Below are 57,671 nucleotides of genomic sequence, written 5' to 3' on the forward strand. Positions count from 1 at the left end.
GGCTCTGGCTCTGGCTCTGGCTCTGGCTCTGGCTCTGGAGAGATTTCAGGGGCTGGCTGATCTTCGGTCAAGCGCTCACCGGTCTCCGGCGCGGGAATGGCGTCAGCCGGTTGCGCGGCTGCGGCGGCTTCCGCAGCCTTGGCCTCTTCCGCCTCATCGGGCTTGGTCTCTTCGACCTCTTTTTTGCCGAAGGAGAAAACCTTTTTGATAAATCCGAATGCCATGCCTGCTATGCCGCTTCCTGTGTGACGGCGACCGCAGTGAGTCGCTCCCCGTCGTGACCGGTAATCCTCGCCTCGACAATGTCTCCTGGCCGGCCACCTTCAAGTGCAGCCAGCGTGAACCCCTCGGTGCGGCCAAGCCCGGGCCGCTCGATCAAAATGCGCTGGCGCGTGCCATCAAGCGAAGCAAGATGCCTTGCATACGCCACATCACCCACGGCGCGCAAACGCGCGGCCCGCTCCTTCACCAGCGCACGATCGAGCTGCGGCATGCGCGCTGCCGGCGTGCCTTCCCGTGGGCTGAAGGGAAACACATGAAGATGTGTAAGCCCGCATTCCTCGACGATCTTCAACGAATTCCCGAACATCGCCTCGGTCTCGGTCGGGAAACCCGCGATGATGTCTGCCCCAAACACCGCATCGGGCCTAAGCGCCCGCACGCGCTCGCAAAACTCGATGGCATCAGCGCGCAGATGCCGGCGCTTCATGCGCTTCAGGATCATGTCGTCCCCATGCTGCAGCGAAAGGTGGAGATGTGGCATCAGCCGCTCCTCTTCCGCGAGCGCGCGCATCAGATCCTCATCCGCCTCGATGGAATCGATGGAGGACAGGCGCAGGCGCCTCAGTTCCGGCACCTCGCGCAGAATGGTCGCCACAAGGCGCCCGAGGCGCGGGCTGCCAGGCAGGTCGGCTCCGAAACTGGTCAGGTCTACACCGGTGAGCACCACCTCACCATAGCCATTGCCGACGAGCTGGCGCACCTGGTCCACGACCGCGCCCATCGGCACGGAACGGGAGTTGCCGCGTCCATAGGGTATGATGCAGAAGGTGCAGCGGTGATCGCAGCCATTCTGCACCTGCACGAAGGCGCGGGCACGACCCTCAATGGATTCGACCATGTGTGAGGCGGTCTCGCGCACTTCCATGATGTCGTTGACACGCACCTTCTCGAACTGGTTCACGCCAAAGTCCGGCAGGGCGCGATAATTGTGGGCCTTGAGCTTTTCCTCGTTGCCGAGAACGAGATCGACCTCATCCATGGCATCGAAGGTGCCCGGCTCCGTCTGAGCGGCGCAGCCGGTGACGATGATGCGGGCATCGGGATTTTCACGACGCGCCTTGCGGATCGCCTGGCGCGCCTGACGCACCGCCTCGCCGGTGACGGCGCAGGTGTTGATGACAACCGCTCCGCCCGCCAGCTCCTCAAGCCCGGCGACTTTCGCCTCGCGCTTGATGACCTCGGACTCGTAGGCGTTCAGCCGGCAGCCGAATGTCAGAACATCCACCGCCATTTTACGCTGCTCCCTCGGTCTCGCGCTCCCAGGCCCCGGTGGCGGGGTCGAAGCGACCGGAGAACTCCCACTCGGCGGGGCCGGTCATGATGACGTGATCGTCCGCGCGCCAAAGGATATCGAGCGGCCCGCCCGGAACGGTGACCGTCACATGACGGCCCGTGCGCCCGGTTCGCGCAGCAGACACCGCAGCGGCACAGGCCGCAGAACCGCAGGCGAGCGTAAGCCCAGCCCCGCGTTCCCATGTGCGCAGGTTCAGTGCATTTTCGGCTGTCACCTGTGCGATGGAGATGTTGGCACGTTCTGGAAAGATCGGGTGGTTTTCAAGCAGCGGCCCAAAGCGCTCCAGGTCGTAGAGATTAACGTCTCTCTCAACCCAGAAGACTGCATGGGGATTGCCCATGGATGCGACTGAGGGCGAATGCAGCACCGGCGCATCGATGGGGCCGGCCTGCAACTCGATCATACGCGTATCGCGAAACTCTTCGGCAAGCGGAATGTCCTGCCAGCCGAACCGTGGCTTACCCATATCGACGGAGATCAGCCCGTCCTCATGCTCCTCGGCGTTCAGAATGCCGGCAATGGTCTGGAAGGTGAAAACCTTCTCGCCCGTTTCGGCGGCAAGCGCCTGCACGACACAGCGTGTGCCGTTGCCGCAGGCCTGCGCCTGGCTGCCATCGGAATTGATGATTTCGATATAGTTATGGGTGCCGGCAAGGCGCGGATCGTGGATCGCCATGATCTGATCAAAACGCGTTGCCGGGTCGGCATTGAGCGCAAGCGCGGCCTCGGGCGTAACCCGGTCCGCGCGACCGCGCATATCGGCAACGATGATCGCGTTGCCGAGGCCGTTCATCTTCGCGAATGCTGCCTCGAGCGCCATGATGGCTCCAAAACCCTGTGTCTCAGGCGCCTATATGGCTGATGAGAGGCAAAATTACCAGACGAACGGCCTCATCAATCATGTGCGATGTCAGGCTATTGCCACGATACCCAGAACCGCGAGGAGGAAGAGAACCAGCACCACGGCGATCAGCAGTTTGGCGCCGGTCATCGCCGCCCCTGCCAGACTGTTCATACCAAGCAGACCCGCGACAGCCGCGACGATCAGCAGAATGAGAATCCATTTAAGCATTGTTTGCCCTCCTTTTGGCGCTAGCGCCGGTTGAGAAGCTTCAACGTCGAAAGTGGTTCCCGGTTCCCAAAGGGCCCCTGCTGCCCCCGACAAGGTGTTGCCAATAAGAAACAGTCACGAAGCCAAGTGGCGGAAACAGGTTCTTAACCCTGGTTGGGCTGTTATAATTGCAAAAGTTCGCCACGATCTGGCGTTTCAAACGGAACTCATTTGTATTTCAGTGCATTGGACGCTGCAACGGAGAGACGGCATGCCACATAGTAAGTTCGCAATTCTGGCCGTATCGCTTTTGGCCGTCGGTCTGGCCGGCTGCCAGAGCGACCGCTTCTCGCCGATGAGCGCAAGGGCTCCGGAACCACTGCCTTCCGCACCGTCTGGCACGGTAACCTCTAACCAGCTTCCGCCTCCTTCAAGCCCGGCCACCAATCCTTCGCAGTTCCCTGAAGCACCTCAGCAGGAAACCCAGGTGGCAGCGCTCGACCCGAATGCGGCGGCCAACGCACCGGATGTTTCCACCGGCAGTGTTGCCGGCGTGTGGAGTGTGAATGTGGCAGGCCAGTCGTGCCGGGTCGCCACACCGCAGACCAAGTTCGGCTCTGGCTATCGTGCCGGGCCGCTGCGCTGCCCGGCTCCCATCGACGGCGTCAAATCATGGAATGTCGAAGGCAAGCAGCTCGCTTTTTACGATGCGAATGGCGGCGTGCTCGCACGTCTCTACTCATCCGGAGCGGGCCGTTTCGATGGCCAGACCACGTCCGGCCAGCCCATCTCACTGTCGCGCTGAGCGACCACCTTCAACATCCTTCGGCCAGACGGCCAAGTGTGAAAGCCTGACATGACATTGCGTGACGGACTTGTAACCCATCCTTCCGTCACGCAGCGCTATGACCATATGGTCGAGACAGGCAGGATCGCCCGCGATCCCGCGCAGGAAAAAATCGCGGCAGCGCTAGACCGGCTGATCGGCGAGATCAGTGACAAGCGTCTGGCCCGCAAATCGAGCGCGCTCGGATGGTTGTTCGCCCGGCGAAAGACATCTCGCGAGCCGGTGCGTGGGCTCTACGTGTATGGCGGGGTGGGACGCGGCAAGACCATGCTCATGGACATGTTTCATGATTTGGTGCCCGTAGAGCACAAGCGGCGCGCCCATTTCAACGATTTCATGGCAGACGTTCATGATCGCATCGGACAACACCGTGCGGCGCTGAAAGCCGGAGAGACACAGGAAACGGACCCGATCCCGCCCGTGGCCGCGGCGTTGGCGAAAGAAGCATGGGTTCTGTGTTTCGACGAGTTCACTGTAACCGACATTGCCGATGCGATGATTCTCTCCCGCCTTTTCTCGGCCTTGTTCGACAAGGGCGTGGTTCTGGTGGCCACATCCAACGTCGCACCGGACGACCTCTACCGCGACGGGCTCAATCGCGGCCTTTTTCTGCCGTTCATCGGCATTCTCAAGGAAAACACCCGCATTCTGGAGCTGGATATCGACACCGATTACCGGATGCAGAAGCTCAACCGCATTCCTGTCTATATCTCACCCGACGATGCACCTGCCACAAAGCAGATGGACGAGGCCTGGGAGACAGTGACCGCCGGACAGCCAGTCGAGCCCTCGCAGCTGAAGGTGAAGGGCAGGACCGTGCCCGTGCCACAGGCGTCCGGCTCAGCTGCACGCTTTTCATTTGCGGATCTCTGCGAGAAACCGCTCGGCGCTCGCGATTATCTGGCCATCGCCGGCACGTTCGACACGATCTTCATCGATCATGTCCCGGCAATGGATATGAGGCGACGCAACGAAGCGAAACGGTTCATTCTTCTCATCGACACACTATACGATGCCGGGGCACGGGTGTTCATATCCGCCGCTGCTCAGCCCGATGCACTCTACACGGCTTCAAACGGCACAGAAGCTTTCGAGTTCGATCGCACTGTTTCCCGGCTCATAGAGATGCAGAGCCAGGACTGGCTGGAGCAAACCGGTCCGCGAAAGGATGAGAAATCTGTTCATGCCGGAGAGCAGGCGGAACAAGCGGGCTGATCTCCACTTCCCTTGGCACACAGAATCCCCGACGAGCGTCGAGCAATCATTGACGATGCACATTTTTGAGGCAAAATTCTTACTTTTACGTAAGTCCACAAATGTCTAAACGATTGAAATTCCTGTACGCATAAGAATCGGTTGAATTTCCTTGCCAGTATGCTTATTCCAATGAGGCTTATGAAGCGGGCCACGCCATGGATTTGCCACGCCTTTCTTTGAAGAAGCGCGGCGGAACGCAGGCCCGGAATGCATCAGTGTGACACGACACAGGCAAAACGCGACGCGCGCATTTTTCTTCACACATCCATCTCACCACCTATCCTTTCGACACAAGGGGGAATTCTAACCACATGGCACGCGACAAGATCGCTCTCATCGGCTCCGGCATGATCGGTGGAACGCTCGCACACCTGGCGGGCTTGAAAGAACTGGGCGACGTCGTCCTGTTCGACATTGCCGAGGGTATCCCCCAGGGCAAGGGACTGGACATTGCCGAATCCTCGCCGGTCGAGGGTTTCGACGCCAAAATGGTTGGCGCCAACGACTACGCTGCCATCGAAGGCGCGGATGTCTGCATCGTCACCGCCGGTGTGGCCCGCAAGCCCGGCATGAGCCGCGATGACCTTCTGGGCATCAATCTGAAAGTGATGGAGCAGGTCGGCGCTGGCATCAAGAAATATGCCCCCAACGCTTTCGTCATCTGCATCACGAACCCGCTCGACGCCATGGTCTGGGCGCTGCAGAAGTTCTCCGGCCTGCCGAAGAGCCATGTGGTCGGCATGGCCGGCGTGCTGGACTCGGCTCGCTTCCGTTACTTCCTCTCGGAAGAGTTCAAGGTCTCCGTCGAAGACGTGACGGCCTTCGTGCTGGGCGGCCACGGTGATTCCATGGTGCCGCTGACGCGCTACTCCACCGTTGCCGGCATTCCGATCCCGGATCTGGTGAAGATGGGCTGGACCTCCAAGGAAAAGATCGACGAGATTGTACAGCGTACCCGTGACGGCGGCGCAGAGATCGTCGGCCTTCTGAAGACCGGCTCTGCCTATTACGCCCCGGCTTCGTCGGCCATCGCGATGGCCGAGAGCTACCTGAAAGACAAGAAGCGTGTCCTGCCCTGTGCAGCGCATCTTGCCGGCCAGTATGGTGTCAAGGACATGTATGTGGGCGTTCCCACAGTCATCGGCGCCGGCGGTGTCGAGCGCATCATCGAAATCGATCTCAACAAGTCTGAGCAGAAGATGTTCGAACAGTCCGTGGAGGCCGTTGCCGGTCTTTGCGAGGCCTGCGCCAACATCGCGCCCAACCTGAAGAAGTAGGAGTAGGCCTCCAATGAACATTCACGAGTATCAAGCCAAAGAGCTTCTGAAGAGCTATGGCGCACCGGTGGCCGATGGCGTGCCGGTGTTTGAGAAGGGCGAAGCCGAAGCCGCTGCAAAAAAGCTTCCCGGTCCGCTCTATGTGGTGAAGAGCCAGATCCACGCCGGTGGACGCGGCAAGGGCAAGTTCACCGAACTCGGGCCCGACGCCAAGGGCGGCGTGCGGCTTGCGAAAAGCGTTGAGGAAGTTGTCGCGCACACCAACGAGATGCTGGGCAACACGCTCGTCACCAAGCAGACCGGCCCGGCCGGCAAGCAGGTGAACCGCCTCTACATCGAGGACGGTGCGGACATCGACCGCGAGCTCTACCTCTCGATCCTCATCGACCGCACGGTCGGCCGCCCGGCTTTTGTCGTTTCGACCGAAGGCGGCATGGACATTGAGGCCGTCGCCGAAGAGACGCCGGAGAAGATCCTCACGCTCGCCATCGACCCGGAAACGGGCGTAACGGCTGACGACGTGAAGAAGCTCAACGAGGCGCTGAAGCTCGAGGGCGAGGCGGCAAAGGATGGTGAGACGCTGTTCCCGATCCTCTACAAGGCCTTCACCGAGAAGGACATGAGCCTTCTGGAAGTGAACCCGCTGATCGTCATGGAAAATGGCCGTCTGCGCGTTCTCGATGCCAAGGTCTCCTTCGACGGCAACGCGCTGTTCCGTCACGAGGACGTGGTTGCCCTGCGCGACACGACCGAGGAAGACGAGAAGGAAATCGAGGCTTCCAAATACGACCTCGCCTATGTCGCTCTCGAGGGCAATATCGGCTGCATGGTCAACGGCGCCGGTCTTGCGATGGCCACGATGGACATCATCAAGCTCTACGGAGCCGAGCCTGCCAACTTCCTCGATGTCGGCGGCGGCGCCACCAAGGAGAAGGTGACGGCAGCCTTCAAGATCATCACCGCGGACCCGGCCGTGAAGGGCATTCTGGTCAACATTTTCGGCGGCATCATGCGCTGCGACGTCATTGCTGAAGGCGTTGTCGCTGCCGTCAAGGAAGTGGGCCTGAAGGTTCCGCTGGTTGTCCGCCTCGAAGGCACCAATGTCGATCTTGGCAAGAAGATCATCAACGAAAGCGGTCTCAACGTGATCGCCGCCGATGATCTCGACGACGCCGCCAAGAAGATCGTTGCAGCCGTTAAGGGAAGCTGAGCCAAGATGTCCATTCTCGTCAACAAAGACACCAGGGTTCTCGTTCAGGGCCTGACCGGCAAGACCGGAACCTTCCACACCGAACAGGCGCTTGCCTATCATGGCACGCAGATGGTCGGCGGCATTCACCCCAAGAAAGGCGGCTCCACCTGGACCGGCCAGGGCGGTGAAGAGCTCCCGATTTTCGCATCCGTCGCCGAAGGCAAGGAAAAGACCGGCGCCAACGCGTCCGTGATCTATGTCCCGCCGGCAGGTGCCGGTGCTGCCATCATCGAGGCCATTGAGGCCGAGATCCCGCTCATCGTCTGCATCACGGAAGGTATTCCGGTGATGGACATGGTCCAGGTGAAGGCGAAGCTTGACAAGTCCAGCTCGCGCCTGATCGGCCCGAACTGCCCCGGCGTGCTGACGCCGAACGAATGCAAAATCGGCATCATGCCCGGCAATATCTTCCAGAAGGGTTCCGTGGGCGTCGTGTCGCGCTCCGGCACGCTCACCTATGAGGCCGTGTTCCAGACGACCAATGCCGGCCTCGGCCAGACGACGGCTGTCGGCATCGGCGGCGACCCGGTGAAAGGCACCGAGTTCATCGACGTTTTGGAGATGTTCCTGGCCGACGACGAAACCCAGTCGATCATCATGATCGGTGAGATCGGCGGTTCGGCGGAAGAAGAAGCAGCCCAGTTCCTCCGTGATGAGGCCAAGAAAGGCCGCAAGAAGCCGATGGCCGGCTTCATCGCGGGCCGTACCGCTCCTCCCGGACGCACCATGGGCCACGCAGGCGCCGTGATTTCCGGCGGCAAGGGCGGCGCAGAAGACAAGATCGCGGCAATGGAAGCAGCCGGCATCAAGGTTTCGCCCTCCCCGGCGCGCCTTGGCCAGACGCTCGTTGAAGCGATCAAGGGTTAGTTAAAGGTGAATAGGGAGTAGCGAATAGCGAATAGATCCATTGGGCGGCGCGATGATCGCGCTTCCCCTACTCGCTACTCGCTATTCGCTACTCGCCCATGCAAGGAGCCGGAACGCGGGTTCCGGAAATCAAAATGGCACGGCAAGATCAGGCCAACGACCAAATGTCGCTCACCTCGTTCCTCTATGGTGGCAACGCTGCCTATATCGAGGAACTCTACGCCAGCTATCAGGACGATCCGTCTTCCGTCAGTGAAGACTGGCGCGACTTCTTCGGCGCGCTCAAGGATGACGCTGTTGATGTGAAGAAGAACGCCGCCGGTGCGTCCTGGAAAAAGAAGAACTGGCCTCAGGCCGCCAATGGCGAGCTTGTCTCAGCGCTTGATGGCGACTGGGGCGCAGTCGAAAAGCATTTCGACGGCAAGATCAAGGAAAAGGCAGCCAAGACCGGCGCGCAGCTCTCGCCTGAAGAGACGTTGCAGGCGACGCGTGATTCCGTCCGTGCCATCATGATGATCCGCGCCTATCGCATGCGCGGTCATTTGCATGCCGACCTCGACCCGCTGGGCATTGCCAAGCCGCTGGAAGATTACAACGAGCTGTCGCCGGAGGCCTACGGCTTCACGGAAGCCGACTACGATCGCCCGATCTTCATCGATCATGTGCTCGGTCTGGAGACGGCCACGATCCGCCAGATGCTCGACATTCTAAAGCGGACTTATTGCTCGACGCTGGGCGTCGAGTTCATGCACATCTCCAACCCGGCCGAAAAGGCCTGGATTCAGGAACGCATCGAGGGTCCGGACAAGGGCGTCGAATTCACCGCCAACGGCAAGAAGGCGATCTTGCAGAAGCTGATCGAGGCAGAGGGCTTCGAGCAGTTCATCGACGTCAAATACAAGGGCACCAAGCGCTTTGGTCTCGACGGCGGTGAAGCGCTGATCCCGGCGCTCGAACAGATCATCAAGCGTGGCGGCCAGATGGGCCTCAAGGAAATCGTTCTCGGCATGGCCCATCGCGGTCGCCTGAACGTGCTCGCCCAGGTCATGGAAAAGCCGCATCGCGCCATCTTCCACGAGTTCAAGGGCGGCTCCTTTGCCCCTGACGATGTGGAAGGCTCCGGTGACGTGAAATACCATCTCGGCGCTTCCTCCGACCGCGCCTTTGATGGCAACAATGTCCACCTCTCGCTGACGGCGAACCCCTCGCACCTGGAAATCGTGAACCCGGTGGTGATGGGCAAGGCCCGCGCCAAGCAGGACCAGGTGTTCGGCCGCAAGCGCGAGGAAGTGGTGCCGCCGGAAGAGCGGGCGCGCGTCATGCCGTTGCTCCTGCACGGTGATGCCGCTTTTGCTGGTCAGGGCGTTGTAGCCGAGTGCTTCGGCCTGTCGGGCCTGCGCGGCCACCGCGTTGCCGGCACCGTGCATTTCATCATCAACAACCAGATCGGCTTCACCACCAATCCGCGTTTCTCGCGCTCCTCGCCCTATCCTTCCGATGTGGCGAAGATGATCGAAGCGCCGATCTTCCACGTGAATGGCGACGACCCGGAAGCGGTGGTCTATGCGGCAAAGGTTGCAACCGAATTCCGCATGACCTTCCACAAGCCGGTCGTGATCGATATGTTCTGCTACCGTCGCTACGGCCACAACGAGGGCGACGAGCCGGCATTCACGCAGCCGATCATGTATCGCAAGATCCGCAAGCACACGACGACCAGCGAGATCTACGCGAAAAAGATGCTCGAAGAAGGTCTTGTGACCGAAGCCGACATCGAGAAGATGCGGGCGGACTGGCGCGCACATCTGGAAGCGGAGTTCGAGGCCGGTCAGGCCTACAAGCCCAACAAGGCCGACTGGCTGGACGGTGTCTGGTCAGGCCTGAAGAAGGCCGATCATGCGGATGAACAGCGCCGCGGCAAGACCGCTGTCCCGGTCAAGACGCTCAAGGAAATCGGCAAGAAGCTGACCGAAATCCCGGAGGATTTCGAAGCTCACCGCACGATCCAGCGCTTCCTCAAGAACCGCAAGACGATGATCGACGATGGGGCCGGCATCGACTGGGCGACCGCCGAGGCCCTTGCCTTCGGCTCGATCCTGCTCGAGGGCAATCCGGTGCGCCTTTCCGGTCAGGACTCCGAGCGCGGCACCTTCTCACAGCGCCACTCCGTGCTCTACGACCAGCGCGACGAAAACCGCTACATCCCGCTCAACAATCTGGGACCGCAGCAGGCCTATTACGAAGTCATCAATTCGATGCTTTCAGAAGAAGCCGTTCTCGGCTTCGAATACGGCTTCTCGCTAGCAGAACCGCGCGCGTTGACGCTGTGGGAAGCCCAGTTCGGCGACTTCGCCAATGGCGCACAGGTGGTCTTCGACCAGTTCATCTCTTCGGGCGAGCGCAAATGGCTCAGGATGTCGGGCCTCGTGTGCCTGCTGCCACACGGCTATGAAGGCCAGGGTCCGGAACACTCTTCCGCCCGCCTCGAACGCTGGCTGCAGATGTGCGCGGAAGACAACATGCAGGTGGCCTACTGCTCGACACCTGCGAACTACTTCCACATCCTGCGCCGACAGCTGAAGCGCGATTTCCGCAAGCCGCTCATCCTGATGACGCCGAAATCTCTGCTGCGCCACAAGCGCTGCGTGTCTACATTGGCTGAGCTTTCAGGCGAAAGCGCATTCCACCGTCTCTTGTGGGACGATGCCGAGCATCTGGACGGCGAGAAGATCAAGCTGGTGAAGGATTCGAAGATCCGCCGCGTGGTGATGTGCTCCGGCAAGGTCTATTACGACCTTTACGAAGAGCGCGAGAAGCGTGGCATCGACGATATCTATCTCCTGCGTGTCGAACAGCTCTATCCATTCCCGGCCAAGGCTTTGATCAACGAGCTTTCGCGCTTCAAGAACGCGGAGATGGTGTGGTGCCAGGAAGAGCCCAAGAACATGGGTGCCTGGTCCTTCATCGATCCATATCTGGAATGGGTTCTGCAGCACATCGAGGCCAAGAACACGCGCGTGCGCTACACCGGTCGTCCGGCCGCTGCATCGCCCGCGACCGGCCTCATGTCGAAGCATCTGGCGCAGCTCGAGGCTTTCCTCGAAGACGCGCTCGGCGAATAGCAAGCGACGGAGAAAACGACATGGCGACCGAGATTCGGGTTCCCACACTGGGCGAGTCCGTGACCGAGGCAACCATTGCCCGCTGGATGAAATCGGTGGGTGACACGATCGCCACCGACGAGCCACTCGTTGAGTTGGAAACCGACAAGGTTTCCATTGAAGTGCCGGCGCCCGCTGCCGGCACCCTCGATGAGATCGCCGTCAAGGAAGGTGAAACCGTCGAAGTCGGCGCGCTTCTCGGCATGATTGCCGCAGGCGATGGCGCCGGCAAAGCAAAACCAGAAACCAGTCAGGCCGGCGAAAAGTCGACCGGTAGCAAAGAAACCCAGGAGGCAACCATGGCCGGCGGCGGAAAAATCGTCGAGGTGAATGTTCCATCGGCGGGCGAATCCGTCACCGAAGCCCAGGTCGGCGAGGTCTACAAGAAGGTTGGCGACGCGGTGAAAACCGATGAAGCCATTCTCGAGCTCGAAACCGACAAGGCCGCCCAGGAAGTGATGTCGCCGGTCGATGGCGTGATTACTGAGATGGTGGTGAACTCGGGTGACGAGGTCGAAGTCGGGGCGCTTCTCCTGCGCATCGAGCAGGGAGCCTCTGCCGGCGCAGCGGCGCCCAAGGCCGACAAGCCGGCTGAGAAGGAAGCCCCCGCGGCGAAGAAGGACGACGATGGCGGACGTCCGCCCGCACCCTCTGCTCAGAAGCTGATGACAGAAAAGGGCATGAAGGCCTCGGACGTTGCCGGTTCCGGCAAAGACGGCCAGGTGCTGAAGGGCGATGTGCTGGCAGCGCTTGAAGGCGGCGCACCGAGTTCACCGGCTGAAAAGCCCAAGGCAGCCCGCCCCGCTTCTCCGGCCGAAGACGAGAACCGTGAAGAGCGCGTGAAGATGACGCGCCTGCGCCAGACCATCGCCCGCCGCCTCAAGGATGCGCAGGACACTGCCGCCATGCTCACCACCTTCAACGAGGTGGACATGACGGCGGTCATGGAGATGCGTAAGAAATACAAGGAGCTCTTCGAGAAGAAGCATGGCGTCAAGCTTGGCTTCATGGGCTTCTTCACCAAGGCCGTCTGCCACGCGCTGAAGGAAATCCCGGCTGTGAATGCCGAGATCGATGGCACGGACATCATCTACAAGAACTTCTGCCATATCGGCGTAGCGGTCGGCACCGACCGTGGTCTCGTCGTGCCGGTGGTGCGCGATGCCGACCAGATGTCGATTGCCGAGGTGGAGAAGGAAATCGGTCGTCTGGGTCTTGCTGCCCGCGACGGCAAGCTCTCCATGGCCGATATGCAGGGCGGTACCTTTACCATCTCCAATGGCGGTGTCTATGGCTCGCTGATGTCGACCCCGATCCTGAACGCCCCGCAGTCGGGCATTCTGGGCATGCACAAGATCCAGGAGCGGCCCATGGTGGTCGGCGGCCAGATCGTCATCCGCCCGATGATGTACCTCGCGCTTTCGTATGACCACCGGATCGTCGACGGCAAGGAAGCCGTGACCTTCCTCGTACGCATCAAGGACGTGCTCGAGGATCCCGAACGACTGGTCCTCGATCTCTAGAACAGCAGGGCGCGAAAGGCAGATGTCTTTCGCGCCTTTCCGCATTAGCCAGCCTTGGGGACGGCAATGACGCAGGCAGCAAAATCACTTCTGGTGACAGGCGGGAGCCGCGGCATCGGCGCTGCGATCTGCAGGCTGGCTGCGGGCGCAGGGTATCGCGTGGCGGTCAACTACGTCGCCAATCCGGATGCTGCCGAAACGGTGGTCCGCGACATTGAGAAGGCAGGCGGCGAAGCCTTCGCCGTCAAGGCCGACATGGCCGAGGAAAGCGAAATCCTGGCCATGTTCGAGGCCGTTGATCAACGCTTTGGCAAGCTCGATGCGCTGGTCAACAATGCCGGCATCGTCGACCGCAAGGCACGCGTCGACGAAATGGATTTCGCCCGCTTCGAACGCATGATGCGCATCAACGTGATCGGCACGATGCTGTGTGCTCGCGAGGCAGTGAAGCGCATGTCCACACGCCATGGCGGAAAGGGCGGCGCCATCGTCAACATCTCTTCCATCGCCGCTGTGCTCGGTTCGGCGGGCGAATATGTCGACTACGCGGCCTCCAAGGCTGCGGTCGACACCTTTACCATTGGGCTTGCTCGCGAGGTCGCGGAGGAAGGTATCCGCGTCAACGCCGTGCGGCCCGGCATTACAGACACCGAAATCCACGCCTCTGGTGGTCAGCCTGACAGGGCGCAGCGGCTTTCGGGTCTTATCCCAATGAAAAGGCCTGGCACGGCGGAGGAAATCGCCCGCGCCGCGCTCTGGCTTCTCTCCGATGAGGCGTCCTATTCCACGGGCGCCATTCTCAATGTCAGCGGCGGCAGATAGCCGGCGCAACGGAATTCAGGAAAGGCAGGAACATGTCCTATGATCTCGTCGTGATCGGCACCGGCCCCGGCGGCTATGTCTGCGCCATCAAGGCGGCTCAGCTTGGCCTCAAGACAGCTGTGGTCGAGAAGCTCCCTACCCATGGCGGAACCTGCGTCAATGTGGGCTGCATCCCCTCCAAGGCGCTGCTCCATGCCACGGAAATGTTCGCGGAAGCCGGCCATGGCCTTGCCGATCTCGGCGTTGAGGTTGGCAAGCCCAAGCTGAACCTCAAGAAGATGATGGAGCATCGCGTCAAGACGGTCGAGCAGAACACCAAGGGCCTCGACTTCCTGATGAAGAAAAACAAAATCGATGTCTATCGCGGCTTTGGCAGCATCGCCGGCAAAGGCAAGGTCAGCGTTAAGGGCGACGACGGCAAGGAACAGACCGTCGAGACGAAGAACATCGTCATCGCTACTGGTTCCGATGTCGCCGGCATTCCTGGCGTCGATGTGAAGTTCGACGAGAAGGTGATCGTCTCCTCCACCGGCGCTCTGGAGCTTTCCAGGGTGCCGGAGCGGATGGTGGTTGTCGGTGGCGGCGTGATCGGCCTGGAGCTGGGTTCCGTCTGGGCCCGTCTTGGCGCAAAGGTGACCGTGGTCGAATATCTCGACACCATCCTGGGCGGCATGGATGGCGAGGTGGCCAAGCAGTTCCAGCGCATGCTCGGCAAGCAGGGTTTCGAATTCAGGCTCGGCGCGAAGGTCACGGACGTAACCAAGGCCGGCAAGGGCGCGAAGGTCACTTTTGAGCCGGCAAAAGGTGGTGATGCGGAGACCGTCGAGGCAGACGTGGTTCTGGTTGCGACCGGCCGCAAACCCTACACGGAAGGCCTTGGCCTGGACGCGATGGGCGTAGAGCTGGATGAGCGCGGACGCGTGAAGACAGACAAGCATTTCAAGACGAATGTCGATGGCATCTACGCCATCGGCGACGTGATCGCCGGTCCGATGCTCGCGCACAAGGCCGAGGATGAAGGCGTCGCCGTGGCCGAGATCCTCGCCGGACAGGCCGGGCACGTGAACTATGATGTGATCCCCGGCGTGGTCTACACCAGCCCGGAAGTCGCCTCCGTCGGCAAGACCGAGGAAGAGCTGAAAAAGGCCGGCGTGGAGTACAACGCTGGCAAATTCCCCTTCTCGGCCAATGGCCGTGCACGCTCCATGCTGAAGACGGACGGCTTCGTGAAAGTGCTCGCCGATAAGAAGACGGACCGTGTTCTGGGCGTTCACATCATCGGCTTCGGCGCCGGCGAAATGATCCACGAGGCTGCGGTTCTGATGGAATTCGGCGGCTCGTCGGAAGATCTCGCCCGCACCTGTCACGCCCACCCCACCATGTCGGAAACGGTCAAGGAGGCAGCGCTCGCCACCTTCGCCAAGCCGATCCACATGTGATCCGGCAGGAATTTTCAAACAATGTGGCCCTGAAGCAAAAGCTTCGGGGCCTTTTTCTATCCGCCATCACCGGTAGGCACACTGTCGGAAACAGTGTCGGGAACTCGGACGCGGTCCTCCCCGAAAAAGCCGCTGCCTGAAATCGCCATGAAGACGAGTATAGCGATCGCAGCGCCGACGGCGCCGATCACAAAACCCCGCGTTCCCGCTGAGCTTGAGGAACGTTTTTCGGGATTCTCCTTTGGGTTATCGTTCGGCATGACGTCACTCCGAATGACGCTCCCCAACGCCATTGAAAAGATAACATGCAATTAATTAGCCGGAACCCCAAAATTACAGAACGCCCTCAACAGTATAACCGTCCGCACGCAGGAGTTCGATGAGCCCTTCCTCACCGGGCAGATGCAGCGCCCCAACGGCAATAAAGGCGTTGCCCTCGTCCAGGATCGGTTGCGCCCGTTCGGCCATCGTACCGTTCCGCGCTCTGACCATGGCCTGATCGAAGGCGGTGTAGTCGCCGGGAGCGTCTTCCTGTTCAGGGAGCGCAACACGGATAAGCGGCCAGAACATTCCGGTTTCACCCTGCTCATAGAGTGAGACCATGGTTTCCATGACGTCATTTAGAGCGTCGCCCAGCGCCAACGTCTCGACGAGGCCCCGGACATGCATCTCCATCGGCAGGGAGGCCATGGCATCCAGTTGCTCGACCGCCGTCTCAAGACCAAGAAGCTCTTTGCCGGCGTTCTGTGCATCCTCGGCAAGCTTAAGGTCCAGGATCGGCATGCCGGCTTCCTTGCGCTGGATTTCGCAAGCTGGCAACGCAACCAGCGAGATCAACATCCAGGGCTTCATCTTCTTGACGCTCGCAAACGGAATGCCGCGCAGTTCGAGCGCATTTGCCACCGCCTGACGTTGGGCATCGTCAAGATGATCTCCAAGGGTCTCCTCACCGGTGAACATCATCAGCTCTGGCCGTTTGAACATCGCCGCCGCCATTGTCGACTGATCGAGAATGTCGGTTGTTTCAATGACAACCCGATCAGCTCCCTCAAAAGCCTTGTGGGCGTTGGCGGGGAGAGTCACCACGCGCGGATCGCTCATATGCATGGTGCCAAAAAGATAAGAGGGCGCCACGCCCTCCTTTTCGACCCGCCAAAGCAGGCCCTTGCCGTTGAGCGTTTCCGCGGCTTGTCGTCGAACGTCTTCGAGTGCCTCCGGGTTATCGTCCGCAAGTTCCGTCAGCAGATTCGTACCGGTACAGACGATCTCCTCCGCCTTGGCCGGCTTCGCCATGATCAGCCCGAGCATAAGCGCCAGCAGGAGAAACAGCGGAAAAGCTACTGCACACAAAAAAAGGCGATCGACAAGCCGCTCCGCGGCGGTGGTGGCTTTTGAATGCGTTTTCATGACCTCACGCTAGCTGCAAATCACCGCGAAACTGTTAATCCGCCACCGCGAATTGCGCACAACCATTTCAGGCGTGGATTTCAGGCGCGCGGATGGGCGGCGTCATAAATTTCGAGCAACCGCGCCGTATCCACACCGGTATAGACCTGCGTGGTAGAGAGGCTTGCGTGACCCAGAAGCTCCTGGATTGCGCGCAGGTCGCCACCACGCCCCAGAAGATGGGTGGCGAAGGAATGCCTGAGCGCATGGGGTGTCGCCGTTTCCGGCAGGTTGAGAGCTGAGCGCATGCGTTTCATCTCACGCTGGATGATGGCAGGCTGCAACGCACCGCCACGCGCGCCGCGAAAGAGCGGCCTGTCGGGGTCCAGATGCCAGGGGCAAAGGCGCTGATACTCGGCAACCGCCGCGACGGATATCGGCAGCATCGGCACAAGCCGCGTCTTGCCGCCCTTTCCGGTGATCCTGAGCGCGCCCTGGCGCAACTCCCCGACCTGGCCGCCAAGAAGCCCCAGCGCCTCTGAAATGCGAAGCCCGGCTCCATAAAGCAGCGTGAAGACAGCGGCATTTCGCGCCGCGATCCATGGCTCTTCGGCAAGCTGCCCCTCGCCTGAGGCGACCTTGCGCGCGTCGGCAGCCGTCAGCGGCTTGGGCAGCGCGCGCGGTGCACGCGGCGCCTTCAGCGCTGCTGCGGCCGCCGCGTTCACCAGCCCCCGACGCTCCAGATGACGCAGAAACGAGCGCACACCGGCAAGCCCGCGCCCGAGCGTGCGCGCGCCCGCCCCCCGGCCCCGCCGAAAGGCCAGAAAGGCGCGCAAGTCCGCCGGGCGCAGTTCGGCAATGTCTGAAAGACCTGGCGCCTCGCCGCAATGGCCGGTGAGAAACTGCAGGAACTGCCGTGTGTCACGCTCATAGGCATCGACGGTCAGCGCGGAAAGACGACGCTCATCGGCCAGCGCGGAAAGCCAGGTAGCACGCGCTTTCTGCAGATCGGGCTTTGCGGAAATGAGGAAATCCTGGTCCATGCGGCGCATTCTGAACCAGTCTGGTTAGCGAGCGGTGAAGGCGATCGGAACGACGGCTTCCTTCTCCCTGCCTGTGTGGTGAATATCCCTTGAAACCGGAGCCAAGCAGCGAAAATCGCTAGGCGCCCTCGACCTCTTCGCGCAGCATCTCCAGTTCCAGCCATTCCTCTTCCATCTTCTCCCGGCTCGCGCGCTTTTCATCAAGCTCTTTGGAATAGCACTGAAAAGCGGCGGTATCGCGCGTGTAGAGGTTCGGATCGGCAAGTTTCTGCTCCAGAGCCACGATCTCGTTAGCCAGCTCATCGATTTTCTTTGGCAACGTCTCCAATGCAAACTTCTGCTTGTAGGAGAGCTTCTTCGACGCTGCCTTGGGCGCACTCACATTGCCGGCAGGCTTTGCCTTCTGCTGCTCGGCACTGCGCGCCTTGCGCCGTTCCAGCTCTTCGCCCTTGCGCTGCGCCATCATGTCGGAATAACCGCCGGCATACTCGATCCAGCGACCATCGCCCGCAGGCGCAATCGTGCTCGTTACCGTGCGGTCGAGAAAATCGCGGTCATGGCTGACAAGCAGCACAGTCCCCGGAAAGTCCTCGACCAGTTCCTGCAGGAGATCGAGCGTCTCCATATCGAGATCGTTTGTCGGCTCATCGAGAACCAGCAGATTCGCCGGCCGTGCGAGGAGTCGGGCCAGAACCAGCCGGGCGCGCTCACCGCCCGAAAGCTCGCGGATCGGCGTGCGCGCCTGCTCCGGTTTGAACAAGAAGTCCTTCATATAGGAAACGACATGCCGCTCCTGCCCGTTGACGACGACGCTGTCGCCGCGCCCATCGGTCAGGAAGTGAGAAAGCGTCTCCAGCGGATCAAGCGCTCGCTTCTGGTCCAGAATGGCGATTTCCAGATTGGCACCGAGCCGCAGCGATCCCTCATCGGGCTCGAGCTTGCCTGTCAGAAGATTGATCAGCGTTGTTTTGCCGGCACCATTGGGCCCGACAAAGCCAACCCGATCGCCCCGCAGGATGCGTGCGGAAAAGTCCTCCACCACCTGCAATCCGTCATACGATTTGGCAAGCCCCTTCGCCTCGATGACGAGCTTGCCGGATTCGGCGGCGTCGCTTGCCGCCATGGTGGCCACACCCTCCGCGCCACGGTGGCTGCGGTGCTTTTCACGCAGCGCCTGCAACTCTCCCAGGCGGCGCACATTGCGCTTTCGGCGGGCGGTGACGCCGTAGCGCAGCCAGTGCTCTTCACGCTCGATCTTGCGGGCAAGTTTGTGCTGCTCGCGCTCTTCCTCTTCAAGCACCTGATCGCGCCAGTCCTCGAAATGGGCGAACCCCTTGTCGAGCCGGCGCGTCATCCCCCGGTCGAGCCACACGGTTGCGCGGCTTACCTTTTCCAGAAATCGGCGGTCATGCGAGATGGTGACCAAAGCGGAAGAGGTCCGTTGCAACTCTTCCTCAAGCAACTCGATCGTGGCGAGGTCAAGATGGTTGGTCGGCTCATCGAGAAGCAGCAAATCCGGCTCCGGCGCAAGCACGCGGGCCAGTGCAGCGCGCCGCGCTTCACCGCCAGAAAGCGTCGCCGGGTCTTCATCGCCCGTGAGCCCCAGCCGGTCGATGACCAGCGCCACGCGGTTGATGTCGTCGGCAGGACCAAGCCCCGCCTCCACATAGGCGCGCACGGTTGCGAAGCCCTGCCAGTCGGGCGCCTGCGGCAGATAGCGTATGGTTGCCGTCGGCTGGCGAAAGATCTCTCCGTCCTGCGGCTCGACGAGCCCGGCGGCGATTTTCAACAGGGTCGACTTTCCGGAGCCGTTGCGCCCCACCAGCGCCAGCCGCTCACCGGGACCGACCATCAGCGAGGCACCGGCAAGAAGTGGCGTGCCACCGAAGGTCAGACGAATATCATCCAGCTTTAAAAGTGGCGGCGCCATGGCTCAGCGTTCTCCATCATTCAGCAGATGCGCCATGAACAGCGCCCGACCCTTCATCAGCGTTATCGAGAGGTCGCCCTTCACGACGTTGGAAAGCGTCAGCGACGATCCGAAGGGCACCTCCACGGCATCGAGCGGCCACTTCGCCCCTTCAACGGTGAGGCCGGAAAGCTCCGAGAAGCCGAGGATCGAAAACAGTGTGCCATCAGCATAGGCGAAGCTGTGGCGCCGCCCCGGGACGAGCGGCACGCCTTCCTGATCCCCGCTCGTCAGCTTCGCGGCAATGCCGCGCTCGGAGAGCTGCAATGCCTGAGCGAAATGCAGGAACATGTGGTCGGCCCGTTCGCCACCAAAGGCGCCGGCCAGCAGAAGGCTTGTCGCCCCGGCCTCCAGAGCTGCCGCAATCGCGATCTCGCCGTCGGTCTTGTCCTTCTCGGAGGGGAAGGTGCGGCGCGCCACATCGACATAGGAGTCCTCGAACCCATCGGGCACGGAATCGAAATCCCCAACCCAAAGCTCGGGTTTGACGCCGAGAAGTGCTGCGTGGCGTATGCCCGAATCCGCCGCGATAATGCGGCTGTCGGCGATTTCGGCATCGAGGGCCGGTGTCCGGGTGAGGTCTCCACCTAGGAGAAGGGTAAATCGGCTCATGGGCTGGCCCATATCATGCCGGCGAGCCAGCGCCAACGGCGTTTGCACCATTCCTGCCCCTTGCAGAATATCGCTCTGCGCCCTAATTTCCGGTTGCTCTAACGGGGTGCCGGCGCGTTGCCGGCTGAGAGGCCTGGGACAAACCAGGCCAACCCGCGGAACCTGATCCGGTTCATACCGGCGGAGGGATTAGACGCTCTTGGAACAGCGCCTCATTCCCCAACCAGAAACGAGGAGGCGCAGATGCGCACCATCACCCTGATTTCCACGCTGTCGATTGGCACCTTTATCCTGACGGGGCTGGCGGCAGCGCAGGATAAACTCACCATTTACACCTACGAAAGCTTTACCTCGGATTGGGGCCCCGGCCCACAAGTGGAAAAGGCGTTCGAAGCCGAATGCGGCTGCGACGTGGAGTTCATTTCGGTAGCCGATGGGGTGGCGCTTCTGAACAGGGTGAAGCTGGAAGGCCAATCCACAAAGGCCGACATCGTGCTCGGCCTCGACAACAATCTGCTTCATGAGGCGCGGGAAACCGGCCTCTTCGCACCCCATGGAACAGACATGGCCAGGGTGAAGGTGCCGGGCGGTTTCGAGAACGACATTTTCGTCCCCTTCGACTATGGCTATTTCGCTTTCGTCTACGACACCGAGGCCATCGAGACACCACCGGCCAGCCTGAAGGAACTGGTGGAAAGCGATGGCGATTTGAAGATCGCAATACAGGACCCGCGCACCTCCACACCGGGGCTTGGTCTGCTGCTCTGGGTCAAGGCCGTTTACGGCGAGGAGGCTGCCGCCGCGTGGAGCAGCCTTCAGAACAAGGTGCTGACGGTGACACCCGGCTGGAGCGAAGCCTACGGGCTGTTTACCAGCGGCGAGGTCCCCATGGTGCTGTCCTACACCACCTCACCCGCCTACCACCGGATAGCCGAGGATACGGAGCGCTACAAGGCTGCCGGATTTGCCGAGGGCCATTACCTGCAGGTGGAAGTGGCAGCGCAAACGGTCAACGGCGCGAAGAATCCGCTGGCGCAGAAGTTCCTCGCTTTCATGACCGGTCCCGGCTTTCAGGATGCCATCCCCGAAACCAACTGGATGTTCCCGGCCGGAGAAACCTCCAGCCCTTTGAACCCGGTATTCGAAGATCTGGTGAAACCTGAAAAGACACTCGAATTCACACCCGAAGAGGTGGCTGAGAACCGGAAGACGTGGGTCGATGAGTGGCTTTCGGTGATGAGCCACTGACCATCCCCCGGGTCCCCGCCATGGACAGACGCATAACAGCGGGACGCATCGCGCTTGCCGCCGTTGGCCTGCTTGTCGGCGGAGCCTTTGCCGGCCTCGCGGTAGAGGCGGCACGCCAGGGTTCTGGCGTGCTGGATGCGTTCGATGCATGGCTTCTGCGCATTGCCCGTTTCACGCTCTGGCAGGCCCTGCTTTCCACGCTGCTCTCGGTGATCCCGGCGACCCTCTTGGCGCGCGCTCTTGCACGACATCCGGTGTTTCCGGGCCGCGCCTTCATCCTGCGCCTGTTCGCCGTGCCGCTTGCATTACCGGCTATCGTGGCAGCCCTCGGCGTGCTCGCGCTCTATGGCCGCGCTGGGTTCTTTGCTCCCTATCTTTCGCTTGCTCTCAACGAACACTGGCCTGGCATCTATGGCCTTTCAGGAATTCTGGTCGCCCATGTCTTCTTCAACCTGCCGCTTGCGACACGGCTCTTTCTGAACGCGCTTGAAAGTGTGCCAGCAGACCAATGGCGTCTTGCAGCCCAGCTTGGCATGGGCGCGCGCGCCTCGTTCCGGTTTCTCGAATGGCCGGCCATGCGCGCTGCCCTGCCCGGCATTGCCGGGCTCGTCTTCATGCTGTGTGTCACTTCCTTCACCATTGTGTTGCTGCTTGGTGGGGGCCCGCGCGCGACCACGCTGGAAGTTGCGATCTATCAGGCATTGCGCTTCGATTTTGACCCTGCCCGCGCTCTGGTGCTCACCCTCATCCAGGTGACGCTGGCAGGCAGCATCGTGTTGGCGATGAGCCGCCTCGGCGCGTCCTTCAGCGGCGACGCAAACCTGCCCGTCGCACCCCGCCGGATCGTCTGGCACACACCCGCAGAGACCGGTTTCAACGCAGCCCTTATTCTTATCGCCCTCTTCTTTGTTGCAGGGCCGATGGCAGCAACGGTATTTACCGGCCTGAAAGCCGACCTCGGGCGTCTTGCCACCGAAAGCGCGGTCTTTGCAGCCACGGCCACCAGCCTTGTTTTCGCAAGCCTGTCGGCCCTCCTGTGCCTCATCCTGTCGCTGGCACTGGTCGCAGCCCGGCGAGCGCTCGAAATGAAGCGGGGTGCATTACCGGCAGCCCTGCTCGAACGCGCCACCGACAGCGGGGCCGCCATGGTTCTCATCGTCCCGCCGCTGGTCATCGGTGCGGGCTGGTTCATTCTCCTGCGTCATGTGGGCAATGTCTTCGTCTTCGCGCCGGTCATGGTCGTCACGGTCAATGCAGTGATGGCCATGCCCTTTTCCATCCGCGCCATTCGCCCGGCCTATGATGCCGCAAGCGCCCGTCATGAAAAACTGTGCCTGTCGCTCGGCATCACCGGCTGGACCCGGCTGCGTCTTGTCGACTGGCCGGCGCTCAAACGCCCCGCCGCCACCGCGCTCGCCTTTGCCGCAGCGCTTTCGCTGGGAGACCTTGGCGTCATTGCCTTGTTCGGATCAGATCAGGTGCAGACCCTGCCCTATCTGCTTCTGCAGCGCATGGGCAGCTATCGCACGGTAGATGCCGCCGGCCTCGCTCTTTTCCTGGGCCTTCTTTGCCTGGCATTGATGTTCATCGCCGATCGACTCGGCAGGGAGAAGACATGAACAGAACCGCCACCGGACCTGGAGCACGCATCGCTTTGGAAGCGCTACAATTCGCTTACCCTGGCGGGAGCCCAATGACGTTCGACACAACAATCGCGCCAGCCGATATCGTTGCCGTGATGGGCCCGAGCGGTTCGGGAAAATCGACGCTGCTCAGCCTGATCGCCGGCTTCGAAAGACCCACCTCGGGCCGTGTTCTCATAAACGGCGAAGATGTCTCCCGGCTCAATCCTCACCGCAGACCTGTTTCCATGGTGTTTCAGGAAAACAATCTCTTCGCGCATCTCACCGTCGCCCAGAATGTGGGGCTTGGCCGCTCGGCTTCCCTGAGTTTGACCGACGAAGACCGGGCAGCAGTCTCGGATGCTCTTGCCCGAACCGGGCTTGCGGGCAAGGAAGACCGGTTGCCTCAAGCGCTCTCGGGCGGAGAGCGCCAGCGTGTGGCACTTGCCCGCGTGTTGATTCGCAGACGCCCCGTTCTTCTGATGGACGAGCCGTTCGCTTCGCTCGGACCGGCCCTGCGCGACGAAATGCTCGATCTCATTGTCGGCCTGCACAGCGCGCAGGAGATGACAATCCTGATGGCGACGCATGATCCGCGCGATGCTGAGCGGCTTTGCAAAACCATGATCTTCGTGGAAGAAGGACAGATCTCCGCCACCGGCACAACCGATGCGTTCATCTCCGGCAGAGCGTCTGAAGCCTTCAACCGCTATATAGGCGCGCGCCGCGAAATCATTTAAGCTCCAAGAAATGGATTCCCCTGTTGCAGCTTATGCGCTAGACGATGCCCCGGATGGGACATGATGAAATGCTGAGGGAACCAAAAGCGCGACTGGCGTGTTAAGGCTGGTCATGCTTTGGACAAGATCAACCGGAAGGACATTCACCTGTCCAATCGAGCGCCCGCTACCATGAACTTCCTGCCGCACGCGCGGTCATCGTCGCGCAAAACTGTCCTGGCCCTGACGCTCACCGCGCTCCTGTCCGGCTGCCAGATGATCCCGACCGACACGGGCAGTTTCATGCCCTCTTCCAACCCGGTCACGGTGGACACGGTGACGCGTGGCGATCGTCTGGCGCGCCTTGCCCGTCAGCAGCATCCGCGCATCCTGCAGACCTACGGCGGCGAATACTCCGACGCGAAGCTCGAACGAATGGTAGCCAAGGTCGTCGGCTCGCTGACGCTGGACGAGCAAAACACCGGCGCGGCCTATCGGATCACGATACTCAACTCACCGAACGTGAACGCGTTTGCCCTGCCCGGCGGCTATCTCTATGTCACGCGCGGGCTCTTGGCGCTTGCCAATGATTCGGCGGAGCTTGCTGCCGTCCTTGCACATGAAATGGCACACGTGACCGCCAATCATGGCATTGAGAGGCAGAAACTGGAGGCGGAAGAAAAATTTGCTTCCCAAGTGGTCAATGAAGTGGTGGGCGGGCGCGATCAGGCGGCTCAGGCCGCACTGGTCCGCGGCAAACTGCGGCTTGCCCAGTTCTCCCGCAACCAGGAGCTTGAAGCCGACCGAATTGGCATTCGCACCACCTCCCACGCTGGCTACGACGCATTCGCCGCAGCTCGTTTCCTTCAGGCGATGGACGCCTATCAGGGCTTTCGCAGTGTCAGTGGTGCGACCGACGCCAGCCTCGACTTTCTCGCCAGTCACCCAAATGCGCCGCGCCGCATCGAGCTCGCGCAACGCCACGCCCGTGAATTGCAACAGCCGAACGCGGCAGGCAAACGTGACCGCGAATCCTTCCTCGCCGGTATTGACGGCATGATCTACGGCGATTCACCGGAAGAGGGTTTTGTGCGCGGACGCGACTTTCTTCATCCGGGGCTTGGCGTCGCCTTCCGCGTCCCCCAGGGGTTCATTATCGACAATTCAGCAAAGGCGGTTACCGCCGTTGGACCTGACGACATCGCTGTCCGTTTCGATGGAGCAACCGTGCCGCAGGGTACATCCCTGACGGATTATCTGATGAGCGGCTGGGTTGCCGGGCTTGAGCCCGAAACAATCCGGACCCTGACCATCAATGGCTATCCGGCTGCCAAAGGTCGCGCCAGCGCCGATGGCTGGCAGTTCGATGTGACGGTGATCCGTTCGGGCGGGCAGGTTTATCGCCTGCTGACTGCCGCCCCGGCAACGAGCGGCGATCTTGAGAAGGTTGCCGATTCTGTTGGTCAGAGCTTCCGTGTGCTGAACCAGGCGGAGCGTGCTGCGCTCACACCCCTGCGTATCCGCGTGATCACGGTCCAGCCCGGCGAAACACTTGCTTCGCTTGCCGCACGCATGCGTGGCGTCGATCGGAAAGTGGAGCTCTTCCGGCTGTTGAATGCTCTCGGCCCCGGCGCATCACCTTCAGCGGGAACCAGGGTGAAGATCGTCACCGATCAATAACGGTAATCGCGCACCTTCACCGGAGCGCCCGCAAACGCTCAGGCTGCACCCCCTGGGAGCGCAGGATGCTCGCGGAGAAGCACGCCGCGCAACTTCTCGATCGCCCTGCTTTCGATCTGGCGAACACGTTCCTTTGATATTCCGAGCGCGGTGCCGAGCGCCTCGAGTGTCGCCCCGTCGTCTGACAGCCGGCGCTCGCGTATGATCTTCAGTTCGCGCCGATCCAGAACATCAAGCGCCCTGGCAAGCCAGAGCGCACGACGTTCACCGTCGATCATATGTTCTACAGTCTCATCCACCGGCTCATCATCGGAAGGGATAAATTCCATACGCTCCGCGGAGGCCTCGCCTTCATCGCGCATCGGCGCGTTAAGGGAGAGGTCAGGTCCGGACAGCCTCGCATCCATCATCGCCACATCGGCTGGTGAAACACCGAGGAGCTTGGCTGCCTCTTCATGGATCTCACCAGAGGTTCCCATACTTTTCTGCAGCTTTGCCCGCAGACGACGAAACTTGAAGAAAAGCGCCTTCTGGGCTGAGCTCGTTCCGCCACGCACGATCGACCAGTTGCGAAGGACATAGTCCTGCATCGAGGCGCGTATCCACCATGTCGCATATGTTGAAAAACGCACACCGCGTTCGGGGTCAAACCGGGCTGCCGCCTCCAGAAGCCCGATATGGCCTTCCTGTATGAGATCAGCCATTGGCAGCCCGAAATTTCGAAACCGGGCGGCCATCGCGATGACCAGCCGCATGTGAGCCACGGTCAGTTGATGCAGCGCCTGCTGATCGTTAGTTCTTGACCAGCGTTTCGCCAGGTCCTGCTCTTCTTCCAGCGCCAGATACGGCGCCTTCATCGCCTTTTCGATCAGTTTGCGTTCCGCCCGGTCTTGCATCATGCACTCCCGCGTTACCGGCCCGCCACCTTCGACAGAAGGATCGCGAGCCACCAAGCCCACACGCATTGGCCTCGCCCATGCGCTGTTCGATCATTCAGAGCATTCTCGACGCCCCGATCGAACATACGCGGCCGCGCCAAAGGCGGACGTCTCGCGAACTCTGCAAAGCCACTTTAAGGAACGTCGCAAACGGGGCTCCTCAGCCCCAACAACGAGACATCACTTAAAGTAACGAGTCGGAAACAGAAAAAGTTCCAACGGGGAACGGGATGAAGCCGGACAACAAAAAACCCGGCTGAAAAGCCGGGCTCTTTGAAAACAGTCCGAGAGAGGCGTTTATGCCGCCTCGTCCTTCTCGGCTTCCTCATTGTCGGCCTTCGCGCCCCGGCGCGGGCCTTTGTTGAGGTTTGTCTCGATCAGGCGCACAGCCTCTGTCTCCGACATACGGTTGACGGCCGCGATCTCGCGCGCCATGCGGTCGAGCGCGGCTTCATAAAGCTGACGCTCCGAGTAGGATTGCTCCGGCTGATTGTCCGCACGATAAAGATCACGCACGACTTCCGAAATAGAGATCAGGTCACCCGAATTGATCTTTGCATCATATTCCTGGGCGCGGCGCGACCACATGGTGCGCTTGACGCGGGCACGGCCCTGAACAACCTTGAGCGCACGATCGACATAATCAGTCTCGGAAAGCTTGCGCATGCCAATTGACGTCGCCTTGGCCACCGGCACCTTGAGGCGCATCTTGTCCTTTTGAAAATCGATGACGAACAATTCCAGCTTGTGACCGGCGACTTCCTGCTCTTCGATCGTAACGATCTGCCCGACGCCGTGCGCCGGATACACGATATACTCGCCAGTCTTGAAGCCCTGACGCTGCGCCGATTTCTTCTGCTGGGTGGTCATCCGCCTAACACTCCTGTTCTAGTGGGGCATGCAGATACCGCCTCGCCTCGACGATACCCCGTGCCCATACGCCTGCCGGCTTCTCGGACGCATGACAGATTTCAAGCTCTGGGAAATGGTGACAGCCCCTGTACCGCAGGCCCGCCACGCAAACCAATACACCCTGACCCAGATAGCCCCGGTCCGGATTTTGAGCCCCACCTTTCAGTGATTAGTCTGTGTGCGCCATCAAAAGACGTGTTGTCACCGGCATGATTTTACGAAGCTACCACAAAAAGCCGAAAGAATCAAGAATTTGACGCATGTGCGAAGATGTCGCGGCAGAATCCTGCGCGACCGCCCCGTCTTTCAGCGTTATGCCCCACGGACGAAAAGTGGGATCAATCTCCTTCGCCAGGCTCCGGCGAAAAGTACTGCTCCAGCTTGTTTTCGACACCGTCGAATTCCTTGGCGTCTGCCGGAGGTTCTTTCTTGGCAGTGATATTGGGCCATTTTTCGGCATACTCGGAATTGAGCTGAAGCCAGCTATCCAGACCCGGCTCGGTGTCGGGCTTGATCGCCTCTGCCGGGCACTCCGGCTCACAGACGCCGCAATCGATGCACTCATCCGGGTGAATGACGAGCATGTTCTCGCCCTCATAGAAACAGTCCACCGGACAGACTTCTATACAGTCCATGTACTTGCACTTGATGCAATTGTCGGTGACGATATAGGTCATTGGTGCTCTCGGCTGACAGCTTCTTCGAATGTCGAGAGGTGAGGTATCGCCTTTGAAGGGCCGTTGCAAGGCCCGTTATTGCGCGGCAATCGTCGCAGGCGAAATCCCATTCCAGCTTCGCAGAACTCGTTCGGGCCTCATCCGTCGTCACGCCAGCGATCCAGCGCGCGACGCTCCTTCTTCGTCGGGCGACCGGCTCCGGTGTCGCGCTTTGGCGGCAGCGTCGCGGCCACGATCTCTTTCGGCGGAGCGGGCGGTGTCATATCCTCGTAGAGCATACGCGCCTCTTCCGCAGGACCACGGCGCGTACCAGGCGCCAGAACCCGGTAGACAAGGATGCGGCGGTCAAGAGAGATCGTGAGCACATCACCCACCTTGATCTGGTAAGCAGCCTGCTCGATCTTGTTACGATTGACCCGGACGCGTCCCGCCTGTGCGAGCTTGGCGGCGAGTGAGCGTGATTTCACCACCCGCGCAAAGAACAGCCACTTGTCGATGCGCTGCCGTTCTAAAGCCGTCCCGATCATTGCATGGCGCTACTTTTTCAACTGGTCCTTCAGGGCAGCGAGCTTGGCAAAGGGCGAATCCGGATCGATCCGGGCCGGCCGCTCCTCGCGCGGACGGTGAGGCGCGCCCTTGCGCTTGAAGCCTGGCTTGTCACCGTCCTTGCGTGGGGGCTTGCCGCGCTTCTGCGCACCGTCACGTTCCTGACGCCCACGCCCCTGCTGACGCGGATTTCCCTTGCCCGCACCATGACGTTTGCGCCCGTCAAAACGCGCCTGCCGCCAGATGATGACAGGTTTGGGCTCTTCTTCCTCGCCGGATGCACCGGATGCACCTGCATCCGGGGCTTCTGAAGCAGGTTCTTCATCCTTCCCGGCGTTTTCTGCATCCGGCTCGGCGTTTTCTGCATCCGGCTTGCTGGGATCTGCGGCCGGTGCCGCGTTTTCCACCGGGGCCTCCACCGCGTCTGCTGCGGCTGCGCCATCCACATCCGGTTCGGCAGTCTCTTTGTGCGCAGCTGTGTCGGAGCCTTCGGCGACTGGTTCGACGGCACCATCGCTCTGGGCTTTCTGCGCCGTTTCGGTCTGCGAAGCCGTCTCGTCCAGAGCCTTCAGATGCGCAGCCACCTCATCCGCGGGCTTTGGCTCTCCACGATAACCCAGCCCCTTGAGGATCGCTTCCATATCATCAGCGGTCGCGCCAAGAATCGACATCATCGCCGGTGTGACCACAAAGGCACCCCCGTCATAGCCGCCTTCAGGGCGCGCGCCTGCTCCCGGCTTCCAGGAAAGCGCGGGACGAATCAGATCCGCGAGGCGTTCGAGAATGTCGACACGCACCGCGCGGCGCCCAAGATTGCGATAGCCCGCGAGCCCGTAGAAGGCTTTCTCAAAAGTCGGATCGGTAACGATGGAGGTGCGTCCCGCGGCGAGCGCATTCACGACATCTCCATAGCCCGGCTTGTCCTTGGCATCGTTTATAAGCGCCCACAGAAGCGTCAGAAGGCCGGCAGGTGCGGGTTTGATCAGCGCAGGAACAAAGATGTGGTAGGCGCCAAAGCGGACACCGAGGCGGCGCAGCGAAGCGCGCGCATCCTGATCAAGAGCACGGACATCTTCGGCCACGTTGCGTCGATTGAGCACGCCGAAGTTCTCTGCAAGCTGGAAGGCGATGCCGCGTGCCATTCCCGAGAGACTTTCAGTGTTTCGAAGGTCCACCAGAGGCTTGAGAAGCGACTCGATCTGATATGACACAAAGCGCTCGGCGCGCGCAGCAACCTTGTCGCGTGCCGGCCCGGTAAGCTGCTCGTCTGCCAGAAGCACAACACGCGGTTTCAAAGCATCGTCGCCAGCCACGAGCGTACCGACAGGCTGCCCGAGCCAGCGCAGCAGGCCATCGGAATCGAGCGCCAGATCTCCATTGCCTGACGAAGCAAAACGCTCAGCCCGGGTTTCAAACTCGGCTGCGAGCGCTTTTTGCGCGGCTGCCTTGACGGCTCGCGCGTCTTCGCCTTCCGCCGAACGGTCGGCAGTAAAGCGGAACCCTAGCATCTCACCAACATGGTGCCCCTCGACAAGGACTTCGCCAACGGGGCTGATTTCTGCTTCCGGCATTGCATTCTCTCTCAGGCGCTTCATGAGCACGGAAGTCCTGCGGTCCACAAAGCGTTTCGTCAATCGCTCATGCAGCGCATCGGACAAACTGTCCTCAATCTCTCGTGTTTTTTCTTGCCAGTGTGTCGCGTTGGCCAACCATCCGGGCCGATGCGAAACAAATGTCCATGTACGGATCTGCGCGATCCGCTGCGATAAAGTATCGATGTCCCCCTCGGTGGACGAGGCGCGTTTGACCTGTTCAGCCATATAGTCTTCATCGACATGGCCCATTCGCGCCAGATCAGAAAAGACTGCACCAACAATTTCTGCGTGCTGGGCCGGTGCAATGCGCCGGTAATCGGGGAGCACGCAGGCTTCCCACAGAAGGCCGACACGTTCGCGCCCGTTCGCCAGCTTGCGAATGTCCTCATCTCGCGACAGGAATTCGAGCACTTTGGCATCCGCGGCAGGCAGCGCGCGGGTGAGCCCCTCGACCGGAGGCGGCATATCAAGTGAGGCTCTGAGCGCGTCGATGCTTGAAAAGTCGAACGCTGCAGTACGCCATTGCAGCACCTTGACCGGATCGAATTCATGCGCCTCGATGCGATGGACGAGTTCATCGGCAAGCGGATCCACCTGGCCTGTCACACCAAACGTGCCGTCGCGCAAATGTCGGCCTGCACGACCGGCGATCTGGCCGAGCTCTGCCGGATTGAGGTCGCGATACTGGAAACCATCGAACTTGCGGTTCTGCGCAAACGCTACGTGGTCGACATCGAGGTTGAGCCCCATGCCGATCGCATCCGTGGCGACAAGGTAATCGACGTCGCCAGACTGGTAGAGTGCCACCTGAGCATTTCGTGTGCGCGGGCTCAACGCGCCAAGCACCACGGCGACACCGCCACGCTGACGACGGATCAACTCGCCGATCGCGTAAACCTCGTCTGAGGAGAACGCGACAATGGCCGAGCGGCGCGGTAGCCGCGTGATCTTGCGCGAACCGGAATAGGTAAGCACCGACATGCGCGGCCGCGTGATGACGGAAAGGCCCGGCAGAAGCTTTTCCAGGATGCCGCGCATCGTGCCGGCACCCAGCAGCAGCGTTTCCTCGCGTCCGCGCAGATGCAGGATACGGTCGGTAAAGATATGCCCACGCTCGAGATCAGCGGCAAGCTGCACTTCGTCGATGGCGACAAAGGCCACATCCGCCTCGCGCGGCATGGCCTCCACCGTGCACACGGAAAAGCGCGCTCCAGGTGGCGATATTTTTTCCTCGCCGGTAATCAGCGCCACATGCTGCTCGCCCACCTTGGCAACAACCCGCGTGTAAACCTCGCGTGCCAAAAGGCGCAGCGGCAGGCCGATGATACCGCTCGAGTGCGCCACCATGCGCTCGATGGCGAGATGCGTCTTGCCCGTATTGGTAGGGCCGAGGATGGCTGTGACGTTGCGCCCCGATAGTGACCGGGGACTGGCGTTCTGATTCTGGAAATTCATAGGCCCGAAAAGCCGTCTACCTCAGCGAGAAAAGGCGGAAACACCGGTTAGCACGCTTTACCTCTCCATTCCAAGGCAAGACTGCCACTCCGCCGACAAAGCCTGCCAAAACAACCTGAAGATCAATGTGTCCGTTAAGGTTTGGAACGAGTCTGGAACGAATCAGCGACGAATCACTGACTTTGAACGTTTCCTGTTTTGTTCACCCCCACATGCTGTACATCCCAGAGCGTACGGACCTAGATGCTGAATCAGCGTACCACCGAATGAACATGAATCGGGCAGCGAGTGTTAACTTTTGAACGCACGTCACAAAACCGCTCTTCTCAACTTCGACCAACCATAAGATTTTGTTAGGGAAATTTTCTGATCCGTTAATCGGGGCTCGACGCATTAATGAGCCGCGAGTTAACACTTCGACCAAACCCGGAACGAATCGGCGACGAATCAGTGATATCGGAATGTTCCCGATACGTTCACCACTACATCTGGTGTTTTCCACACCCTGTCGACAGATAACAAACAGCTTATCCACAGGCCGGATCCAACAGGATGAAAGCCTCGTTAACCAAATTGCTTCAAATTGATACAGAATCGATCAAAGCGCGACGCCGCTTTTTCTCCACAGCACCCGGGAAGCCAGGCGCACGTCGCGCTTTTTTTTCTTCAGACGAAGTATTGTCCGCCATTGACGGTCAATGTCGATCCGGTCACGAAGCCGGCATCGTCCGAGGCCAGAAACAGCACAGACCGTGCGATCTCTGACGCTTCGCCCAGCCGCCCCACCGGGATCTGGGCGATGATTTTCTCGCGCACCGCTTCCGGCACAGCCATCACCATGTCCGTAGCGATATATCCCGGGCAGATAGCATTTACCGTCACGTTGAAACGCGCCCCCTCCTGGGCGAGCGCCTTGGTGAAGCCGATTTCGCCTGCTTTTGCGGCCGAGTAATTGGCCTGCCCCATCTGGCCCTTCTGACCGTTGATGGAAGATATGTTGATGATCCGGCCGAACCCGCGCGAACGCATGCCGGCAAAAACCTGATGCGTCATGTTGAAGACGCCATTGAGATTGACATCGACAACCGCGCGCCAGTCTTCCACCGTCATCTTGTGAAACATCACGTCGCGGGTGATCCCGGCATTGTTTATCAGAATATCCACCGGCCCGAGATCGGCCTCGATCTTAGCAACACCCTCGGCACAGGCGTCATAGTCGGCAATCGACCACTTATAGGCAGCAATGCCGGTATCCCCGGTGAACCGTGCCGCCGCCTCGTCATTGCCCGCATAATTTGCCGCGACCCGGTAGCCCGCATCCTTCAGGGCTGTTGCTATTGCCGCGCCGATGCCACGGGTTCCACCGGTAACAAGTGCCGTTTTCATGCAGGTCGCCTCCCTGAAAATGAACTGTCCCCGCCGCCTTCGCCCCATTGTGCCTGAGCGATAAGCCGGCTGACGCGCGGCGTCTCCCGCCGCGTGCCGGCAAAGAACCTACAGCGCTTCCACACACATGGCGACGCCCATTCCACCGCCGATGCAAAGCGTGGCAAGGCCCTTCCTGGCGCCACGACGCCGCATCTCGAAAGCAAGCGTGTTGAAAATGCGGGTTCCTGAAGCCCCGATCGGATGACCGATGGCAATCGCCCCGCCATTCACGTTCACGATCTCCGGGTTCCATCCCATATCCTTGTTGACGGCACAGGCCTGTGCGGCAAAAGCCTCATTGGCTTCGACCAGGTCGAGGTCTTCCGCCTTCCACCCGGCCTTTTCCAGCGCGCGACGCGACGCGGGGATCGGCCCTGTGCCCATGATCGCCGGATCGACCCCTGCCGTTGCCCAGGAGGCGATACGCGCCAGCGGTGTCAGGCCACGGCGCTCCGCCTCGCTTTCGCGCATCAGAACGACCGCGGCGGCACCGTCATTGATGCCTGATGCATTGGCCGCCGTCACGGTGCCCTCCTTGTCAAAGGCCGGACGCAGCTTCTGCATACCCTCAAGGGTCGCGCCATGACGGATATATTCATCCTCGGAAACGACCGTCTCGCCCTTGCGGCTCTTCACCGTCACCGGCACGATCTCGTCCTTGAAACGGCCAGCCTTCTGAGCGGCCTCCGCCTTGTTCTGAGATGCCAGCGCGAACGCGTCCTGCTCGTCACGCGTGATCTGAAACTGCCGCGCCACATTCTCCGCCGTGATGCCCATATGATAGCCGTTGAAGGCATCCCAGAGACCGTCGCGGATCATCGTGTCGATCATGGCATAATCGCCCATCTTCACACCGGCGCGCAGATAGGCGCAATGGGGCGAGAGCGTCATGGATTCCTGCCCGCCGGCAACAATGATGTCGGCATCGCCGGTGGCGATCTGCTGCATGCCGATGGCGATGGTGCGCAGGCCCGAACCGCAAACCTGGTTGAGCACCCAGGCAGTCGTCTCCTTCGGTAGGCCAGCGGCGATCGACGCCTGGCGCGCGGGGTTCTGGCCCTGTCCCGCCGTCAACACCTGACCGAGTATCACCTCGTTCACCTCTTCCGGCGCCACTCCGGCGCGCGAAAGCGCTTCACGAATGGCCGTGGCACCCAATTCGTGGGCCGGAACGGTGGCAAACGATCCGTTGAAGGAACCGACCGGTGTCCGAGCGGCGCTGGCGACGACGATGGCTTCAGCTGTCGACATGAAGGCTTCTCCCTTGAAAAGGCGATACGTATAAATGCGCAGTCCCTGCAACGGACTGACCTTATCCGCATTTGTCGCGGCTAATAAGTGCCGAGTCAAACGGTTGTGTGCAGCGCAACAACTCTTGCGCGTCGCCGAAGATAAGCGGCTGCGTCTTCGCCACTGCGAAAACCGCTTTCATTCGACCGGATTTTGCGCATATCCTGCCCCTGGTCCTTGAATCCAGGGCATCGTTATTCCAGGTCGACGGAAGAGACGACCGGACGCGACGCCATAGACACCGTGCTACGGGGAGGTCAGTAATGCCAGCCAAGGACGACCCGATCGTCATCAAGAAATACGCCAATCGCCGTCTCTACAATACCGGCACCAGCACCTATGTGACGCTGGAAGATCTCGCCGAAATGGTGAAGCGCGATGAAAATTTCGTCGTCCAGGACGCCAAGTCCGGCGACGACATCACCCATTCGGTTCTGACGCAGATCATTTTTGAACTGGAAAATGACCGCAACGGACAGAACATGCTGCCCGTATCCTTTTTGCGCCAGCTCATCGCGTTTTATGGCGATCAGATGCAGATGGTTGTTCCAAGCTTCCTGGAACAATCCATGATGGCCTTCTCAAAAGAGCAGGAGCGCATGCGCGAGCAGATGAACAAGGCTTTTGGGACGTCGTCCATGGACATGATGGGCATGTCCGCTCCGATGAAAATAGTGGAAGAGCAGACGCGCCGCAACATCGAGATGTTTCAGAACGCGATGCGCATGTTCACACCGGTGCCCGGAGCTTCCGAGCAGCCCGCGGCAACGGACAGGGAAGCGGGCAATGACACACACCGCTCCGACGACCTGAAAGACTTACGGGAGCAGATCGCGGCGATGCAGCGCAAGATCGATTCAATGGGTGATTCCTGATCCAGAACACCTCCGCAGACCACCCCCCACTCTGGAATGCACGAAATGTCTGATCCCGTTCGCAACCGGCAGGCCATGCTTGAAGGCATGTCGCCGGTGCTGAGTGAGGGCGTCTATGTCTTCTGCAGCGTTAGACCGGATACCGCCGAGAAACTCCTCAAGGACGCCGTCGGAGCTTTCAAAGAGGAGGAGGGAACGACACTCGTCCTGAGCCTGGAACGCGCCGAAGCGCTTGGTTTCGATACAGACATGCCGATGCGCCGGATCGTCCTTAGCGTCTATTCGGCGCTAGACGGTGTGGGGCTAACCGCTTCCGTGGCCACGGCACTGGCAGAGGAAGACATTCCCTGCAATGTGATCGCCGCTTTTCATCACGACCATATCTTCGTGCCCGAGAAGCAGGCGGAAAAGGCCTTCTCGGTCCTTCTCAACGTTCAACAGCGCGCTGAGGCGAATGCGGTGAATGGGTAGCCCAAACAAAAAAGGCCAGTCAAAGACCGGCCTTTTTCGCAATCCACTGGAGAAAGTCGCTTATGCGTCCTTCGGCTCCAGAACCTGGCGACCGCGATACATGCCAGTCTTCAGGTCGATGTGGTGCGGACGACGCAGCTCGCCCGAGTTCTTGTCTTCGACATAGGTCGGCGCCTTGATGGCATCGGCCGAGCGGCGCATGCCGCGCTTCGAAGGCGTCGTTTTCCTTTTTGGTACAGCCATTGTCCTGCTCCGCTAATCGGTCAAAGGCCGTTGCGGCCCCTTGATCCAGGGCCCAGCATCTCGGCCGGGAATTGGAAGTCGGCGTGCCTATACACCTCAAAACGGCCTTTGACCAGTGGGTCGCAGCGCATTTTTTGGAGAATTGCCGCAATCAGGGTTTCAGACACCCCACATAACCGCCTGCCTTGCGCGCCCGCTGCTCGATATTTGCAGCGAGCCTGTTGAGACCGCCGGACGGCTTTGCCGGATTGCGCTCCAGCGGATTGGGCAACGTCACCGCCAGCAGCGCGGCCTGACGGCGCGTAAGCTCGGAAGCCCGCCGCCCGAAGTAATGCTGCGCCGCAGCCTCCGCGCCGTAAATGTTTGGGCCCCATTCGACAATGTTCAGATAAATTTCGAGGATACGTCGCTTGGAAAGGACAAGATCGAGATAAACCGCCAGCGGAAGCTCCAGACCTTTGCGCAGGAAGGAGCGACCCTGCCAGAGATAGAGGTTCTTCACGGTCTGCATCGGTATGGTGGAGGCTCCACGCGCCTTTTCGCCCGACAGCGCATCATTGATGACGAGGTTCAACGCGGCCCAGTCGATCCCGTCATGCGCACAGAACTGCCCGTCCTCCGACATGACAACAGAATACTGGATCAGCGTTCCCATTTTATCGAGTGAGGTCCAGCGGCGGTCATATCCTTCAAGCGTTGCCAGATCGCGCATCATCAAAGTGGAAAGAGGGTGAACAAACGGGACCTTGTAAAGAAGCGTCAGTCCCGCCGGTATCAGGGCCAGAACGACGACGATGGTCACGACATGGCGCAAAAACCATCTTCTCCAGCCACGCGCGGGTCCCGGCCGCGTTTTACCGCTGCGGCCACGACGCCGACTGCCCATGGTCGACGACTTTTTTTCCGGATCGACTGTCGGGCCGCTCAATCCTGTTTCCCCGTATCAGAGACGCCATAAAACTGCTTTTCGCATAACGCTCCAATGCCTGCGGCGCAATGGCACCTACAAACGGACTTGACCCCGGCGCCCATTAACGGCATCGCTCCGGACATGGAAGAGACACCCACCCTCCCCTTCGAGGTTAAACTGGCCGCCGGCGCGAACCTGGTGGAGAAGACCCTGCGCGACCTGCTCGGCACCCGGCCGCTCGAAGGCGAATTACATCGACCCGAACGGCTGCTGATGGCCATGCGCCATGGTGTTTTGAATGGCGGCAAACGCTTGCGGCCTTTCCTCGTACTCGAGACTGCCGCGCTGTTCGATACGAGCAACCAGAGTGCTGCACTTCGCGTGGCGGCAGCGCTGGAATGCGTGCACTGTTACTCTCTCGTCCATGACGACCTGCCCGCAATGGACGATGACGACCTGCGCCGGGGCCAGCCGACGGTGCATCGCGCTTTCGACGAAGCAGCCGCAATCCTGGCCGGCGACAGTCTTCTGACATTCGCTTTCGACATCATCAGCGCCGCGGAGACGGAACTATCCACCGAGGCAAAGCTCACGCTTGTCAATCGGCTGGCACGCGCCGCTGGCATGGGTGGCATGGCCGGAGGGCAGGCGCTGGATCTGGCTGCCGAAGGCTCGAGCCTCAGCGAAGAAGAAATACTCCTCCTCCAGTCCATGAAGACTGGCGCCCTCATCCGCTTTGCCTGCGAGGCCGGCGGCGTGGTGGGTGGCGCTCAACCCGCGGAGACAGAACGTCTCGGTGAGTTTGGATCCGCCATCGGCCTGGCTTTTCAGTTGGCCGACGATCTTCTCGACCTCACATCGAACAGCGAAACAATGGGCAAGGCGACCGGCAAAGACGCTGCTGCTGGCAAGGCCACTTTGGCAAGTCTGCATGGAGTCGAGTGGACACGTCGTCAACTCAATGGTCTCGTCGCCCAGGCCGAGGATATTCTGGACCCGTTCGGCGAACGTGCCGAGACCCTGCGGCAGGCAGCCCGTTTCGTGGCTGACCGGCAGAAATAACACTGAAGCCGCCCAGTTTTTGCTTAGAGACACGCGGCAGCACAAGCCGTTTTGCTGTTCTGTTCTTCAAACGTGACCGCGCATTCATATTCGCAGGTCACGAGGGCATGTAAAAGCTCATTCTTTTAGCGTTAATCACGCATTAATCAGGATGCTCAATTCTTACGGGAAATGGGGACGTCTTGGGAATAGCAATGCCTACCCTGGGGACACAACAATATATGCGCGGACGCCTGTTCGTGCTCCTGGCCGGGTTTGTCATCGCTGTTGCCATGGGAACCGGATTCTTGCTGTGGCAAACGCAGACCACCAAGAACCAGGTACGTTTCGGCGCATTCATCAGTCACATGGCGGACGCCACCAATGATGTAATTCATAACGCGCTGCGGCTTGAGCAGGCCGAGCTTCTTGCCAGCGGCGATGCGGCTGAGACCGAAGCGAGCCACAACGAGCTCGAGATGGCGCTGACGCGATTGAACGCCGCCTATCAGGCGCTCGAATTCGCAATAAGCGGTGAAGTGACCACGCTCGAAAGCCAGCGCCTGACCAATCTTCAGGGTGGCCTGGAATCAGATGCACCCGTCCCGCAGGCGATGCCGGTCGCCACGGACATCACGGGCCATGCCGTCCCGGCTTCTGTGCGGCGTATCTGGCTTGGGCAGAATGAAGAGGCCGCGCTCCGCACGCAGATTCGCGACATCATCTCACTCGCCAACAGGCTTGAGGTGTTTACCGACTATGACAACGCCACGGCACGTCGCGTTTTCAAACAGCTTCAGACACTTGCCAACACCCAGGTGCGCCCGGAACTAAAACGCATTTCCGACCTTCTCAACGCGGGGATGATTGAAAGCCATGGCACGCTCCAATGGGGTCTATTTGGCGTCGCGGTGGCCATGGTGACAGCGAGCCTCATCCTCGCGCTCCGGATTTTTGAGCCTATGATCCGTCGGATATCGAAGGCCCATCAGGATCTGCACAGCGCGAATATCTCGCTTGCAGCCGAAAAGATAAAGGCGCAGTCGGCCGATCGCACGAAATCGGAATTCCTGGCTAACATGAGCCATGAAATCCGCACGCCAATGAACGGTGTCATGGGCATGGCAGAACTGCTGGCGCGCACCAATCTCGACCAGCGACAGGCGATGTTCGTCGACGTGATTGTCAAATCGGGCACCGCTCTTTTGACCATCATCAACGACATTCTCGATTTCTCGAAGATCGATGCCGGCCAGTTGAAGCTGGACGAAGCGCCGTTCAGGCTTGGCGAGGCAATTGAAGATGTGGCGGCTCTTGTTTCCTCGCGCGTGGCCGAAAAAGACCTGGAGCTCATTGTTCGTGTCGATCCGGAGCTCCCTGCCTCATTCATCGGCGATGTGGGCCGGTTCCGTCAGATCGCCACAAACCTGGTCGGCAACGCCGTGAAATTCACCGAGCGCGGTCATGTCCTGATCGATGTTTCGGGAAAATCGGACGGGGAAACCACCCAGGTCACGGTTCGGGTGGAAGATACCGGCATCGGCATTCCTCAAGAAAAGTTGAACGTGGTCTTCGACAAGTTCGCTCAGGTCGATTCATCGTCCACCCGCCGCCATGAAGGGACAGGACTGGGTCTGGCCATCGCCGTAAAACTGGCCGAACTGATGGGAGGCTCGATCGAAGCGACGAGTGAGGTGGGCAAAGGTTCCACATTTACCTTCACTGTGCCGTTTGCTGTGGACACGGCCAATGCCGTCCAGGCAACTGCGCCGGTGGATGTTTCGGGAGCACGCGTGTTTGTCATCGATGACAATCCGATCAACCGCGAGATTTTGCTGGAGCAACTGAACAGCTGGGGCTTTGAGTGCGCGGCGGCGGAAAGCGGCGCCGTCGGCCTCGCCTTCCTTCAGCGCTCCGCTCAACTTGATGCACGAGTGGATTGTGTCATCCTCGACTACCAGATGCCGGAAATGAATGGCGCTGATGTCGCCAGGAAAATCAAGGCCGACCCGGCGCTCACCGGCATTCCGCTCGTTCTACTCACATCAGTCGACCAGACCGATACGGCGCGCCTCATGAGCGAATGCGGGATCGCCGCTCATCTGAACAAGCCCACACGCGCCTCCATGCTTCTGGAAACGCTGGTTTCTGTGATGCAGGTGAGCCGCGCTCTTCCTGCACGGGACAACGCCGAAACTCCGAACCAGGCCAAACCGATTCAGATCCATGCTTCAACCCCCTGGAGCGGGGTCTCTCTGGATCGCGCGGCATCAACGGGCCACTCGATGTTCTGGTAGCCGAGGACAACGAAGTGAACCAGCTTGTTTTCAGTCAGATTCTCGATGGGATGGGTCTGAAATACAGGATTGCAGGCAATGGCAAGACGGCAGTCGAAATGCTGCGCACACTGAAACCCGGACTGGTTCTCATGGATGTCTCGATGCCGGAGATGAACGGCTATGAGGCGACGGCTGCGATCCGGGAACTGGAAGCCGCCAACGGCACGCACACGCCGATCATCGGCATCACCGCCCATGCCTTGAGGGGCGACAGGGAGAAGTGTCTGGGTGCCGGCATGGACGATTACCTGCCCAAGCCGATTTCCCCCCAGAAACTCGCCGACAAGATCACTCACTGGCGAAACAGCGCTCAGCGACTTTCGGAGAGCGCCTGACATAGGCCCGCAGAGACCCGCAGAGGCTGACTTCAGGGTTCTGGCCTTTAAAGGTTTTCCTGCTGGATACGCCCTGACGCGTGGATGCAAACGATATCGAGGCGCTCAGACCCCACATTGGCGAAGCTGTGCGGTGTATCGGCCGGAACCACAACGATATCTCCCGCATGCGCCCTCACCGTTTCGCCGTTCACCGTGAACTCGGCTTCGCCCGAATGTAGAACCCAGGTTTCCGAATAGGGATGCTTGTGCAGACCGGTTGCGTGGCCGGGCGGGCTGTTCATGACGAACATGGAAACCTGCCCGCCATATGGCTCCCCCTCAAAGGTCACCGTGCCCTTGGGGCTCGGCTTCTGCTCAGAACGGCGAATGATTTCGAACATTGCGGTTGCTCCCTTCTTCCTCAAAACGCCCTTCGCGACACTGGGCGCTGAATATCTTTGCGCAAAGATAGTTGCAATATATCTTAACGTCAAGATATATAATGGGCCTTTGATACCCGCAGACGATCAGGAGCTTTCATGACCTTAGAAAAAACCGGGGCGGATCATGTCGACCGCCTGCGAGCGCAATGGGCACGCGAGCTTGCCGATCTGGACACGAGCCCCATGAGCATTCTCGGCCGCATCTACCGGCTATCAATGCTCGTTCGACCCGGTATCGAGGAAACCTTCGCCGCCTTTGGCCTTGATCGGGGCGAGTTCGACGTTATTGCCACACTGCGCCGCGCCGGAGCGCCCTACCGCCTGACGCCAACCGAACTCTACAGATCCCTAATGATCACTTCGGGTGGCCTGACACACAGGTTGAAACGGCTCGAAAAGGCAGGTTTGGTCAAGCGCGCGCCCTCCCCTGAAGACGGGCGCAGCATGATGGTTGAGCTGACATCCGCAGGCAAAACCCGCGCCGAGGAGGCGTTCAGGGCCGACATGGCCAGCGAGCTTGCACTTTTTGCCGCGATGCCCCAGGCGCGCCGCGAGCTACTTGAGGAGCTGCTGCGCGAACTGACCCATACGGTGATGTCATCCCTGGCTGATCGGCAAAAGTGACGTGCTATTCCGCTGTCTCGCGAGGACCGAAACGCTTTTCGATGTAGTCTGCGACCATTTTTTCAAACTCTGCCGCGATGTTCTCGCCCCGCAGCGTTGCTGCCTTCTTGCCATCCACAAACACCGGGGCAGCCGGCGTTTCTCCTGTACCGGGCAATGAGATACCGATGTCGGCATGCTTGGATTCACCGGGCCCATTGACGATACACCCCATTACCGCAACCTTGAGGCTCTCCACACCGGGGTATTTCTTGCGCCATACCGGCATGTTCTTGCGCAGATCGCCCTCGATCTTCTGGGCGAGCTCCTGAAAGACGGTCGATGTCGTCCGGCCGCAGCCGGGGCACGCCGCAACAACCGGCAGGAACTGGCGGAATCCCATCGTCTGCAGAAGCTCCTGCGCCACCTGTACTTCACGGGTGCGGTCGCCGCCTGGCTCCGGCGTCAGGGAAATGCGGATCGTATCGCCAATACCCTGCTGCAGCAGAATGCCCATCGCGGCTGATGAGGCGACGATGCCCTTCGTGCCCATCCCGGCTTCGGTCAGCCCCAGATGCAGCGAATGATTGGAGCGTCGTGCAAGCTCGGTATAGACGGCGATCAGGTCCTGCACCTGGCTGACCTTGGCCGAGAGAATGATGCGATCACGGCCGAGCCCGATTTCCTCCGCAAGCTCGGCCGACAGAAGCGCCGACTGCACAATGGCTTCGCGCGTCACTTCCTGAGCGGTCATGGGCGAGCCGTTGTTCTGGTTCTCGTCCATCAGGCGCGTCAACAACTCCTGATCGAGAGAGCCCCAGTTGACGCCAATACGCACCGGCTTGTCATACTTGATCGCCGTTTCGATGATTGCCGCGAACTGACGGTCCTTCTTGTCCTTGAAACCGACATTGCCCGGGTTGATGCGGTATTTGGCCAAAGCCTCGGCGCATGCGGGATGATCGGCCAGAAGCTTGTGGCCGATGTAATGAAAATCCCCCACGAGTGGCACAAAAATACCCACCCGCTCCAGCCGCTCACGAATACGTGGCACGGCAGCGGCCGCCTCATCGCGGTCAACGGTAATACGCACCAGTTCAGAACCGGCGCGATGAAGAGCGGCAATCTGCGCGACCGTGCGGTCCACATCCGCCGTGTCCGTGTTTGTCATGGACTGGACGACCACGGGTGCGTCCCCACCGACAATCACATTGCCCACGGCAACACCCACGGCCTCGCGCCGCGGAAATGGTGAAGAGAAATAGCCGCTCACAGATTTGCTGGCCGTGAATGTTCCGGTCATGGGGGAACTGTCCCGTTTTCAGCCGTATCGGGCTTGAGGTGGCCGAGACAGGCCGGAATGTCAATGGCGCAGAAGTGCATTTGCGCAGATCGCCTCGCTTGACAGCGTCTCCATCCATCGCTTTGCTGCAATGCAACAACACTCCTTTTTCCAGCTTCAACAAAAGGCCATGCCATGCAGGAAGAACCGGGCAAGCAAAATCGGACGGCTGTTATCACCGGTTCAACCTCGGGCATCGGCCTCGGGGCCGCCAAAGCACTGGCAGCCAACGGCTGCAACGTCGTGCTAAACTCGTTTACAGACAGCCCCGAGGACCATGCTGTTGCGAAAAAGCTTGCCGATGATCACGGCGTGGAAGCAGCCTATGTGAGCGCCGACATGTCCGACCCGAATGCCTGCCGCATGCTGATCGATGAGGCGGCGCAACGCTTCGGACGCCTCGACATACTCGTCAACAATGCCGGCATCCAGCATGTCGCCGCTGTCGAAGATTTTCCAGTCGAGAAATGGGATGCCATCCTGGCGATCAATCTTTCGTCATTCTTTCATACCATCGCAGCTGCGATCCCTCATATGAGGAAGGCAGGCTGCGGCCGCATCATAAACATCGCCTCGGCGCACGGCCTGCGCGCCTCGCCGTTCAAATCTGCCTATGTCGCCGCCAAGCATGGCGTGGTGGGCCTGACCAAGACAGTGGCTCTCGAACTCGCAGAGACCGGCATCACCTGCAACGCCATCTGCCCCGGTTACGTCCTGACACCTTTGGTGGAGGCGCAGATTCCCGACCAGATGAAGGTGCACGATATGGATCGTGAAACGGTGGTGCGCGAAGTGATGCTTGCCAGGCAGCCCACGCGGGAGTTTGTCACTGTCGAGGAACTGGGTGGTCTGGTCGTCTTTCTGTGTTCCGATCACGCATCGCAGATGACTGGCACGGCCCTGCCGATGGATGGCGGCTGGACGGCGCAATAGGACAAACGCAGATTTTAAGATACGACCCCGGCTCAACCGCGCCTGGGTTGCGCTGCGGCCATGGAAATCTCCAGAACCCGCACCAGTCGCCGCGCGCCGTCTATCGCCGGCTTGCCGCACAAACCGCGCATGCGCATGCCTTCAAGACCATCCAGCAGAATTTCTGCCAACCCCCGGGCCGAAAGCCCCTGCCCCTCAAGGTCGGCATTTGTCCGCGATGCCTCATCCGCCACCGCTGCCTCGACAATGGCTGTCAGCCCATCGCGCCACTCGGCGATGATATCGGCGGCGATCTTGTTTTCCATGTCGAGAATTTCCTGTCCATGAGCCGACTGATCGATGGTCTCGATCAGCCCGAACAGGGCCCGGTCGAGTGCCGTCATCATTCGCTCGCCAAAGGTCCCCTCTTCGGCAAGCCCCTGCCGAGCTCCTTCCAGCGATTGCTCAAGAACGCATGCGCCGATGGCACGAAAAATATCTGCCTTGTTCCGAAACTGCAGGTAGAGCGCCGGCCGCGAAACATCTGCGGATCTGGCAATGTCATCCATTGTCGTTCGAGCGAAGCCATAGGCAAGAAACACCTTCATGGCGCCATCAAGGATGCGCTCCCGTTTGGGGTCATCGGTACATCGGGCAATCAAATTCATGGGTTGCACTTTCTTTCAACGACATATTGACAAAATAACGAATTTTGTCAATATGTCCCAACCTTCGCGCATCCAGCGCGCAAAGGGCGTTTTTATCTGCTCGCACTCTGGCACCGGGCCAACGTCCGTTGATGTCAGGAGCATTGGCCGTTCGGCTTTTGTAAAGCGTGCGTGTGCGATATATGAGCGTTCTTTTGCCGCAAGATACCGCGTCTTGCCCTTGCGCTTTGGCGTCTTGCCCTTGTGCTTGGCGAATTGAACTCTGCGCGGGCAGTCCCCATATCGGGTCGGTCCTTAGTCGACAGGCCGGCTCTATCGCATCGGAAAACGACATGCCGAAGATTAGGTTGCACAAACTTGCCGCGATTGCCGTGCTTGTCGCGACAGCCGCCTGGATCGCCACCGGGGAGTTTTCCTCTGTCGGTAGCGCCAGCGAAGAACCACAGACTGTGGCGCAAAGACCCGAAAACAAGCCGGCTGAAGCGCAGACGGTAACTGTTGCCACGCCACCGCGTATCGATCATTCAAGAACAATCCGCGTTTCGGGCAAGACCGCCGCTGACAAACGTTCGGCTCTGGCCCTGCGCGCTGGCGGCGTAGTCTCGGAGCTGCCGGTCTCCAAGGGCGACAGGGTATCCGCGGGCGACCTGATCCTGAGGCTCGAAACCGAAGGCAAAGAGGCTGCGGTGGAGACCGCGCGTCAGGTTTTGGCCCAGAGAGAGGCCGAGTCCGAAGCTGCTGCCCGCCTTGCCAAGTCCGGCAATCTTGCCCGCCTGCAGTTGGACAGCGCTCGCTCGGCGCTTGCCACCGCCCGTTCCCAGCTCGAGGCTGCTGAAGCCGATCTCGCACGCATTACCGTGCGCGCGCCCTTCGATGGCATTATTGACAAGGTCGACGTGGAGCTCGGCTCCTCTGCCATGCAGGGTCAGGAAGTTGCCACACTGATCAAGCTCGACCCAGTGATTGCCGTGGGCGAGGTCAGCGAACATGATCTTGGGTCTGTAGATGTCGGTGACAAGGCGGATGTTCGGTTGGTCGACGGCACGAAAGTCAGTGGTGAAGTCCGCTTCGTCAGCCGCGAGGCTTCGGAGCAGACCCGTACATTCCGCATCGAGGTAGCGATCCCCAATCAGGACGGCGATATTCCCGCCGGCATGACCGCGGAGATCAACATTCACGCCGAGCCGGTGGAGGCTGTCGCCTTACCGCGTTCTGTGGTCACCTTGAACGAGGATGGCGAGCTTGGCGTTCGCGCCGTCAATGAAGACAGCAAGGTTGTGTTCTATCCCATCGATCTGGTCGACGACACGCCTCGGGCTCTCTTCCTTGCCGGAATCCCGGCCGATGCTCAGGTGATCGTCGCCGGCCAGGATCTCGTGACCGAGGGTGATACGGTGAAGACAGAAATCGCCGATCAGAAGCTGATACGGGAACTGGCAGGCGTCCTCGCCTCCGAAATGACCGCCCGTTAAGACAGCCCACGGCGGCGGAGACCGGTTTTCGCCCAAAGGCTGCACAACAATGAAACAGAGCGCCTTCGGTATCAGGAGAAATACTGAAGCGCGCTGACGGGACAAGACAGGACCTGCCCGATGGACGTCGTCCGTATTGCAATTCAGAATGCCAGACTGACTTTATCCATCCTGCTCTTCTTCGTGGTTGCCGGATCACTGGCCTATATCAGTATCCCCAAGGAAGCCGAGCCGGATGTACCGATCCCGATCATCTATGTGAGTCTGACCTATCAGGGCATCTCACCAGAGGATTCGGAGCGGCTCTTGCTGCGGCCGATCGAGACCCGGCTCAAAAGCCTTGAGGGCGTCAAGGAAATGCGCTCCTCCGCATATCAGGGGGGCGGCTTTGTTCTCGTCGAGTTCCAGGTCGGCTACGACTTCTCCAATGCCATCGAGGACGTGCGCGCCAAGGTCGCCGACGCACGGCGCGAGCTGCCACAGGGGGCTGATGAGCCCTCGGTGCATGAAGTCAACATTTCAGAATTTCCCATTCTCGTCGTAACGCTTGCCGGCAATGTGCCCGAACGTGTTCTTTCCGCCGCAGCACGGGAGCTCCGAGACCGGATCGAAGAAATTCCTGGCGTGCTCGAAGGCACACTGCAGGGCTCGCGCGACGAACTGGTCGAGATTCTCATCGATCCGATGAAACTCTCTTCCTACGGCTTGCAACTCGACCAGATGATCAATGGCGTTAATGCCTCAAACAGTCTTGTCGCAGCCGGGTCGCTGGAAGGCGAGGCCGGACGCTATGCGGTCAAGGTGCCTTCGTTGATCGAGACTGTGGAAGATGTGGCCAATCTACCGATCGTTTCCAGCCCCGATGCCGTGGTGCGCGCGCGGGATCTGGCGGAAATCCGCTCCACTTTCAAGGATGCTGAAACGATCACCCGCCTGAACGGCAGAAACGCTATCGCCATCGAGGTCAAGAAGCGGGTAGGCGCAAATCTGGTTGATACGGTGGATGCTGTGAAGGCCGCCGCAACTGAATTCGAGAAAGTTACGGATGGCAACATCACCGTGTCCTACAGTCAGGACAAGTCGGTGATGATCCGTGACATGCTCAACGACCTGCAGAACCATGTCCTGATCGCGGTGATTCTGGTTTTCATCGTTGTCCTCTACACCCTCTCCGGGCGCGCTTCCCTGCTGATCGGCCTCGCCGTTCCCGCTTCCTTCCTGATGGGCATCTATGCTCTTTCGCTTGGAGGTTTCACCGTCAATATGGTCGTGCTGTTCAGCCTCATCCTGGCTGTCGGCATGCTGGTCGATGACGCCATCATCGTAACGGAGTTCGCCGAACGGCGCATGACCGAGGGCATGGACAAGGCGCAGGCCTTCGAGCTGGCAGCAAAACGCATGGCCGGCCCCGTCATTGCCGCCACCATGACCCGTATCGCTGCCTTCTCGCCCCTGCTTTTCTGGCCGGGCATTGTCGGCGAGTTCATGAAGTACCTGCCGATCACACTGATCGTAACGCTAAGCGCTTCGATGATCTATGCGCTGATATTCACCCCAACACTGGGTGCAATCTTCGCCAAGGCGCATGTACAGGAGGAGCAGAAGCCAGACGGGTGGTATATGGGGCTTGTAAAACAGGCCGTCCGCTTTCCCATAACGGTTCTGCTGCTCACGGTCGGCCTCCTGGGCGGCATCATCTATTCCTACTCGCAATACGGTGCCGGCGTTGAGTTCTTCCCCGATGTCGAGCCGGAATACGGTCTCATGTATGTGCATGCCCGTGGCAATCTTTCACTTGAGGAGATGGACCGGCTGACAAAACCTGCCGAGGATAAGCTGCTCAACTGGCCAGGCATTGAATCCGTCTATACACGCGTCGGCAAGACCCGTGGCGGCGGGCAGGACATTGACGAAGATGTCATCGGTGTCATCCAATACGAATTTATTGACTGGCGGGAGCGCGAGCCTGCAAGCAAGATCCTTGATGATCTGCGGCGTGAGCTTGCCGGCACCCCTGGTGTCGAAATCGAGGTCCGCGTACCCGAAGGCGGTCCTCCGACCGGTCAGCCGATCCAGGTTCGCCTTTCAGCTGCGGACCCGACAGACCTGAACAGCCATGCCGCGGAGGTCGCGCGGGCGATCGGAAACGTGCCGGGCGTGATCGACATATCTGACGGCCTCCCGCCACCCGGCATCGACTGGGCGATCAAGGTGGATCGCGCCAAGGCAGCGCAATACGGGATCAGCCCGGTGTCTGTCGGCACGGTGGTCCAGCTTGTGACCAACGGGTTGAAACTGTCAGAATACCGGCCCGCCGGTGTCGACGACGCTGTCGATATTCGCCTGCGCCTGCCCGAGGACCGGCGCACCCTCTCTGCCCTGGATCAGCTGCGGGTCCAGACATCACAGGGTCCGGTCCCAATCTCCAACTTCGTGTCACGCGAACCGGAACGCTCAACCGGCATTTTGAACCGCATCGACGGACAGCGCACCATCGTCGTCACAGCCAATGTCGCCAGCGGCTATCAGGTCTCGGCCGTCCAGGCCGAAGTCACGCAGACGCTTGGCGACATGGACCTTGGCGCCACACGCTGGAAACTCGCTGGATCGAACGAAGAAAGCGAGGAAGCGAGCGCCTTCCTGTCGAAAGCATTCGGTGCTGCAATCTTTCTGATTTTCGTGGTGCTTCTTGCCCAGTTCAACAAGTTCACCAGTGTGTTTCTGGTGCTGATGACCGTGGTGATGGCCACAATCGGCGTGTTCCTCGGGCTGCTCATAACCGGACAGCCCTTCGGTATTGTCATGTCCGGCATTGGTGTCATCGCACTCGCCGGCGTGGTGGTGAACAACAACATCGTGCTGATCGACACCTATGACCGGCTGCGGCGCGAAGGCTGGAAAAAGCAGGAAGCCATCCTTCAGACCTGTCGCGAACGCGCGCGCCCGGTCATGTTGACCGCCATTTCCGCTGTACTTGGTGTTGCGCCGATCGCGTTCGGTCTTGGCCTCGAACTGTTCCATCAGGAAGTGACCATCGGAGCGCCGTCGACCCAATGGTGGATTTCGCTGTCGGGAGCCATCGTCTACGGCCTGACCTTTGCCACAGCTCTGACGCTGATCGTCACGCCTTCCGCTCTGATGGTGTTCACGCGCGAAACATTGCCGGCCGGCCAGAAACGGCGCGGTCTGCTGGCTCGCCTGTTCCGGCGCGGCCAAAAAGACAAAGCTCCGGTGAAGACTTCCGACGTTCCGGAAGACCCCTTCCCCAATCCAGCGGAGTAATAGGCTGATCAGATCAGCACTGCGGGCCGGCACGTCTCCCGCGACGTGCCGGCTTCTTTGCATTTTGAGGGAACCTGGGCGCGCCTGACACGTTGAAATGCAAAGCTTTCAACAAAGCGAGGAGAACGCGATGTCGCTCGGCACAATCCTCATCATCATTCTGATCCTGATCCTGCTTGGCGCCATACCCGCCTGGCCGCATTCACGCGGATGGGGTTACGGACCATCGGGTATCCTTGGCCTGATTCTTGTTATCGTCCTGATACTGATGTTGATGGGAAGCATCTAGCTCAGGGTAAGATCAGGCACCACCCGCGGGCTCGACGGCGATCGTATCAGCGGATCTGACAAGATTGGCCAGCATCAGAACGCAGGCAAGCAGGATGGAAAATGCCAGGAAAATCGGTGCAAATCCGGTGCGCTCGGCGATGAAGCCCACAAGCGATGGGGCGACGAGCATGCCGGAGTAGCCGATCGTGGTGGCAACGCTCATGCCAGCCCCCGGGGAAATCCCCGGTTGGTTGCCTGCCGCGGAAAAGACAATCGGCACCATGTTGGCTATTCCCATACCACTGAGTGCGAAGGCAATCGTCGCCAGCATAGGTGACGTAGCAAAGCCTGCTCCAAGCATGCCGATCGTGGCCACGATGCCCGAATAGCGCAAGGTACGCACTGCACCGAAACGATTGCGCAACCGGTCGCCGGCAAAGCGCATGATCGCCATGGCGCCGGAAAACGCGGTAAAAGCAAGGCTTGCCTCGGCTATCCCCGCGCCCATTTCCTGCCGCAGATAGAGCGCTGCCCAATCGAGCACCGCTCCTTCCGGCAACATGCAGAAAAGTGCAACAAGGCCTGTCACATAGACCATCGGATTGCGCGGCAGTCCACTGCGCCCATGGCCGTTCTCTCCGGCCACGGGCCGGGCTTCTACAATGAGGAACGGAAGGGTGATCACCACAAGCGCAAAGGCAAATGCCACTACCATTCCGGCATGCGCCATGTAGCCAAAACGCTCCAGCAACAGGCCGCCGGCACCCGCACCAAAAAACCCACCAAGACTCCAGAACCCATGTGATGAGGACATCACCGCTCGCCCGAGCCAACGCTCCACCGCCACGGCATTGGCGTTCATGGAGATATCCATCGCACCCAGAAATGCGCCGAAGAAGATGAGAGCTGCAACCATTTGCCAGATCTGTGCGGCTCCAACGAGCCCACCAAAAGACAAGGCGCAAACAACAGCGGCAACCCGCAGCACAATGCGGGAACCAAACCGGCCAATCAGATAACCGCAAAGCGGCATGACCGCTACGGCACCGCAGCCGAAAACCAGAATGAGCAAACCGAGTGCCGTTTCACTCAGCTCAAATCGTGAGGCGACAACCGGAATCTGCGGCGCCCAACTGCCGACCATGAAACCATTGACGAAAAAGCAGGCCGCTACGGCCCAGCGCCCGATGGACGCATTGCGGGAGGACATGACCGGCTCCAGGAACAACGGCGCGAGTTGGATATTCCCAGCTCGCGCCGCATTTAAATCGGTTTAATCGGGCTCGTCAATCCGTTCTCGTCAATCACCGCTCGCGAACACGACAAGGAGGTCCTTGGCATCTATCTGATCGCCCGCGCCCACAAGAACCTCCGCGATCGTGCCATCGCGCTCGGCATGAAGCGCTGTTTCCATCTTCATGGCCTCGATGGACAGGAGCACATCGCCTGACTGCACGTTCTGCCCCGGCTTGACGGCAAGCGTCGACACCACACCAGGCATCGGCGCCCCCACATGCGCTTCGTTGCCCGCCTCCGCCTTGCGACGGGCAGCGGCTGCGGATGCGCCGTGAACCCGATCAGGGACCTTGACGCGGCGCGGCTGGCCATTGAGCTCGAAAAAGACCGTGACCATGCCTTTCTCGTCAACATCGCCAACGGCAAGGCAGCGGATCACCAGCGTCTTGCCACGCTCGATCTCGACGAAAATCTCGTCCTCCGGTTCCATGCCGTAGAAATAGACCGGCGTGGGAAGAACGCTGACCGGACCGTAATTTTCCGATGCCGCTACGAAGTCCGTGAACACTTTCGGATACATCAGCCAGGAGGCAAACTCATACTCACTCACCTTGCGGCCGAGCTTCTCTTCCAGCGCCTTGCGATCTGCATCCAGGTCGGCCGGCTCAAGCAGTGAGCCGGGTCGTACCGTGATCGGCTTCTCCCCCTTCAAGACCTTCTTCTGCAGGGCCGCAGGCCAGCCTGCTGCCGGCTGCCCAAGGTCGCCATGCAGCATGGAGACCACCGAATCCGGGAAGGCAATATCCTTCTCCGGATTCTGGACATCCGCGACGGTCAGATCCTGCGAAACCATCATTAGCGCCATATCGCCCACGACCTTGGACGATGGCGTGACCTTGACTATGTCGCCGAACATCATGTTGACGTCGTGATAGGCGCGCGCCACCTCGTGCCAGCGGGTCTCCAGCCCCAGCGAACGCGCCTGTTCCTTCAGATTGGTAAACTGGCCACCCGGCATTTCGTGCAGATAGACCTCGGACGCCGGTCCTTTCAGATCGCTTTCAAAGGCGGCGTACTGGTTGCGCACGGCCTCCCAGTAGAAGGAGATACGGCGCACCCATTCGCGATCAAGACCGGTATCGCGGGCATCCCCCTTGAGCGCCTCGACGATGGAGCCGAGACAGGGCTGCGATGTGTTGCCGGAGAGCGCATCCATGGCTGCGTCGACGGCGTCGACCCCGCTTTCAACGGCGGCAAGCACCGTTGCGGCGGAAATGCCGGACGTGTCGTGCGTGTGGAAGTGCAATGGCAGATCGGTAGCCTCGCGGAGCGCCTTGAAAAGCACCCGCGCAGCTCCCGGTTTCAGGAGGCCGGCCATATCCTTGATGGCGATAATGTTTGCACCGGCAGCCTCAAGTTCTCCGGCAAGCCCGACATAGTATTTCAGATCGTACTTCGCGCGATCCGGATCGAGGAGATCGCCCGTATAGCAGATGGTCGCCTCGCAGAGCTTGCCTTCGGAGCGCACCGCGTCCATCGCCACGCGCATATTCTCCACCCAGTTGAGGCAGTCGAACACACGGAAGAGATCGATGCCGCCTGCGGCGGCCTGTTTGACGAAATGCTGCACCACATTGTCCGGATAGTTGGTGTAGCCGACGCCATTGGCCCCGCGCAGCAACATCTGCAGAAGCAGGTTGGGCGCACCCTCGCGAATGCGCGACAGGCGCTCCCAGGGGTCTTCCGTCAGGAAGCGCATTGCGACATCGAAGGTCGCCCCGCCCCAGCATTCCAGCGACAGAAGCTCCGGCAGCGCCCGGGCATAGACGCCGGCAATGCGCGCCATGTCGAACGTGCGCATGCGGGTGGCGAGCAGCGACTGGTGCGCGTCGCGCATGGTCGTGTCGGTGACCAGCACACGCTCCTGCTCGCGCATCCATTTTGAGAAACCCTCGGCTCCAAGCCTGTCGAACGTCTGCTTGCTTCCATCCGGCACCGGCAGGTCCACATACGGCACATGGGGCGGTGCCGCCTCGGCATTGGGCAGTGCCCGGCCCCGCGCCTCGGGATGGCCGTTCACCGTAACGTCGGCCAGATAATTCAGGAGCTTGGTCGCACGGTCCCGCCGCTTGACCTGCGTGAAGAGCTCAGGCGTCTCGTCAATGAACCGGGTCGTATAGGAGGCGTTGCGGAAATTCGGATGGCTGATGATCGCCTCAAGGAAGGTCAGGTTGGTCGCTACGCCGCGAATGCGGAACTCCCGCAGCGCGCGATCCATACGGGCGATGGCTTCTTCGGGCGTTGGCGCCCAGGCCGTGACTTTCTCCAGCAGCGGATCGTAGAAACGCGTGATGACCGCGCCGGAATAGGCCGTGCCGCCGTCCAGACGGATGCCGAAACCGGTCGCGCCGCGATAGGCAGTGATGCGACCGTAATCCGGGATGAAGTTCTGCTCCGGGTCTTCCGTGGTGATGCGGCACTGAAGGGCGTCACCATTCAGACGAATGTCTGCCTGCGCCGGCACGCCTGAAGCCTTGTCGCCGATTTTCGCCCCTTCAAGAATATGGATCTGCGCCTTCACGATATCGACGCCGGTCACCTCCTCGGTGACCGTGTGCTCCACCTGAATGCGCGGATTGACCTCGATGAAATAGAAGGCGCCCGTGTCTGCATCCATGAGGAATTCGACTGTGCCAGCACCGATGTAATTCGTCGCCTCGGCGATCTTTAGAGCATATCCGCAAAGTTCCGCGCGCTTTTCATCGTTGAGATAGGGCGCCGGGGCACGCTCAACGACTTTCTGGTTGCGACGTTGAATGGAGCAGTCACGCTCGAACAGATGCACGGCATTGCCATGGGTATCACCCAGAATCTGCACTTCCACGTGGCGGGCGCGCTCGACCAGCTTTTCGAGATAGACTTCATCCTTGCCGAAAGCGGCCTTGGCCTCGCGCTTTGCCTCGGTGACCTCGTGCTCCAGATCCTCGCGGCTGCGAATGACACGCATGCCGCGTCCGCCGCCGCCCCAGGAGGCCTTGAGCATGACAGGGAAACCCACCTCCTCTGCCATCTGGGCGACCTTTTCCATATCATCGGGCAATGGCTCGGTGGCGGGAACCACCGGCACGCCCACCTCCACCGCCAGATTGCGCGCAGCCACCTTGTTCCCGAGGCGGCGCATGGTATCGGGCCTCGGACCGATGAAGACAATACCGTTTTCAGCGCAGGCTTCGGCAAATTCGGGGCTCTCGGACAGAAGGCCATAGCCGGGATGGATAGCGTCGGCTCCCGAAAGTTTGGCGACGCGGATTACCTCATCGATCGAGAGATAGCTCTCGATGGGGCCGAGATCACGCTCGAGATGCGGTCCACGCCCCACCTGGTAGGATTCGTCGGCCTTGAAGCGGTGCAGTGAATATTTGTCCTCCTCGGCCCAGATGGCCACCGTTCGGATGTCGAGTTCATTGGCTGCGCGAAAGACGCGGATGGCGATTTCGGAACGGTTTGCGACAAGGATCTTCTTAATCTGCACTGGCAAAAACTCCGGGAAGAGAAGGTTTGTGCGGGATTGCCCGGCGCGAAACTCCCCTCCGCGCCAAAACGACGCGTATGATTAGCGTGGACGATGCTGCGGTGCAAACTTTCTTGACGTGGAGGAAGCATCGCAGGTTCCGAAGCGGGCTTTTCCCCAACGCGTGTTTTTTTGCCAAGCCGGCTTTTTCATTTCACGCGTTTCGGCCAAGGGCTGCTTCCGCCCGATGGCCGCTCCCGCCTTCGTCCCTCCGGTCAGTGATGGCGCTCGCCCCTCATCCTCACCTTCTCCCCGCTCACGGGGAGAAGGGGCGTTTGGTGCTGGTGCGCATTCTGCAGAGGGGGCGCGCGGGCATTTTGGACAGGCTCCTTCGTTGCCGCGCGGGGTTGCCGCCGGGGTTTGGATCGTTCGGGAAACGGGGCGCGTTTTTCGTGCCTCTCTGTTGGGTATTGAAGTGGCGCGAAAAGCGCGCCCCGCCGGCCGCTGTCCCGTCTGCCGGCCGGTCACTCGGGCGATCTGTGCCCTAGCGGCTTTTCCGCAACCGACATGATGCCGGCCGCCGACCTTTCGCGGGCCCTCACAGGCCCCGGGTTACCGAACCCGAGGGGGAGGCTGCCGTCGCCCCTCCTGATCCCCGGCTCCGGTCCCGGTTCCCGACAGGGGCGATGGGGGAAGTGTAGCGGAGGTTTTGAGGGTGGGGAGAAAAGAGCGAATAGGGAGTAGCGAATAGCGAGTAGGGAACGCGCTTCAACTCCCTCGTGATCCCATGGCCTGATCATGGGATCCATGCCGTTGCGGTGGTGACGGGGTAGGAGTGAGAAAAAATGTACGTGCCCGGGACGGGCCGAAGTTTATCCCCGGCGTCCCGGCATGGATCCTCGGATCAGGTCCGAGGATGACGAAAGGACTGGAATGCCAGCCGAATGAAATTGGGCGCCAGCCGCCTCACCAAAAGAAAGCGGCCCGGCATCACTGCCGGGCCGCCAAACCTCACATCAAGCCAGTGGCTTACTGCTCGAGGTAGTCGTATTTGCCGTCTTTCCACTCGTAGAAGACATAGCCGGGCAGCGTGACGTCGCCCTTGTCATCGAAGGAAAGGTCGCCGAGGACTGTCGAGAAGGTGCCTTCATTCAGCGCGGCCACCACCGGATCATAGTCGGTGGAACCGGCTGCCTCGACAGCGTCCTTCCATGCCTGAATGGCGGCATAGGTGTAGAGCGCGTAGCCCTCCGCCGTCTTGCCGGCAGCAAGCAGCTTGTCGACGACCGGCTTTGCGATCTCGTTCTTGCGCGGATCGGGCGAGAAGGTCATCAGCGTGCCCTCACCTGCTTCACCGGTGATGGCCCAGTACTCGTCTGTGACGAGAGCGTCACCGGAGACGAGAACCGTGTCCATGCCCTGCTCGCGCATCTGGCGTGCCATGAGGCCGGCTTCCGTGTGGTAGCCGCCAACATAAAGAACGCCAACGCCTTCCTGCTTCAGCTTGGAAACAAGCGCGGTGTAATCCTTTTCACCGGCGGTGTAAGCTTCGTAGAGGGCCGGTTTACCGCCAGCAGCCTCGTAAGCAGCCTTGGTCGCATCGGCGAGACCCTTGCCGTACGCAGTCTTATCGTGGACGAAGGCCACCTTCTTGTCGGCGAAGTTCTCGACGAGGAACTTGCCTGCCACATCACCCTGCTGGTCGTCACGACCGCAGACGCGGTAGACGCCCGGGCCAGGACGGTTGTCGGTGAAAGCCGGGTTCGTGGAAGCCGGCGAGATCTGGATGATACCTTCCTCGGCATAGACCGAAGATGCCGGAATGGATGAACCCGAGCAGAAATGGCCTGCAACGAAGGAAACACCGGAACCGGCGAACTGGTTGGCGACCGCGACAGCCTGCTTGGGATCGCAGGCATCATCGCCCACTTCCAGCTTCAGCATTTCGCCGTTGACGCCACCGGCCTCATTGATGTCGGCGATGGCCTGTTCTGCGCCTGCCTTCATCTGCTCACCGAAGGAAGCGTATTGACCCGTCATGGGGCCAGCGACCGCAATCGTGATGTCCGCCCATGCGGAACCGGTCATCATCAGGCTGAGTGCTGCGCCAGCCATAAGTGCCTTTTTCATGACTTCTCCCTTAAAAACACCAGAAGTTCCCTTGGCTTTCCGGAAATGGTGTTTGGCTTTCCGGTTTGGCCTGTGCGGGCCGCACCGGCCCGCTTAATCGGCATGAAACCTCAATTCAAACAAGAAATAAAGGCTTCATACCGGTTAATCATGAATCCGTTCAGCCTGAACGCTCCCAACCGAGCGGTCCACTGCGCCGATACTGGAAGCTATACTGTGTCGCCATCTGCCCGGCGCGCGTAATACGCTTGCCGATAAAGGCGATGATGAGCAGCACGAACAGATCGACAATGTAGTAGTGAAGCGAGAGCAGCGTACCGCTGAAAAGCGCGAAATGGATGAAACGCGTGGCAGCCGCCAGAAGCACGATATAGAAGGCGAGATGCCCGTCGCCCTGCCAGGTGCGCGCCATGGCACGCCCGGTGAGATAGGCTGCGCTGCCTGCCAGAAGCACCGTGACAAAGAAGAACTCCCAGAAAGTAACTTCCCAGATGGGTCCGTTTGCGTGTTCCATCAGTGCCTCCCGCCTTCGAGATATGCAGCCCGCACTTCTTCTTTCTTGAGAAGTTCAGCGCCGGTGCCGCTCATGGTCACATTGCCGTTGACCATCACGTAGCCGCGATGAGCAAGCTTCAAGGCATGGAAGGCGTTCTGCTCGACCAGAAAGACCGTCAGTCCTTCCTTCTCGTTCAGCTCGCGAATGGCATCGAAGATCTGCTTCACGATCAGCGGAGCAAGGCCGAGCGACGGCTCATCGAGGAGCAGAAGCTTCGGCCGGCTCATGAGCGCACGCGCGATGGCCAGCATCTGCTGCTCACCGCCCGAAAGCGTGCCGCCGCGCTGGCTGATGCGCTCCTTGAGACGGGGAAACAGCTTGAAGACCTTGGCAAGATCCTCGTCGAAATGCTCGGGATCGACCAGCGCCGCACCCATCTGCAGGTTTTCCATCACCGTCATGCGCGGAAAGATGCGACGCCCTTCCGGCGATTGCGCGATCCCCAGGCTGACGATGTCATGCGTCGGCATGTTGGTGATGTCGACGCCGTCATAGACGATCTGGCCGTTGCGGGCACGCGGGTCGCCGCAGATGGTCATCATCAGCGTCGACTTGCCGGCGCCATTGGCGCCGATCATGGTGACGATCTCGCCACGATGGACATCCATGTCGACGCCACGCAGTGCAACGATATTGCCGTAATAGGTCTCGACGCCGCGCACCGAGAGCAAGGGTTCGTTCTGAGAGCTCATGCCTTGCCTCCCTTAGCGGTGGTCTTCTTTTTGGGCTGAGCGCCCCGTTTGCCTGGCACGCTTGTGGCCACCTGCCCCTTGTCGACGCGCTTGGAGAACTCGGTCTCACCTCCCTTTGCGAGAACCTTGGCCTGCTTGACCCACTCTTCGCGTTCGATACGGCCGG

General features: G+C 60.3%; 48 protein-coding genes, 1 pseudogene and 1 riboswitch (1 of these 50 running past the window's edge). Of the genes and pseudogenes, 23 read left to right on the plus strand and 26 right to left on the minus strand.

Translation table 11 applies throughout. From position 1 onward, the window contains the following. From HF949_RS00885 to HF949_RS00900, 4 genes and pseudogenes are all read right to left on the minus strand, one after another. Positions 1-224 (minus strand): annotated as a pseudogene (locus tag HF949_RS00885) (signal recognition particle-docking protein FtsY); the annotation flags it as partial. Positions 225-229: 5 nt separating this feature from the next. Then, positions 230-1,513 carry a tRNA (N(6)-L-threonylcarbamoyladenosine(37)-C(2))-methylthiotransferase MtaB gene (gene mtaB, locus HF949_RS00890; RefSeq protein WP_292897715.1) on the minus strand — a complete coding sequence of 428 codons (1,284 nt, stop codon included), beginning with the start codon at positions 1,511-1,513 and terminating at the stop codon, positions 230-232. A gap of 1 nt (position 1,514) precedes the next feature. Beyond that, complete coding sequence (gene dapF, locus HF949_RS00895) at positions 1,515-2,396, minus strand: diaminopimelate epimerase (RefSeq protein WP_292897717.1); 882 nt, start codon at positions 2,394-2,396, stop codon at positions 1,515-1,517. A 90-nt stretch (positions 2,397-2,486) separates the two neighbouring features. After that, entirely contained in the window at positions 2,487-2,648 is a 162-nt protein-coding gene (locus tag HF949_RS00900; protein WP_229449847.1) for a DUF1328 family protein, read from the minus strand. A 250-nt stretch (positions 2,649-2,898) separates the two neighbouring features. On the opposite strand from HF949_RS00900, the gene HF949_RS00905 reads away from it, so the two are divergent. The 9 genes from HF949_RS00905 (at position 2,899) to lpdA (ending at position 15,072) form a co-directional block, all read left to right on the plus strand. Next, positions 2,899-3,432, plus strand: a complete 534-nt coding sequence (locus tag HF949_RS00905) for a protease inhibitor Inh/omp19 family protein (RefSeq protein ID WP_292897719.1) — start codon at positions 2,899-2,901, stop codon at positions 3,430-3,432. Between the two features lie 51 nt (positions 3,433-3,483). Continuing rightward, positions 3,484-4,689, plus strand: a complete 1,206-nt coding sequence (gene zapE / locus HF949_RS00910; RefSeq protein ID WP_292897721.1) for a cell division protein ZapE — start codon at positions 3,484-3,486, stop codon at positions 4,687-4,689. A 353-nt stretch (positions 4,690-5,042) separates the two neighbouring features. After that, a complete protein-coding gene (mdh, locus tag HF949_RS00915) occupies positions 5,043-6,008 on the plus strand; it encodes a malate dehydrogenase (protein ID WP_229449844.1) in 966 nt (321 codons plus the stop codon). A 13-nt stretch (positions 6,009-6,021) separates the two neighbouring features. Continuing rightward, positions 6,022-7,218 carry an ADP-forming succinate--CoA ligase subunit beta gene (gene sucC, locus HF949_RS00920; RefSeq protein ID WP_292897723.1) on the plus strand — a complete coding sequence of 399 codons (1,197 nt, stop codon included), beginning with the start codon at positions 6,022-6,024 and terminating at the stop codon, positions 7,216-7,218. A gap of 6 nt (positions 7,219-7,224) precedes the next feature. Beyond that, the gene (sucD, locus tag HF949_RS00925) at positions 7,225-8,127 is read left to right on the plus strand and encodes a succinate--CoA ligase subunit alpha (RefSeq protein WP_292897725.1); all 903 of its coding nucleotides are present in this window, start codon (positions 7,225-7,227) and stop codon (positions 8,125-8,127) included. A gap of 134 nt (positions 8,128-8,261) precedes the next feature. After that, entirely contained in the window at positions 8,262-11,249 is a 2,988-nt protein-coding gene (locus tag HF949_RS00930; RefSeq protein WP_292897727.1) for a 2-oxoglutarate dehydrogenase E1 component, read from the plus strand. Positions 11,250-11,269: 20 nt separating this feature from the next. Next, positions 11,270-12,811, plus strand: a complete 1,542-nt coding sequence (gene odhB / locus HF949_RS00935; RefSeq protein ID WP_292897728.1) for a 2-oxoglutarate dehydrogenase complex dihydrolipoyllysine-residue succinyltransferase — start codon at positions 11,270-11,272, stop codon at positions 12,809-12,811. A gap of 66 nt (positions 12,812-12,877) precedes the next feature. Next, positions 12,878-13,633 (plus strand): SDR family oxidoreductase, encoded by a 756-nt coding sequence (locus HF949_RS00940; protein ID WP_292897729.1) that lies wholly within the window; start codon positions 12,878-12,880, stop codon positions 13,631-13,633. A gap of 32 nt (positions 13,634-13,665) precedes the next feature. Next, positions 13,666-15,072 carry a dihydrolipoyl dehydrogenase gene (gene lpdA, locus HF949_RS00945; protein WP_292897730.1) on the plus strand — a complete coding sequence of 469 codons (1,407 nt, stop codon included), beginning with the start codon at positions 13,666-13,668 and terminating at the stop codon, positions 15,070-15,072. Between the two features lie 333 nt (positions 15,073-15,405). Here lpdA and HF949_RS00950 read toward each other — a convergent pair whose 3' ends face one another. From HF949_RS00950 to HF949_RS00965, 4 genes are all read right to left on the minus strand, one after another. After that, complete coding sequence (locus HF949_RS00950) at positions 15,406-16,479, minus strand: TraB/GumN family protein (protein WP_292897731.1); 1,074 nt, start codon at positions 16,477-16,479, stop codon at positions 15,406-15,408. A gap of 80 nt (positions 16,480-16,559) precedes the next feature. Further along, a complete protein-coding gene (locus tag HF949_RS00955; RefSeq protein WP_292897732.1) occupies positions 16,560-17,501 on the minus strand; it encodes a tyrosine recombinase XerC in 942 nt (313 codons plus the stop codon). Between the two features lie 118 nt (positions 17,502-17,619). After that, positions 17,620-19,431: an ABC-F family ATP-binding cassette domain-containing protein gene (locus HF949_RS00960; protein ID WP_292897733.1), complete on the minus strand. Its 1,812-nt coding sequence runs from the start codon at positions 19,429-19,431 to the stop codon at positions 17,620-17,622. 3 nt (positions 19,432-19,434) lie between these two features. Continuing rightward, a complete protein-coding gene (locus HF949_RS00965; RefSeq protein WP_292897735.1) occupies positions 19,435-20,082 on the minus strand; it encodes a thiamine diphosphokinase in 648 nt (215 codons plus the stop codon). A gap of 92 nt (positions 20,083-20,174) precedes the next feature. Continuing rightward, positions 20,175-20,288: riboswitch (TPP riboswitch) on the plus strand. A 37-nt stretch (positions 20,289-20,325) separates the two neighbouring features. Here HF949_RS00965 and thiB point away from each other — a divergent pair. From thiB to HF949_RS00985, 4 genes are all read left to right on the plus strand, one after another. Beyond that, positions 20,326-21,330, plus strand: a complete 1,005-nt coding sequence (gene thiB / locus HF949_RS00970; RefSeq protein WP_292897736.1) for a thiamine ABC transporter substrate binding subunit — start codon at positions 20,326-20,328, stop codon at positions 21,328-21,330. A 20-nt stretch (positions 21,331-21,350) separates the two neighbouring features. Next, positions 21,351-22,949 carry a thiamine/thiamine pyrophosphate ABC transporter permease gene (gene thiP / locus HF949_RS00975; RefSeq protein ID WP_292897738.1) on the plus strand — a complete coding sequence of 533 codons (1,599 nt, stop codon included), beginning with the start codon at positions 21,351-21,353 and terminating at the stop codon, positions 22,947-22,949. Next, a complete protein-coding gene (thiQ, locus tag HF949_RS00980; RefSeq protein WP_292897739.1) occupies positions 22,946-23,692 on the plus strand; it encodes a thiamine ABC transporter ATP-binding protein in 747 nt (248 codons plus the stop codon). The genes thiP and thiQ overlap by 4 nt, the downstream gene beginning before the upstream one ends. Positions 23,693-23,863: 171 nt before the next feature. Further along, the gene (locus tag HF949_RS00985) at positions 23,864-25,351 is read left to right on the plus strand and encodes a M48 family metalloprotease (RefSeq protein WP_441338395.1); all 1,488 of its coding nucleotides are present in this window, start codon (positions 23,864-23,866) and stop codon (positions 25,349-25,351) included. 38 nt (positions 25,352-25,389) lie between these two features. On the opposite strand, the gene HF949_RS00990 is transcribed toward HF949_RS00985, so the two are convergent. From HF949_RS00990 to HF949_RS01020, 7 genes are all read right to left on the minus strand, one after another. Further along, positions 25,390-26,247 carry an RNA polymerase factor sigma-32 gene (locus HF949_RS00990; RefSeq protein WP_292899960.1) on the minus strand — a complete coding sequence of 286 codons (858 nt, stop codon included), beginning with the start codon at positions 26,245-26,247 and terminating at the stop codon, positions 25,390-25,392. A 339-nt stretch (positions 26,248-26,586) separates the two neighbouring features. Beyond that, the gene (locus tag HF949_RS00995) at positions 26,587-27,159 is read right to left on the minus strand and encodes a CarD family transcriptional regulator (RefSeq protein ID WP_229449828.1); all 573 of its coding nucleotides are present in this window, start codon (positions 27,157-27,159) and stop codon (positions 26,587-26,589) included. Positions 27,160-27,539: 380 nt separating this feature from the next. Continuing rightward, positions 27,540-27,878: a ferredoxin FdxA gene (gene fdxA, locus HF949_RS01000; protein ID WP_007007554.1), complete on the minus strand. Its 339-nt coding sequence runs from the start codon at positions 27,876-27,878 to the stop codon at positions 27,540-27,542. A 137-nt stretch (positions 27,879-28,015) separates the two neighbouring features. Further along, the gene (locus tag HF949_RS01005; protein ID WP_292897740.1) at positions 28,016-28,405 is read right to left on the minus strand and encodes an RNA-binding S4 domain-containing protein; all 390 of its coding nucleotides are present in this window, start codon (positions 28,403-28,405) and stop codon (positions 28,016-28,018) included. 9 nt (positions 28,406-28,414) lie between these two features. Further along, positions 28,415-31,474 carry a helicase-related protein gene (locus HF949_RS01010; protein WP_292897742.1) on the minus strand — a complete coding sequence of 1,020 codons (3,060 nt, stop codon included), beginning with the start codon at positions 31,472-31,474 and terminating at the stop codon, positions 28,415-28,417. Between the two features lie 666 nt (positions 31,475-32,140). Further along, the gene (phbB, locus tag HF949_RS01015) at positions 32,141-32,860 is read right to left on the minus strand and encodes an acetoacetyl-CoA reductase (protein WP_292897744.1); all 720 of its coding nucleotides are present in this window, start codon (positions 32,858-32,860) and stop codon (positions 32,141-32,143) included. Positions 32,861-32,968: 108 nt separating this feature from the next. Further along, on the minus strand, positions 32,969-34,153 hold the full coding sequence (locus HF949_RS01020; RefSeq protein ID WP_292897745.1) for an acetyl-CoA C-acetyltransferase: 1,185 nt from the start codon (positions 34,151-34,153) through the stop codon (positions 32,969-32,971). Positions 34,154-34,455: 302 nt separating this feature from the next. On the opposite strand from HF949_RS01020, the gene phaR reads away from it, so the two are divergent. Continuing rightward, entirely contained in the window at positions 34,456-35,067 is a 612-nt protein-coding gene (phaR, locus tag HF949_RS01025) for a polyhydroxyalkanoate synthesis repressor PhaR (RefSeq protein WP_292897747.1), read from the plus strand. A 45-nt stretch (positions 35,068-35,112) separates the two neighbouring features. Beyond that, on the plus strand, positions 35,113-35,538 hold the full coding sequence (locus HF949_RS01030) for an ACT domain-containing protein (protein ID WP_292897749.1): 426 nt from the start codon (positions 35,113-35,115) through the stop codon (positions 35,536-35,538). Positions 35,539-35,598: 60 nt separating this feature from the next. Here HF949_RS01030 and rpmF read toward each other — a convergent pair whose 3' ends face one another. Further along, on the minus strand, positions 35,599-35,781 hold the full coding sequence (rpmF, locus tag HF949_RS01035) for a 50S ribosomal protein L32 (protein WP_007007560.1): 183 nt from the start codon (positions 35,779-35,781) through the stop codon (positions 35,599-35,601). 151 nt (positions 35,782-35,932) lie between these two features. Next, a complete protein-coding gene (mtgA, locus tag HF949_RS01040) occupies positions 35,933-36,667 on the minus strand; it encodes a monofunctional biosynthetic peptidoglycan transglycosylase (protein WP_292899961.1) in 735 nt (244 codons plus the stop codon). A 165-nt stretch (positions 36,668-36,832) separates the two neighbouring features. Here mtgA and HF949_RS01045 point away from each other — a divergent pair, with 165 nt between their 5' ends. The 3 genes from HF949_RS01045 to HF949_RS01055 all read left to right on the plus strand — a co-directional run bounded on the left by HF949_RS01045 (position 36,833) and on the right by HF949_RS01055 (position 40,406). After that, on the plus strand, positions 36,833-37,753 hold the full coding sequence (locus HF949_RS01045; protein ID WP_292899962.1) for a polyprenyl synthetase family protein: 921 nt from the start codon (positions 36,833-36,835) through the stop codon (positions 37,751-37,753). 221 nt (positions 37,754-37,974) lie between these two features. Then, a complete protein-coding gene (locus tag HF949_RS01050; protein WP_292897751.1) occupies positions 37,975-40,029 on the plus strand; it encodes an ATP-binding protein in 2,055 nt (684 codons plus the stop codon). A gap of 14 nt (positions 40,030-40,043) precedes the next feature. Continuing rightward, a complete protein-coding gene (locus HF949_RS01055) occupies positions 40,044-40,406 on the plus strand; it encodes a response regulator (RefSeq protein WP_292897753.1) in 363 nt (120 codons plus the stop codon). Positions 40,407-40,453: 47 nt separating this feature from the next. Here the strand turns inward: HF949_RS01055 and HF949_RS01060 are convergent, their stop codons facing one another. Beyond that, positions 40,454-40,789, minus strand: coding sequence for a cupin domain-containing protein (locus tag HF949_RS01060; RefSeq protein ID WP_292897755.1), 336 nt, complete (start codon positions 40,787-40,789; stop codon positions 40,454-40,456). Between the two features lie 138 nt (positions 40,790-40,927). Between HF949_RS01060 and HF949_RS01065 the strand changes: the two genes are divergently transcribed. After that, positions 40,928-41,455: a MarR family winged helix-turn-helix transcriptional regulator gene (locus HF949_RS01065; RefSeq protein ID WP_292897756.1), complete on the plus strand. Its 528-nt coding sequence runs from the start codon at positions 40,928-40,930 to the stop codon at positions 41,453-41,455. A gap of 4 nt (positions 41,456-41,459) precedes the next feature. Here the strand turns inward: HF949_RS01065 and ispG are convergent, their stop codons facing one another. Continuing rightward, positions 41,460-42,737, minus strand: a complete 1,278-nt coding sequence (ispG, locus tag HF949_RS01070) for a flavodoxin-dependent (E)-4-hydroxy-3-methylbut-2-enyl-diphosphate synthase (protein WP_292897757.1) — start codon at positions 42,735-42,737, stop codon at positions 41,460-41,462. A 174-nt stretch (positions 42,738-42,911) separates the two neighbouring features. On the opposite strand from ispG, the gene HF949_RS01075 reads away from it, so the two are divergent. Then, complete coding sequence (locus HF949_RS01075; protein ID WP_292897758.1) at positions 42,912-43,709, plus strand: 3-hydroxybutyrate dehydrogenase; 798 nt, start codon at positions 42,912-42,914, stop codon at positions 43,707-43,709. 32 nt (positions 43,710-43,741) lie between these two features. Here HF949_RS01075 and HF949_RS01080 read toward each other — a convergent pair whose 3' ends face one another. Beyond that, entirely contained in the window at positions 43,742-44,356 is a 615-nt protein-coding gene (locus HF949_RS01080) for a TetR/AcrR family transcriptional regulator (RefSeq protein ID WP_292897759.1), read from the minus strand. A 332-nt stretch (positions 44,357-44,688) separates the two neighbouring features. Here HF949_RS01080 and HF949_RS01085 point away from each other — a divergent pair, with 332 nt between their 5' ends. The 3 genes from HF949_RS01085 to HF949_RS01095 all read left to right on the plus strand — a co-directional run bounded on the left by HF949_RS01085 (position 44,689) and on the right by HF949_RS01095 (position 49,399). Then, the gene (locus HF949_RS01085; RefSeq protein ID WP_292897760.1) at positions 44,689-45,828 is read left to right on the plus strand and encodes an efflux RND transporter periplasmic adaptor subunit; all 1,140 of its coding nucleotides are present in this window, start codon (positions 44,689-44,691) and stop codon (positions 45,826-45,828) included. A 120-nt stretch (positions 45,829-45,948) separates the two neighbouring features. Next, a complete protein-coding gene (locus HF949_RS01090; RefSeq protein ID WP_292897761.1) occupies positions 45,949-49,110 on the plus strand; it encodes an efflux RND transporter permease subunit in 3,162 nt (1,053 codons plus the stop codon). Positions 49,111-49,240: 130 nt separating this feature from the next. Further along, positions 49,241-49,399 (plus strand): DUF3309 domain-containing protein, encoded by a 159-nt coding sequence (locus tag HF949_RS01095; protein WP_292897762.1) that lies wholly within the window; start codon positions 49,241-49,243, stop codon positions 49,397-49,399. Positions 49,400-49,411: 12 nt separating this feature from the next. On the opposite strand, the gene HF949_RS01100 is transcribed toward HF949_RS01095, so the two are convergent. The 6 genes from HF949_RS01100 to HF949_RS01125 all read right to left on the minus strand — a co-directional run. Further along, positions 49,412-50,590, minus strand: a complete 1,179-nt coding sequence (locus HF949_RS01100; protein WP_292897764.1) for an MFS transporter — start codon at positions 50,588-50,590, stop codon at positions 49,412-49,414. A 90-nt stretch (positions 50,591-50,680) separates the two neighbouring features. Then, the gene (pyc, locus tag HF949_RS01105) at positions 50,681-54,148 is read right to left on the minus strand and encodes a pyruvate carboxylase (protein ID WP_292897766.1); all 3,468 of its coding nucleotides are present in this window, start codon (positions 54,146-54,148) and stop codon (positions 50,681-50,683) included. Positions 54,149-55,156: 1,008 nt separating this feature from the next. Beyond that, the gene (locus tag HF949_RS01110; protein ID WP_292897768.1) at positions 55,157-56,257 is read right to left on the minus strand and encodes a branched-chain amino acid ABC transporter substrate-binding protein; all 1,101 of its coding nucleotides are present in this window, start codon (positions 56,255-56,257) and stop codon (positions 55,157-55,159) included. A gap of 160 nt (positions 56,258-56,417) precedes the next feature. Continuing rightward, positions 56,418-56,771 carry a DUF6867 family protein gene (locus HF949_RS01115; RefSeq protein WP_292897769.1) on the minus strand — a complete coding sequence of 118 codons (354 nt, stop codon included), beginning with the start codon at positions 56,769-56,771 and terminating at the stop codon, positions 56,418-56,420. Beyond that, positions 56,771-57,505, minus strand: coding sequence for an ABC transporter ATP-binding protein (locus HF949_RS01120; protein ID WP_292897771.1), 735 nt, complete (start codon positions 57,503-57,505; stop codon positions 56,771-56,773). The genes HF949_RS01115 and HF949_RS01120 overlap by 1 nt, the downstream gene beginning before the upstream one ends. Beyond that, positions 57,502-57,671: the final stretch of an ATP-binding cassette domain-containing protein gene (locus HF949_RS01125; RefSeq protein ID WP_292897772.1), read on the minus strand. It continues 1,519 nt past the right edge of the window; only the last 170 of its 1,689 coding nucleotides appear in the window; the start codon falls outside the window, past its right edge; the stop codon is at positions 57,502-57,504. The genes HF949_RS01120 and HF949_RS01125 overlap by 4 nt, the downstream gene beginning before the upstream one ends.

It is taken from the genome of Nitratireductor sp. (assembly GCF_017794765.1).
Classification (GTDB): Bacteria; Pseudomonadota; Alphaproteobacteria; order Rhizobiales; family Rhizobiaceae; genus Nitratireductor.

What these genes read in the sequence shown, in the direction of transcription:
- mtaB (WP_292897715.1), bottom strand. Translation starts at nt 1,513, where the DNA reads ATGGCGGTGGATGTTCTGACATTCGGCTGCCGGCTGAACGCCTACGAG.
- dapF (WP_292897717.1), bottom strand. Translation starts at nt 2,396, where the DNA reads ATGGCGCTCGAGGCAGCATTCGCGAAGATGAACGGCCTCGGCAACGCG.
- HF949_RS00900 (WP_229449847.1), bottom strand. Translation starts at nt 2,648, where the DNA reads ATGCTTAAATGGATTCTCATTCTGCTGATCGTCGCGGCTGTCGCGGGT.
- HF949_RS00905 (WP_292897719.1), top strand. Translation starts at nt 2,899, where the DNA reads ATGCCACATAGTAAGTTCGCAATTCTGGCCGTATCGCTTTTGGCCGTC.
- zapE (WP_292897721.1), top strand. Translation starts at nt 3,484, where the DNA reads ATGACATTGCGTGACGGACTTGTAACCCATCCTTCCGTCACGCAGCGC.
- mdh (WP_229449844.1), top strand. Translation starts at nt 5,043, where the DNA reads ATGGCACGCGACAAGATCGCTCTCATCGGCTCCGGCATGATCGGTGGA.
- sucC (WP_292897723.1), top strand. Translation starts at nt 6,022, where the DNA reads ATGAACATTCACGAGTATCAAGCCAAAGAGCTTCTGAAGAGCTATGGC.
- sucD (WP_292897725.1), top strand. Translation starts at nt 7,225, where the DNA reads ATGTCCATTCTCGTCAACAAAGACACCAGGGTTCTCGTTCAGGGCCTG.
- HF949_RS00930 (WP_292897727.1), top strand. Translation starts at nt 8,262, where the DNA reads ATGGCACGGCAAGATCAGGCCAACGACCAAATGTCGCTCACCTCGTTC.
- odhB (WP_292897728.1), top strand. Translation starts at nt 11,270, where the DNA reads ATGGCGACCGAGATTCGGGTTCCCACACTGGGCGAGTCCGTGACCGAG.
- HF949_RS00940 (WP_292897729.1), top strand. Translation starts at nt 12,878, where the DNA reads ATGACGCAGGCAGCAAAATCACTTCTGGTGACAGGCGGGAGCCGCGGC.
- lpdA (WP_292897730.1), top strand. Translation starts at nt 13,666, where the DNA reads ATGTCCTATGATCTCGTCGTGATCGGCACCGGCCCCGGCGGCTATGTC.
- HF949_RS00950 (WP_292897731.1), bottom strand. Translation starts at nt 16,479, where the DNA reads ATGAAAACGCATTCAAAAGCCACCACCGCCGCGGAGCGGCTTGTCGAT.
- HF949_RS00955 (WP_292897732.1), bottom strand. Translation starts at nt 17,501, where the DNA reads ATGGACCAGGATTTCCTCATTTCCGCAAAGCCCGATCTGCAGAAAGCG.
- HF949_RS00960 (WP_292897733.1), bottom strand. Translation starts at nt 19,431, where the DNA reads ATGGCGCCGCCACTTTTAAAGCTGGATGATATTCGTCTGACCTTCGGT.
- HF949_RS00965 (WP_292897735.1), bottom strand. Translation starts at nt 20,082, where the DNA reads ATGAGCCGATTTACCCTTCTCCTAGGTGGAGACCTCACCCGGACACCG.
- thiB (WP_292897736.1), top strand. Translation starts at nt 20,326, where the DNA reads ATGCGCACCATCACCCTGATTTCCACGCTGTCGATTGGCACCTTTATC.
- thiP (WP_292897738.1), top strand. Translation starts at nt 21,351, where the DNA reads ATGGACAGACGCATAACAGCGGGACGCATCGCGCTTGCCGCCGTTGGC.
- thiQ (WP_292897739.1), top strand. Translation starts at nt 22,946, where the DNA reads ATGAACAGAACCGCCACCGGACCTGGAGCACGCATCGCTTTGGAAGCG.
- HF949_RS00985 (WP_441338395.1), top strand. Translation starts at nt 23,864, where the DNA reads ATGAACTTCCTGCCGCACGCGCGGTCATCGTCGCGCAAAACTGTCCTG.
- HF949_RS00990 (WP_292899960.1), bottom strand. Translation starts at nt 26,247, where the DNA reads ATGCAAGACCGGGCGGAACGCAAACTGATCGAAAAGGCGATGAAGGCG.
- HF949_RS00995 (WP_229449828.1), bottom strand. Translation starts at nt 27,159, where the DNA reads ATGACCACCCAGCAGAAGAAATCGGCGCAGCGTCAGGGCTTCAAGACT.
- fdxA (WP_007007554.1), bottom strand. Translation starts at nt 27,878, where the DNA reads ATGACCTATATCGTCACCGACAATTGCATCAAGTGCAAGTACATGGAC.
- HF949_RS01005 (WP_292897740.1), bottom strand. Translation starts at nt 28,405, where the DNA reads ATGATCGGGACGGCTTTAGAACGGCAGCGCATCGACAAGTGGCTGTTC.
- HF949_RS01010 (WP_292897742.1), bottom strand. Translation starts at nt 31,474, where the DNA reads ATGAATTTCCAGAATCAGAACGCCAGTCCCCGGTCACTATCGGGGCGC.
- phbB (WP_292897744.1), bottom strand. Translation starts at nt 32,860, where the DNA reads ATGAAAACGGCACTTGTTACCGGTGGAACCCGTGGCATCGGCGCGGCA.
- HF949_RS01020 (WP_292897745.1), bottom strand. Translation starts at nt 34,153, where the DNA reads ATGTCGACAGCTGAAGCCATCGTCGTCGCCAGCGCCGCTCGGACACCG.
- phaR (WP_292897747.1), top strand. Translation starts at nt 34,456, where the DNA reads ATGCCAGCCAAGGACGACCCGATCGTCATCAAGAAATACGCCAATCGC.
- HF949_RS01030 (WP_292897749.1), top strand. Translation starts at nt 35,113, where the DNA reads ATGTCTGATCCCGTTCGCAACCGGCAGGCCATGCTTGAAGGCATGTCG.
- rpmF (WP_007007560.1), bottom strand. Translation starts at nt 35,781, where the DNA reads ATGGCTGTACCAAAAAGGAAAACGACGCCTTCGAAGCGCGGCATGCGC.
- mtgA (WP_292899961.1), bottom strand. Translation starts at nt 36,667, where the DNA reads ATGGGCAGTCGGCGTCGTGGCCGCAGCGGTAAAACGCGGCCGGGACCC.
- HF949_RS01045 (WP_292899962.1), top strand. Translation starts at nt 36,833, where the DNA reads ATGGAAGAGACACCCACCCTCCCCTTCGAGGTTAAACTGGCCGCCGGC.
- HF949_RS01050 (WP_292897751.1), top strand. Translation starts at nt 37,975, where the DNA reads ATGCGCGGACGCCTGTTCGTGCTCCTGGCCGGGTTTGTCATCGCTGTT.
- HF949_RS01060 (WP_292897755.1), bottom strand. Translation starts at nt 40,789, where the DNA reads ATGTTCGAAATCATTCGCCGTTCTGAGCAGAAGCCGAGCCCCAAGGGC.
- HF949_RS01065 (WP_292897756.1), top strand. Translation starts at nt 40,928, where the DNA reads ATGACCTTAGAAAAAACCGGGGCGGATCATGTCGACCGCCTGCGAGCG.
- ispG (WP_292897757.1), bottom strand. Translation starts at nt 42,737, where the DNA reads ATGACCGGAACATTCACGGCCAGCAAATCTGTGAGCGGCTATTTCTCT.
- HF949_RS01075 (WP_292897758.1), top strand. Translation starts at nt 42,912, where the DNA reads ATGCAGGAAGAACCGGGCAAGCAAAATCGGACGGCTGTTATCACCGGT.
- HF949_RS01080 (WP_292897759.1), bottom strand. Translation starts at nt 44,356, where the DNA reads ATGAATTTGATTGCCCGATGTACCGATGACCCCAAACGGGAGCGCATC.
- HF949_RS01085 (WP_292897760.1), top strand. Translation starts at nt 44,689, where the DNA reads ATGCCGAAGATTAGGTTGCACAAACTTGCCGCGATTGCCGTGCTTGTC.
- HF949_RS01090 (WP_292897761.1), top strand. Translation starts at nt 45,949, where the DNA reads ATGGACGTCGTCCGTATTGCAATTCAGAATGCCAGACTGACTTTATCC.
- HF949_RS01095 (WP_292897762.1), top strand. Translation starts at nt 49,241, where the DNA reads ATGTCGCTCGGCACAATCCTCATCATCATTCTGATCCTGATCCTGCTT.
- HF949_RS01100 (WP_292897764.1), bottom strand. Translation starts at nt 50,590, where the DNA reads ATGTCCTCCCGCAATGCGTCCATCGGGCGCTGGGCCGTAGCGGCCTGC.
- HF949_RS01110 (WP_292897768.1), bottom strand. Translation starts at nt 56,257, where the DNA reads ATGAAAAAGGCACTTATGGCTGGCGCAGCACTCAGCCTGATGATGACC.
- HF949_RS01115 (WP_292897769.1), bottom strand. Translation starts at nt 56,771, where the DNA reads ATGGAACACGCAAACGGACCCATCTGGGAAGTTACTTTCTGGGAGTTC.
- HF949_RS01120 (WP_292897771.1), bottom strand. Translation starts at nt 57,505, where the DNA reads ATGAGCTCTCAGAACGAACCCTTGCTCTCGGTGCGCGGCGTCGAGACC.